Source organism: Actinocorallia sp. B10E7 (assembly GCF_039871655.1).
Taxonomy (GTDB): Bacteria; Actinomycetota; Actinomycetes; order Streptosporangiales; family Streptosporangiaceae; genus Actinocorallia.
Genome location: NZ_JBDPLZ010000004.1, coordinates 506,788 through 564,458, shown reverse-complemented (window position 1 = coordinate 564,458; position 57,671 = coordinate 506,788). Strand labels below are relative to the sequence as shown.

The 57,671-nt window shown below is 71.6% G+C and carries 37 protein-coding genes (2 of these 37 only partly in view); 14 read left to right on the top strand and 23 right to left on the bottom strand.

Annotated features, from left to right (window positions below; all coding sequences use genetic code 11):
- The 12 genes from ABGB12_RS16420 to ABGB12_RS16365 all read right to left on the bottom strand — a co-directional run.
- Positions 1 to 3,331: the 5' portion of a LamG-like jellyroll fold domain-containing protein gene (locus tag ABGB12_RS16420; RefSeq protein ID WP_347678705.1), read on the bottom strand. The gene continues 3,053 nt to the left of window position 1, outside the view; only the first 3,331 of its 6,384 coding nucleotides appear in the window; its start codon is at positions 3,329 to 3,331; its stop codon lies beyond the left edge, outside the window.
- Positions 3,328 to 3,450 (bottom strand): hypothetical protein, encoded by a 123-nt coding sequence (locus ABGB12_RS16415; protein WP_347678703.1) that lies wholly within the window; start codon positions 3,448 to 3,450, stop codon positions 3,328 to 3,330. The genes ABGB12_RS16420 and ABGB12_RS16415 overlap by 4 nt, the downstream gene beginning before the upstream one ends.
- Positions 3,451 to 3,515: 65 nt before the next feature.
- Positions 3,516 to 4,655, bottom strand: a complete 1,140-nt coding sequence (locus tag ABGB12_RS16410; RefSeq protein ID WP_347678701.1) for a Fic family protein — start codon at positions 4,653 to 4,655, stop codon at positions 3,516 to 3,518.
- A gap of 120 nt (positions 4,656 to 4,775) precedes the next feature.
- Positions 4,776 to 6,674, bottom strand: coding sequence for a serine/threonine-protein kinase (locus tag ABGB12_RS16405; RefSeq protein WP_347678699.1), 1,899 nt, complete (start codon positions 6,672 to 6,674; stop codon positions 4,776 to 4,778).
- Positions 6,675 to 6,903: 229 nt separating this feature from the next.
- Positions 6,904 to 7,887 (bottom strand): ABC transporter ATP-binding protein, encoded by a 984-nt coding sequence (locus ABGB12_RS16400; protein ID WP_347678697.1) that lies wholly within the window; start codon positions 7,885 to 7,887, stop codon positions 6,904 to 6,906.
- Positions 7,888 to 7,971: 84 nt separating this feature from the next.
- Positions 7,972 to 8,709 (bottom strand): alpha/beta fold hydrolase, encoded by a 738-nt coding sequence (locus ABGB12_RS16395; RefSeq protein ID WP_347678695.1) that lies wholly within the window; start codon positions 8,707 to 8,709, stop codon positions 7,972 to 7,974.
- 17 nt (positions 8,710 to 8,726) lie between these two features.
- The gene (locus ABGB12_RS16390; protein ID WP_347678693.1) at positions 8,727 to 9,398 is read right to left on the bottom strand and encodes a GNAT family N-acetyltransferase; all 672 of its coding nucleotides are present in this window, start codon (positions 9,396 to 9,398) and stop codon (positions 8,727 to 8,729) included.
- A gap of 2 nt (positions 9,399 to 9,400) precedes the next feature.
- Positions 9,401 to 9,613: an MbtH family protein gene (locus tag ABGB12_RS16385; RefSeq protein ID WP_347678691.1), complete on the bottom strand. Its 213-nt coding sequence runs from the start codon at positions 9,611 to 9,613 to the stop codon at positions 9,401 to 9,403.
- 33 nt (positions 9,614 to 9,646) lie between these two features.
- Complete coding sequence (locus ABGB12_RS16380; RefSeq protein WP_347678689.1) at positions 9,647 to 13,468, bottom strand: amino acid adenylation domain-containing protein; 3,822 nt, start codon at positions 13,466 to 13,468, stop codon at positions 9,647 to 9,649.
- On the bottom strand, positions 13,465 to 21,147 hold the full coding sequence (locus ABGB12_RS16375; RefSeq protein WP_347678687.1) for an amino acid adenylation domain-containing protein: 7,683 nt from the start codon (positions 21,145 to 21,147) through the stop codon (positions 13,465 to 13,467). Before ABGB12_RS16375 ends, ABGB12_RS16380 begins: the two co-directional genes overlap by 4 nt.
- A complete protein-coding gene (locus tag ABGB12_RS16370) occupies positions 21,132 to 29,015 on the bottom strand; it encodes an amino acid adenylation domain-containing protein (RefSeq protein ID WP_347678685.1) in 7,884 nt (2,627 codons plus the stop codon). The genes ABGB12_RS16375 and ABGB12_RS16370 overlap by 16 nt, the downstream gene beginning before the upstream one ends.
- Positions 29,016 to 29,363: 348 nt before the next feature.
- Positions 29,364 to 30,836 (bottom strand): amino acid adenylation domain-containing protein, encoded by a 1,473-nt coding sequence (locus ABGB12_RS16365; protein WP_347678683.1) that lies wholly within the window; start codon positions 30,834 to 30,836, stop codon positions 29,364 to 29,366.
- 346 nt (positions 30,837 to 31,182) lie between these two features.
- Between ABGB12_RS16365 and sbnA the strand changes: the two genes are divergently transcribed.
- The 3 genes from sbnA to ABGB12_RS16350 all read left to right on the top strand — a co-directional run bounded on the left by sbnA (position 31,183) and on the right by ABGB12_RS16350 (position 34,279).
- Positions 31,183 to 32,151, top strand: coding sequence for a 2,3-diaminopropionate biosynthesis protein SbnA (gene sbnA / locus ABGB12_RS16360; protein WP_347678681.1), 969 nt, complete (start codon positions 31,183 to 31,185; stop codon positions 32,149 to 32,151).
- A gap of 94 nt (positions 32,152 to 32,245) precedes the next feature.
- Positions 32,246 to 33,271 carry a 2,3-diaminopropionate biosynthesis protein SbnB gene (sbnB, locus tag ABGB12_RS16355; RefSeq protein WP_347678679.1) on the top strand — a complete coding sequence of 342 codons (1,026 nt, stop codon included), beginning with the start codon at positions 32,246 to 32,248 and terminating at the stop codon, positions 33,269 to 33,271.
- 228 nt (positions 33,272 to 33,499) lie between these two features.
- Positions 33,500 to 34,279: an acyl-CoA thioesterase domain-containing protein gene (locus tag ABGB12_RS16350; protein ID WP_347678677.1), complete on the top strand. Its 780-nt coding sequence runs from the start codon at positions 33,500 to 33,502 to the stop codon at positions 34,277 to 34,279.
- An 18-nt stretch (positions 34,280 to 34,297) separates the two neighbouring features.
- On the opposite strand, the gene ABGB12_RS16345 is transcribed toward ABGB12_RS16350, so the two are convergent.
- The 4 genes from ABGB12_RS16345 to ABGB12_RS16330 are packed head-to-tail and all read right to left on the bottom strand — an operon-like array spanning position 34,298 to position 37,832.
- Positions 34,298 to 35,461: an ABC transporter permease gene (locus ABGB12_RS16345; RefSeq protein WP_347678675.1), complete on the bottom strand. Its 1,164-nt coding sequence runs from the start codon at positions 35,459 to 35,461 to the stop codon at positions 34,298 to 34,300.
- Complete coding sequence (locus tag ABGB12_RS16340) at positions 35,458 to 36,348, bottom strand: ATP-binding cassette domain-containing protein (RefSeq protein WP_347678673.1); 891 nt, start codon at positions 36,346 to 36,348, stop codon at positions 35,458 to 35,460. Before ABGB12_RS16340 ends, ABGB12_RS16345 begins: the two co-directional genes overlap by 4 nt.
- 40 nt (positions 36,349 to 36,388) lie before the next feature.
- Positions 36,389 to 37,183, bottom strand: a complete 795-nt coding sequence (locus ABGB12_RS16335; protein WP_347678671.1) for a methyltransferase domain-containing protein — start codon at positions 37,181 to 37,183, stop codon at positions 36,389 to 36,391.
- A 55-nt stretch (positions 37,184 to 37,238) separates the two neighbouring features.
- Positions 37,239 to 37,832, bottom strand: coding sequence for a TetR/AcrR family transcriptional regulator (locus ABGB12_RS16330; protein ID WP_347678669.1), 594 nt, complete (start codon positions 37,830 to 37,832; stop codon positions 37,239 to 37,241).
- A 104-nt stretch (positions 37,833 to 37,936) separates the two neighbouring features.
- Here ABGB12_RS16330 and ABGB12_RS16325 point away from each other — a divergent pair, with 104 nt between their 5' ends.
- Positions 37,937 to 38,914: a hypothetical protein gene (locus tag ABGB12_RS16325; protein ID WP_347678667.1), complete on the top strand. Its 978-nt coding sequence runs from the start codon at positions 37,937 to 37,939 to the stop codon at positions 38,912 to 38,914.
- Positions 38,915 to 38,974: 60 nt separating this feature from the next.
- On the opposite strand, the gene ABGB12_RS16320 is transcribed toward ABGB12_RS16325, so the two are convergent.
- Entirely contained in the window at positions 38,975 to 39,382 is a 408-nt protein-coding gene (locus ABGB12_RS16320; RefSeq protein WP_347678665.1) for a VOC family protein, read from the bottom strand.
- A 108-nt stretch (positions 39,383 to 39,490) separates the two neighbouring features.
- Here ABGB12_RS16320 and ABGB12_RS16315 point away from each other — a divergent pair, with 108 nt between their 5' ends.
- Positions 39,491 to 40,450 (top strand): WYL domain-containing protein, encoded by a 960-nt coding sequence (locus ABGB12_RS16315; protein ID WP_347678663.1) that lies wholly within the window; start codon positions 39,491 to 39,493, stop codon positions 40,448 to 40,450.
- Between the two features lie 62 nt (positions 40,451 to 40,512).
- On the opposite strand, the gene ABGB12_RS16310 is transcribed toward ABGB12_RS16315, so the two are convergent.
- The 3 genes from ABGB12_RS16310 to ABGB12_RS16300 all read right to left on the bottom strand — a co-directional run bounded on the left by ABGB12_RS16310 (position 40,513) and on the right by ABGB12_RS16300 (position 42,828).
- On the bottom strand, positions 40,513 to 41,754 hold the full coding sequence (locus ABGB12_RS16310) for a CU044_5270 family protein (protein WP_347678661.1): 1,242 nt from the start codon (positions 41,752 to 41,754) through the stop codon (positions 40,513 to 40,515).
- 26 nt (positions 41,755 to 41,780) lie between these two features.
- Complete coding sequence (locus ABGB12_RS16305) at positions 41,781 to 42,287, bottom strand: sigma-70 family RNA polymerase sigma factor (protein ID WP_347678659.1); 507 nt, start codon at positions 42,285 to 42,287, stop codon at positions 41,781 to 41,783.
- 94 nt (positions 42,288 to 42,381) lie between these two features.
- Positions 42,382 to 42,828, bottom strand: a complete 447-nt coding sequence (locus ABGB12_RS16300; RefSeq protein ID WP_347678657.1) for an ATP-binding protein — start codon at positions 42,826 to 42,828, stop codon at positions 42,382 to 42,384.
- Between the two features lie 177 nt (positions 42,829 to 43,005).
- Here ABGB12_RS16300 and ABGB12_RS16295 point away from each other — a divergent pair, with 177 nt between their 5' ends.
- Positions 43,006 to 43,827 carry a Scr1 family TA system antitoxin-like transcriptional regulator gene (locus ABGB12_RS16295; protein ID WP_347678655.1) on the top strand — a complete coding sequence of 274 codons (822 nt, stop codon included), beginning with the start codon at positions 43,006 to 43,008 and terminating at the stop codon, positions 43,825 to 43,827.
- Between the two features lie 148 nt (positions 43,828 to 43,975).
- Here the strand turns inward: ABGB12_RS16295 and ABGB12_RS16290 are convergent, their stop codons facing one another.
- A complete protein-coding gene (locus tag ABGB12_RS16290) occupies positions 43,976 to 44,824 on the bottom strand; it encodes a hypothetical protein (protein ID WP_347678653.1) in 849 nt (282 codons plus the stop codon).
- A gap of 269 nt (positions 44,825 to 45,093) precedes the next feature.
- Positions 45,094 to 45,516 carry an ATP-binding protein gene (locus ABGB12_RS16285; protein ID WP_347678651.1) on the bottom strand — a complete coding sequence of 141 codons (423 nt, stop codon included), beginning with the start codon at positions 45,514 to 45,516 and terminating at the stop codon, positions 45,094 to 45,096.
- A 236-nt stretch (positions 45,517 to 45,752) separates the two neighbouring features.
- On the opposite strand from ABGB12_RS16285, the gene ABGB12_RS16280 reads away from it, so the two are divergent.
- The gene (locus ABGB12_RS16280; protein WP_347678649.1) at positions 45,753 to 47,117 is read left to right on the top strand and encodes an XRE family transcriptional regulator; all 1,365 of its coding nucleotides are present in this window, start codon (positions 45,753 to 45,755) and stop codon (positions 47,115 to 47,117) included.
- Positions 47,110 to 48,000: an aminoglycoside phosphotransferase family protein gene (locus ABGB12_RS16275; RefSeq protein WP_347678647.1), complete on the top strand. Its 891-nt coding sequence runs from the start codon at positions 47,110 to 47,112 to the stop codon at positions 47,998 to 48,000. The genes ABGB12_RS16280 and ABGB12_RS16275 overlap by 8 nt, the downstream gene beginning before the upstream one ends.
- Before the next feature lie 93 nt (positions 48,001 to 48,093).
- Here the strand turns inward: ABGB12_RS16275 and ABGB12_RS16270 are convergent, their stop codons facing one another.
- Positions 48,094 to 48,723: an ACT domain-containing protein gene (locus tag ABGB12_RS16270; RefSeq protein ID WP_347678645.1), complete on the bottom strand. Its 630-nt coding sequence runs from the start codon at positions 48,721 to 48,723 to the stop codon at positions 48,094 to 48,096.
- 127 nt (positions 48,724 to 48,850) lie between these two features.
- On the opposite strand from ABGB12_RS16270, the gene grpE reads away from it, so the two are divergent.
- The 6 genes in view from grpE to ABGB12_RS16240 are tightly spaced (at most 13 nt apart) and all read left to right on the top strand, a layout consistent with a single transcriptional unit that may run on beyond the window.
- Positions 48,851 to 49,372 (top strand): nucleotide exchange factor GrpE, encoded by a 522-nt coding sequence (gene grpE, locus ABGB12_RS16265; protein WP_347678643.1) that lies wholly within the window; start codon positions 48,851 to 48,853, stop codon positions 49,370 to 49,372.
- A gap of 13 nt (positions 49,373 to 49,385) precedes the next feature.
- On the top strand, positions 49,386 to 50,969 hold the full coding sequence (locus tag ABGB12_RS16260) for an Hsp70 family protein (protein WP_347678641.1): 1,584 nt from the start codon (positions 49,386 to 49,388) through the stop codon (positions 50,967 to 50,969).
- 4 nt (positions 50,970 to 50,973) lie between these two features.
- A complete protein-coding gene (locus tag ABGB12_RS16255; RefSeq protein ID WP_347678639.1) occupies positions 50,974 to 53,547 on the top strand; it encodes a hypothetical protein in 2,574 nt (857 codons plus the stop codon).
- A complete protein-coding gene (locus ABGB12_RS16250; protein WP_347678637.1) occupies positions 53,547 to 54,698 on the top strand; it encodes a GTPase in 1,152 nt (383 codons plus the stop codon). Before ABGB12_RS16255 ends, ABGB12_RS16250 begins: the two co-directional genes overlap by 1 nt.
- Complete coding sequence (locus tag ABGB12_RS16245) at positions 54,698 to 56,668, top strand: hypothetical protein (RefSeq protein WP_347678635.1); 1,971 nt, start codon at positions 54,698 to 54,700, stop codon at positions 56,666 to 56,668. The genes ABGB12_RS16250 and ABGB12_RS16245 overlap by 1 nt, the downstream gene beginning before the upstream one ends.
- Positions 56,669 to 56,670: 2 nt before the next feature.
- Positions 56,671 to 57,671, top strand: partial view of a hypothetical protein gene (locus tag ABGB12_RS16240; protein ID WP_347678633.1) — the 5' portion only. The gene runs 697 nt beyond the window's last position; only the first 1,001 of its 1,698 coding nucleotides appear in the window; it begins with the start codon at positions 56,671 to 56,673; the stop codon falls past the right edge of the window.

Genomic DNA, 57,671 nt, shown 5'->3' with positions numbered 1-57,671 from the left:
CGACCTGGTCGGTCGGGCGCTGCGGCAGCGGCTGGCCGCCCCCCGTCTCAACGTTGACCGTCGGGCTCACCGTGGTGGTGAGCTGGCCGGCCTCGTCATAAGCGAAGTTGGTGACGTTGCCGTTTGGGTCGGTCATCTCGGTGGCGAGGCCGCGTTCGTCCAGCTTCCAGCGGGTGGTCGCCTTGGTGAAGGACGCCGTGGTCCCGCTGGTGCGGCCCTTGGTGTGCAGGTTCGTCACTTCGGTCCCGGACAGCAGCCGGTTGTACACCTGGACGTTGGAGACCGAACCGGGGAAGGCGTCGGCCGCCCCGCCGTTCCACTTGCCGCGGCCGATCGTCAGCGGGCCGGTGGCGTTCCACGGGGTCGTCGCCGTCGCGGTTCCTTCCTGCGTGCCGTTGACGTACAGCTTCATCTGCCCGTCGGCCGCGTTGAAGGTACCGACCAGGTGGGTCCAGGTGCCCGCCGCCGGGGTGCTCGTGCCGCGGGCGTCGGTGCCCCAGGCATTGTCGGTGTCGGAGTTCGGGCGTACCAGTGCCCACTTGTTCTGCGCCTGGGAGTACTGCAGGTAGAAACCCGACTGCCGGTTTCCGTCCTGGGCCACCGCGGTCACGTTCCCGTTCGGGATCGAGCTCAGCTTCACCCAAGCCGACACCGGGAACGTCTGGGAGGTGTCCACGACCGGCCCGTTCGTGGCGATCTGCTGGCCGTTCGTTCCCGGGAACACCGCGGCGTCGTCGGCCCAGGTGACGTTGCCGCTGATTCCGGCGGTGTAACCGGTGCCGGAGGCGTCGGCCACGGTGGTGCCGGAGCTCTGGTTCAGCCTCCACCAGCCGACCGGGTGGCCCGGGTCGTCGCTGGCGATCGACTCGCTGGTCGTCCGGCCCATCGGGTCGTAGGTGAAGGACTTGGTGATGGGCCAACCGCCGGCGTCGGTGCTGGAAGTGGTCGCGATCTTGTCGTCCGGAGTGTACGAGACCTTGGTGATCCGGCCGACCCCGCCCGGGTCGACCGTGGTCGAGGTGACCCGGCCGACCGCGTCCACCGCATGGGTGCTCTTGGTCGCCCCGTTGTTGATGGTCTCCTCGACCACGTGGCCGGCCGCGTTGTAGACGGTGGACTTCTCTACGTAAGGGCCCTGTCCCGTGGCGGTCTTGGTCACCGTCGCGACGAGGTCGTCGTCGGTGTAGGTGTAGGAGGTCGTGACGCCTTCCACGTCGGTGACGGAGGCCAGGCGTCCCGCCGGGTCGTAGGCGCGGGACTCCATCACCAGGTCCTGGGGCTGTGACGGGTTGTTCGGGTTCCCGGTGTAGTCCTTCAGCGTCGTGGTCAGCAACTTACCGTTCGCGTCGTACGTGTGGACGGTGTAGTCGCCCATCTCGTCGTGCACGCCGGTCTTGTTGCCGTAGCCGTCGTATTCGTACGTCTCGACGTTGCCGAGCGCGTCCGTGGCGCTGGTGAGCAGGCCGCGGTTGTCGAATACGAACGACTTGGTGCGCGAGGCGTCGCCGCCCGTGGTGTCGGACACGGTCTGGGAGATGACGTTGCCGTCGAGGTCGTGGGTCGTGACGCTCTTGGAGGTGTGGATCGCGCCGGTCACCCGGTTGAGGACCGGGGGGCTCAGCTCCTCGATGACCCGCCCCAGGTAGTCGTACTTGTAGGACGTCGTGAGCCCGGCGGGATAGGCGCTCGAGACCACGGTCTCGGTGAGCTTCCTGCCCAGCCCGTCATAGGTGTAGTTGGTGACGAGCCCCGCCGCGTCCGTGGTGGAGGCGATGTCGCCGTTCTTGAAGTAGCTGGTCAGCGTGGTGGCGCCGCTGGGCTGCACCACCTTGTAGGGCAGGCCGGCCGGGGCGAACCCTCCGTCGGCTGCGGCGATGGTGGTGCCGTCGGTGTAGGAGGTCTTGGTGAACCGACCGCCCGGGAAGCCCGGCACCGGCGCCGTGACCATCTCGGTCTGGTTGCCCTTGTCGTCGTACTGGTTGACGGTCAGGTAGCGGTCGTCGGTCGGACCGCTGGACTGGCCGTCGCGCTCGGTGAGCTGGACGTCGTTCTTCGGGTTCGGCGCCAGATGCTCGGTGGTGGCGTCGGGCCAGTACGAGTAGTACTTCGTCGAGCAGATGTTCGCGGCCTGGTTCTGGCAGGAGGATTCGGAGACCTTGTTGCCGCGCACGTCGTACCCGGTGGTGTCGACGTCGACCGTGGAGATCAGCTTGTAGCCGCCGGCCACGTCGTACTCATAAGAGGTCGTCTTGTTGCCCGGGTCCTTCACGTTGACGGTCTTCATCAGGGCGAGGCCCTTGGCGTTCTTCGAAGCCGCGTAGTGGGCGGCGACCGCCTCCTTGGACAGCTGGGAGCGGTAGAAGGCGAACTCGCCGATCGAGCCGGGGAAGTAGCCCAGGGTGTTGGTCGGCGCGTGCGGCCACGTCCCGCCGGCCATGCCCGCGCCGACGTACACGTAGTTCACCTGGGTGGTCTGCAGGGTGGCATTGATGGTGTTCTGTTCGACGCCGTCCAGGTAGAGGGTCTGGCTGTCGGACTTGGCCGCCAGCACGACGTGGTGCCATTTGCCGTCGTTGACGGCGGCGTTGGTGATCGTGCTGTTCGCGGTGCCGTTGGTGTCCCAGAACTTGCCGCGCAGCTTTCCGTCGGTGCCGACGTACAGCGCGGGGACGCGGTTTCCGGTCGCAGTGGTGGCCCCTGGCAGCTGGTCTGACTGCTCGGAGTACAGGACGCCGCCCGCCGTGTTGCCGGAGGGCATCTTGAACCACATCTCGATGGAGCCCGGCGAGGTCTGCACCTGGTTGCTGTTCGGCAGCTGCACGTAGGAGGAGGTGCCGTTGAAGGCCGCGCCCGTCGAGTCGGTGAACGGTCCCTCGCCGCCGAGGGTCGTGCCGGAGTAGATGGCGGGGCCGGAGTTGACCTCGTTGGCCCCGTTGGTCGAGCCGCCCGGGTCGCGGAACCGGTAATAGGAGGCGGGCGCGGAGCCGAGCACCGACGCCTGGTACACCTTGCTGGAACCGTTCATGGTCGGAGCCGAGATCTCCCAGACGCCGCCGTGCTTGTCGGTCACCTTGGTGACGGTCCCGGTGACCGTGTCGTAGACGACGCTCGCCTGGGTCCTGCCCTCCGGGGTGGTGATCGAGGTCAGCACGCCCGCCGACTGGGTGGCCGCCCCGTGCAGCTGGGTGATCTCCTGCTGGGTGAGAGTCCGGTCGAAGAGGGCGACGTCCGAGATCGTGCCGTTGAAGAAGTTGGCGTAGCCGGTGCCGTCGGTGGTGCTGTAGTGCGACTGGCCGGGCCAGTGGCCGCCGAGGAAGCCGGCGCCGATCACGCCCGCAGTCCCGCCGCGAGTCCCTCCTGCGAGAACGCCCCGACGAAAGCCACGAGTGCCCCGACCAGGTACAGCCCTCCCAGCCCTCCAGCGGCGTACACCGCTTTCTGCGTGGGCAAATCCCCCCAAGCAGGCGGAAACGGAATTCCGTGATCTTGGACACCGAGAACCGTATCGACGCCTTTCAGGCCGGATAGGGGTCGGCCAGGCTCATGGGTGTTCGTGCCGACTCCAGCGCTCGTTGTGGAAAGCGAGGTCCTGCCGTGTAGTAGCGGGCTCTGGTGCGGCCCACCGATTCGAGCACCCGCGCCGCCACGAGATCACGGAGGTCTCGTTGCGCCTGCTGCGTGCTCAGTCCTTCGGCGTTCTCATAGCGCAGGCGCCGCACACGGCCGCTCATCGCGACGTCATGGAGTGCTGAGACCACGCGCTCGTCGAAGGGTTCGCCATCGACGAAGTCCGCGAGGATCGTCCAGACCCGGCCGGATCGTTCCAGACGGTTACGCACCGTCTGAGCCTGCTGGTGATAGGCGACGAGGTTGAAACGAACCCATCCTGCGACGTCCTGATCAGGGCGGTAGGTCGGGCCTCGCGCACCGAGTTCCCGGTAGTACTCCCACGTGTTCCCCGGACGGCCCAGCCAGGCCTCGATGGAGGAGAACTCCGGCGCCAGGACGCCCTCTCGGGCGATCATGAGTGTCTGCAGGGAGCGTGACATACGTCCGTTCCCGTCGCTCCAGGGATGGATCGACACCAGGTGCAGGTGCGCCATCGCGGCGCGCACCAGCGGATGCGCGCCGTCGTCGGCGGCGTTCAACCAGTCGACGAGTTCCGCCATCAGGCGGGGCACGTCACGTGCGTCGGGCGCGGTGTAAGCGGCGATGCTCGGATCACGGGTGTCGGTGACGTACACGGGGCCCTTACGCCACTGTCCGGCGAGTTTTCCCGCCTTGTGCCGGTGCCCTTGCAGCATCCAGTGCAGACCGTTCAACAGCCCCTTGCCGTAGGAGAAGTCCTCCACGTCATGCAGGGTCTGGATATAGGTCATCATGCGCTGGTAAGCGAGTGTCTCCTCGCGGTTCTCCTCTGACACCTCGACATCGTGTTCACCTTCCATCAGGTCCGCGACGTCGACTGTGGAGACCCGGAATCCCTCGATCGAGTTCGAGGCGGCCACCGCGTCCGCGGTGAGGAACTTCCGCAGGCCCGCCGTCCACTTCGCGGGGATCGAGCGCACCTGATGCCGCAACTCGTACCGCATCACCTCGATCTCATCGAGCACTCGGCGATCCTCGACGCGCAGGGACGGGGTGGGAAACAACATGCCGCAATAATAGAGTGATGCAATCATTACATCAATCCAGAACGCCGACGCCTGTTGTCCCGACGAACACGTCAGGCCGCCCGATAGCGACGGCCCGGCGGTTCCCGTTTGCGGGGCGGGTCAGCCGGCGGGGCCGGCCTTGGGGTCGAAGGTGGTGAGGTGGTAGTCGTCGAAGTAGGCGACGGTGGCGGGCCAGTTGCTGTCGTCGCGCTGGACGACGAAACCGACGCGGCCTCCGGTGTAGGGGGAGGTGGTGTCGGTGTGGTCGAAGGCGAGTTCGCCGTCGACCCACAGGGCCAGGCGAGTGGTCGCCCCCTCCACCGAGCAGACGCCGTGGAGGCGGTGTTCGCTCTCGCCCAGGGGCGGGACGGTGCCTCGGGCCAGGACGGCGCGGGTGCCGGTGGTGGTCTTGGCCAGGCGGGCGTGGCCCTGGCGGTCGACCATCAGCTCGTAGTTGTTGTTCTTGTCGCCCTCTGACTCGTCGCCGAAGCACAGGAAACCGGCGCTGCCCGCCTCGTTACCCTCGGTGATCTGCATCCTGGCCGACAGGAGGAGGTCCTGCTCGGGGTCTTTGAGGGTGTTGCGCCACACCCAGTACGTGCCGGACGTGTCCGGGGTGTGCTGACGCCACCTGCCGTTGTCGTAGGTGGCGGCCTCCAGGTTCGTGGGGAAGCCGGACGAGCGGTCGCTGAAGTCGTCGGGGCCGATGATGGTGTGCAGCGCCGCCGGAGGAGCCGACCGCCTCGTGGTCTCCTCCTCCTCGCCGCCGCCCAACACGTACAGGGGGCTGGCGGGCACCACCAGCAGCGCGGCGATCAGGACGACCAGCGCGCCCACGGCGATGAACGCGCCGTACAGGACGGCCTTGCCGCCGCCTCCGCCTCCACCGGACGTGGTCGGCTGCCAGGAGGACGGCGCCGGGCCTCCCCACTGGCCCTGCGCCGGGACCGGGGTCTGCGGAGGGTAGGGGGTCTGCGGCTGGGCCGGAGGCTGCTGGAAAGGCTGGGAGGGCTGCATCCAGGGCAGCGGGGTCTGCTGCTGGGGAGGCTGGGGCTGCGCCGGGCCCGGCTGCCGCATCGGCTGCGGCGTGAACGCCGGCCCGCCGGTCGGCTGGAAGGTGGACGAGGGGGCGACGGGCGCGGGCGGGTGCTGCTGCCAGATGGTCTCGACCTTCTGGACGGCCTGCTCGGGCGCCACGGCGGGCTGGCCCATCAGGTACGCCAGCAGTTGCGGGACGGTGGGGCGCAGCCGGGGGTTCTTGTTGAGGGCCTGCTCGACGATGGTCCGCAGCCGGCCCTCGAGGCCGTCCAGCACCGGGTCGCCCTGGCTGATCCGGTAGATGATCTCCGGGAGGGTCTGCGCTTCGAAGGGCGAGCGGCCGTTGGCGGCGAAGGCCACCACACAGCCCCAGGAGAACACGTCGACGGCGGGGGTGAGCGGCTCCTGGCGCAGCAGTTCGGGCGCCAGGAACGCCGGGGTCCCGATCATCGCCCCGGTCCGGGTGATCTGCCCCTCGCCGTCCACGGTGCGGGCGATCCCGAAGTCGATCACCCGCGGGCCCAGCGGTGACAGCAGCACGTTGGAGGGTTTGAGGTCGCGGTGCACCAGCCCGGCGGCGTGGATGGCCGACAACGCGGTCGCCATGCCGACGGCCAGGCCCTCCAGGTCGGCGTCGCGCAGCGGCCCGTTCTCCCGGACCGCCTGGTCCAGCGTCGGCCCGGGGACGTACTGGGTGACGACGTACAGCGGCGGGTTCTCCAGTTCGGCGTCGAGCACCGCCGCCGTGCAGAAGCGCTGGACCCGTCCGGCCGCGTTGACCTCGCGCCGGAACCGCTCCCGGAAGCGGGGGTCATCGGCCAGGTCCGGGCTGATCACCTTGACCGCCACCCGGCTGCCGTCGGGCGCCTCGCCGAGGTAGACGATGCCCATACCGCCCCGGCCCAGCCTGCCGAGCAGCCGGTAGGAGCCCAGCCGTTCGGGATCGCCGCTCTCCAGCGGTTCGGTCGAGGGTTCACTCACGGGATCGATCCTCCATCGCGGGGGGCGGGCGAGCCGTCAGGGGCCGCACGGGGGCACGGCCCGCACGATGTCGCCACGGAGGAAGCACACCGCGCACCCGTACAACATCATGACCCAAACCGTACGCTACCCGCCCTGAAGGACGCGGTGCCGCTCGACGCACGAATCGCGGGCGCGCCGGTGACCGGGCTCGGCGGAGTCCTCGCCCGGTCGCGGCGCCGTCAGGCGGTCAGCGGGCCGTCAGGCGGTCCCAGTCGACGAGCCAGTCCCTGCCCTCGTCGTCGATGAACGAGCCGGGCGGCGCCTGCAGCCCGTGCGCCTGCAGCCACTGTCCGGGACGCTGCTGGAAGGGACGGGGCCTGCCGCTGCTCGGCATGAGCTGAGGCGGGATGGGCGCGGGCTTGGCGCTCGTCCGCCAGGTGGAGTCCTCCAGGCTGAGGGCGGCGGCGTCCTTCTCCTCGGCCATGCCGATCGGGCCCTCCCGGCGGGCGTTGAAGAATTGGGTGACGGCGGGGTCCCGGCTGGTGAGCATCATCTCCCGTGGCCCGAACGCCACGAGCCCGCGCCGGAACAGCAGCCCCAGGTTGTCGGGGAGCACCCGGGCGGTGCCGATGTCGTGGGTGACGATGAGGATGGTCGCGCCGGTCTCGTCGTTGATGTCGGTGAAGAGCTGGTTGAGGTAGGCGGTGCGCACCGGGTCGAGCCCGGAGTCGGGCTCGTCCACCAGCAGGATCTCGGGGTCGAGCACCAGCGCGCGGGCCAGACCGGCGCGTTTGCGCATTCCTCCGGAGATCTCCCCCGGCAGTTTGTTCTCCGCGCCGATCAGCCCCACCATCTCCATCTTGGACATGGTGATCTCCCGGATGCGGTGCTCCTTGAGCTTGGTGTGCTCGCGCAGCGGGAACGCGACGTTCTCGTACACGCTCATCGACCCGAACAGCGCGCCGTCCTGGAACAGCACCCCGAAGCGCCGCCTCAGGTCGTGCAGGGGGCGTTCGTGCAGTTCGGGGACGTCCACGCCGTCCACCCACACGTGTCCCCTGTCGGGCCGCAGCAGCCCGATGAGGTTCTTCAGAAAGACCGACTTGCCGGTTCCCGACGGTCCGAGCAGGGCGGAGATCTGCCCTGCCGGGATGGTGAACGTCACGTTCTCCCAGATGACCTGGCGCCCGAAGGACTTCTTCAGCCCCTCCACCCGGATCTCGACTCCCATGACCGGAAAGTACGCCGGGATCGCGGGCTTGAGAGGGCCCAACCTCGGGGGGCTTGGGGGGTCGTCCCCCAGACGGCAGGCGGGTCAGGCGGCGGGGATGCCCAGTGCCCCGTGGAGTGCGGCCAGCAGTTCGGGCTGCCGGTCGTTGAGGTAGAAGTGGCCGCCGGGGAAGACCCTCAGCTCGAACGGCCCGTCGGTGAGCTCCGCCCAGCGGGAGACCTTCTCGACGGTGCCGTGCGGGTCCGCCTCCCCGGCCAGGCCGGTGACCGGGACGGCCAGCCGCGGCTCCGCCCGGTGCTCGTACTTCTGGATGAGCCGGTAGTCGGCCCTGACGTAGGGGAGGACGAGTTCGCGCAGCTCGGGGTCGGCCAGCGCCTCGGCGTCGGTGCCGCCCAGCTCGACCAGCTCGGAGACCAGGCCGTCGTCGTCCTTGTCGGCCGGGTTGCCGCCTTCCCCGCGCAGGTGGACGGCGGGCGAGGCGGACATGAACACGTGGACCGGGGGGACGCCCTTGGTCTGGAGCAGCAGGGCGGTCTCGTAGGCGAGGATCGTGCCCATGCTGTGGCCGAAGAAGGCCAGCGGCCGGTCGGTGAGCGGGGCGAGCGCGGCGGCGATCATCCGGGCCGCCTGCCGGGCGTCGGTCATCATCGGCTCGCGGATCCGGTCGGCGCGGCCGGGGTACTGGACGGCGTGCACCTCCAGCGCGGGGCTGGACGCCTTGCCCCAGGTCCGGTAGGCGCCGGCCGAGCCGCCCGCGTGCGGGAAGCAGACCAGCCGGGTGGTCGCCCAGGGGCGCGGGTCGGGGCAGCGAAGCCAGCTCACGGGTTCCTCGTTCCTTCTCAGTTCTCTTCCGCGGCGGGTTCCCCCGCGAGGTCCTCCACCGGCCCCTCCTGCGGCTCCAGCCGGGACGCGCGGGGGTCGCCGGGCAGCGGCCAGGGCGCCAGCCGGGGGTCGGGCACCCGTTTGGCGCCGGACGTCTCGGCCGCGACGGTGAACCCGCGCCTCAGGTAATTGGCCTTGGCGTTGGGATGGTCGAGGGTGCTGGTGCGCAGCCAGACGCGCTCGGTCGGCCCCAGCCCCTCACCCCACAGCCTCCCGCGCTGCCAGGCGCGGCGCACGCACTGCTCGACCAGGTAGCCGCCGAAGCCCCGCCCGACGAACGCCGGCACCAGCCCGACGAGGTGCACCTCGGTGTCGCCGTCCGGCTGGGCCTCCAGCTCGAAGTACCCGGCGACGGTGCCCTCGGCCAGCGCGATCCAGGTCGCCAGTTCGGGGCGGTCCACCCACTTGGCCCAGTCCTCGAACGTCCAGGAGAACCGGTCGGTCCAGCAGACCCGGGCGCCGACCGCCGCGTACATGGCGCGGTTGAAGTCGGGGGACGGCACCCCGGCGAGGCTGAAGGTCAGCTCGTCCGAGGGAAGGGGGCTGGGCCGGAGCGCGCCGGGGTCGCGCATCTCCAAGGTCCATTCGGTGACGGCCAGCTCCGCCTCCACCCGGGTTCCCTGCCGCAAGATCAGGAGTCCATCGCCTGGATGAGGCTCTTGGGGCGCATGTCCGTCCAGTGCTCGTTGATGTGGTCCAGGCACTCCTGACGGGTGCCGGCGGGCCTGGCGACGGTCCAGCCCGCGGGCACCTCGGCGAACTGTGGCCAAAGCGAGTACTGGCCCTCGTCGTTGATCAGCACCAGGTAGGTCGCTTCGTCGTTCTCGAAGGGGTTGGTGGCCATCGGGGGTCCTTCCGTACCGGGGTGAGGGGATTTTCAGTCTTTCAAACGGTCCGCCAGGACCGCGCCGATCTTCGCGACCGCTTCCGGTTCCATCAGGAAGTGGTGCTCGACGTCCAGGTCATGCCGCTCGATGCCGCGCACGTAGGAGGTCCAGACCTCCGGCTCCGGCGAATCGGGCAGCAGCCCCTGGGTGGCCCGGAAGAACAGCAGGTCCGCCGGGACGGGGCCGGAGGGGACGTAGCCGTCCACGATCCGCAGCCCGTTCTCGTAGGTGCCGTAGACGGCGAGCAGCTGTTCTTCCTCCAGGGTCGCGAAGGCGTCCTCGCGCTTGCGGAGTTCCGCGATGATCGCGGCGACGTCCGGGTTCTGCAGGTCGCCCGCGACCTTCTCGTCGATGCCGATCGCCTCCAGCAGTTCGGGGACGACCTCGCGCTCCTCGGGAGCCAGGTTCTGGGAGTGGAAGGAGTCGAGCATGCACAGCACTCCCACTTCCTCTCCCAGTTCGCCCAGGACGCGGGCGGCCTCGAACGCGATGAGGCCGCCGAGCGACCAGCCCAGCAGATGGTAAGGGCCGGAGGGCCGTACCTTGCGCAGTTCGGCGACGTAGTCCTCGGCCATCTCCCGGATGGACCCGGCCCGGTACGCGGGTTCGCTGAGCGTCCGCGACTGCAGGCCGTAGACCGGCCGTCCCGGCAGGTAAGGCAGCAGCGCGAAGTACGGCCAGGACAGGCCGGAGGCCGGGTGCACGCAGAACAGCGGCGCCTTCTCCCCCGTAGTCCGGATCGGCAGCAGCACGCCGAGGCCGGCCTCGGGCTCGTCCTCGGCCGCCAGCAGGCCCTCCACGGTCTGGTGGGTGAAGACCATCCGGGGGGTGAGGTCGAAGCCGGCCTCCTTGGCGCGGGCCGCCAGGCGCAGCGCGGCGATGCTGTCGCCGCCCAGGTCGAAGAAGCTCACGTCCGCGAACGCCTGCGGCAGGCCGAGCACCTCGGCGAACAGCCCGCAGAGCTCCTCCTCCCGCGGGGTGCGCGGCGGCCGTCCGGCGAGCGCGAGGTCGGGGGCGGGCAGCGCGGCGCGGTCGAGCTTGCCGCTGCCGTTGAGCGGGAAGGCCTCCAGCAGCACGACGGCGGCCGGGACCATGTAGGACGGCACGCTCTCGCCCAGGAAGCGGCGCAGGTCGTCCGGGTCCAGCAGGCAGCCCTCGTGCGGTACCGCGTAGGCGACGAGCCGCCGCTCCCCCGGCCGGTCCTGGCGGGCCAGCACCGCCGCCTGCGCGACGTAGGGGTGGCCGCCCAGGGCCGCCTCGATCTCGCCCAGCTCGATGCGGAATCCGCGGATCTTCACCTGGTGGTCGGCCCGGTCCAGGTACTCCAGCAGGTCGCCGCGCCACCTCACCAGGTCGCCGGTGCGGTACATGCGCTCGCCCGGCTCCCCGAAGGGGCAGGCGACGAACCGCTCGGCGGTCAGGGCAGGCCTGCGCAGGTAGCCGCGGGCCAGGCCCGCGCCCGCCAGGTACAGCTCGCCGGGGGCCCCGTCGAGCACCGGCCGCAGCGCCTCGTCCAGCACGTACAGACGGGTGTCGTCCAGCGGCCCGCCCAGCGGCGGCGCGTGGTGGGCGTCCAGCACCGAGCGCATCGACTGCATGGTGGCGTAGGTCGTCGCCTCGGTCGGCCCGTAGACGTTGTAGAGCTCGATGCCTGGGCAGGCGTCCAGGACGGCCCGCATGGCGTGGGCGTTGCCCGCCTCGCCGCCGGTGTGGAGGCGGGTGAGCCCGGCGAAGACCTCCGGCCGTTCCGCGGCCATGAGGTTGAACAGGCTCGTGGTGACGAACGCCGTGGTGAGGCGCTCCTCCTCGACGATCCGGGCGAAGCCCTCGGTGTCCAGCTCCCCGCTCGGGGCGATGACGGCGGTGCCGCCGTTCAGCAGCGGCGTCCACATCTCGTAGGTGGAGGCGTCGAAGGCGTGGGCGGAGAACACCAGCACGCGGTCGCCGCCGACCTTGACCTCGTCGTCGGTGACGAAGTCGACTACCTCGCGGTGGGCGATGCCGACGCTCTTGGGCAGGCCGGTCGAGCCGGAGGTGAAGATCGCGTAGGCGAGCCGGTCCGGCGTGACCGGGGCGGGCGGGAGGACCGGGCCGTCGACCGGCAGGTCGACCCGGACGGTCCGGGCCTCGGGGGTGAAGCCGGGGTCGGCGAACGCCTCGTCGATCAGCAGCACGGGCGCGCCGCTCTCGCGCAGCGCCCAGGCCCGGCGCTCGGCCGGGTAGCTGTGGTGGATCGGCACGTAGTAGCCGCCGGCCTTGAGGACGGCCAGGGTCGAGACCAGCACCTGCGGTCCGCGTTCCAGCAGCATCGCGACCGGGGTCTCGGGTCCGACGCCCAGGTCCGCCAGGTGCCCGGCGAGCCGTCCGGACCGCTCGTCCAGCTCCGCGTAGGTGATCGACTCGCCGTCGTGGCGGATCGCGACGGCGTCCGGCCTCTCGGCGGCCATCCGTGCGAACCGGGCGGTGACGGACACGGCTTCGCGCCCGCTGGGACGGCCCTGCCTGGTCCTCACCCGCTCGCGTTCGGAGTCGGTGAGCAGGTCCAGGCGGGCCACCGTCAGATCCGGCCGTTCGGCGATGGCTTCCAGAACTCCGCGCAGCCGTCCGGCCAGGCGCTCGGCCTCCTGCGGGGTGAACAGGTCGGGCCGGTAGTCCAGCCGGACCGTCAGTTCCCTGCCCGGGACGGCGGCGAGCGCGACCGGATAGTGGGTGGCGTCGTGCATGGTCGCGGAGGAGATCCTGACCCCGTTCAGGTCGGTCGCCTCGGCGTCGGGGTCGAAGGGGTAGTTCTCCAGCACCGTGACGGTGTCGAACAGCGCGCCCAGCCGGGTGAGGCCCTGGATCTCGGCGAGGCCGAGGTGGTGGTGGGGCATGAGGTCGACCTGCTCGCCCTGGACCCGGCGCAGCGCCTCGGCGAGGGTGTCGCCGGGCGAGACCCTGATCCGGACCGGCAGGGTGTTGATGAACAGCCCGACCATCTGCTCGATCCCCGCCAGCTCCGGCGGGCGTCCGGAGACGACGCCGCCGAACACCACGTCGCTGCGGCCCGTCTCCACGCCCAGCACCAGGCCCCAGGCGAGCTGGAGCACGGTGTTGAGGGTGACGCCCTCGGTGCGGGCGCGGGCGGTCAGCGCGGTGGTGAGCTCCTCGCTCAGCACCACCTGGAGTTTCTCGGGGTCGACGGTACCGGCGGAGGGCCGCGGGCGGATCAGGGTGGGCTCCTCCACACCCTCCAGCGCGCGGTGCCAGGCGGCCTCGGCGGCGGCGCGGTCCTGGCGGGCGACCCAGGCCAGGTAGTTCTTGTACGGGGTGACCCTCGGCAGCACGGAGGCGTCGCCCCCGGTGAGGTAGAGGGCGAACAGTTCGGTCTGCAGGATCGGGGTGGACCAGCCGTCCAGCAGGATGTGGTGGTTGGTGAACACCAGGTGGTGGACGTCCGGCGCCGAGCGCACCAGCGTGAACCGCAGCAGCGGCGGTCGGCCCAGGTCCCAGCCGCGCGCCCGTTCCCGCGCGGCGATCTGGGCCACCTCGTCGACGGGCGCCTCGATCTCTTCGAACGGCACCTTGACGGTCTTGGCGACGAGCTGGACGGGGTCGCCCTGCTTGCGCTGGCGGAACGCCGACCGCAGGTTGGCGTGGCGGGCGACGAGCGCCTGCGCGGCGGTCCTGAGCGCACCGGTGTCCAGGGGGCCGTCCAGGCGCAGGACGACCTGCGCGGAGTAGACGTCGGCGTCCGCGTCGAACAGGGCGTGGAAGAACAGCCCCTGCTGCAGCGGCGACAGCGGCAGAACGTCTTCGAGGTTGCCGCTCACAGGTCCCAGTCCTCCAGCTCCGATGCGAACTCGTCCAGTTCGTCCTGGCTGACCGACACCAGGTCGATGTCGGACGGGGTGAAGCCGCCCGCGCCGTCCTGCGCGGCGTGGCGGACCAGTCCGGTCAGCGCGGCGAACCACAGGTCCGCCAGCTCCCGCACCTCGGCCTCGGACAGCAGGCCGCCGGCCCACGACCAGGTGGCGCTCAGGCGCGGCCCGGACGGGGTGTCGTCGGTGTGGCAGTTGACCTCCAGCGCGTGCGGCAGCGCGAGCCCGGGGTCGTGGCCGCCGCCGAGCGCGTCGCTCAGCTCCGCCGGGGCGGGCGACCACTCGCCGCCGTCCCCCGCCGTGACCCGGCCGAGGTAGTTGAACGCCAGCTGCGGCGAGCCCGCCCCCGCCAGCTTCTCCGCGGTCTCGGAGTTGACGTACCGCAGCAGGCCGTAGCCGATGCCGCTGTCGGGCGCCTCGCGCAGCTGCTCCTTGACCAGCTTGATCGCGGTGCCGACCGCCGGTCCGCCCGCGTCGACCTCGTCCCAGGCGAGCTGCCCCGGGTCGAGCCGGACGGGGTGGATGCTGGTGAACCAGCCGGACGTTCGGGACAGGTCCACCCCGGGGATGATCTCCTCGCGGCCGTGGCCTTCGAGGTCCACCAGCACGGCGGACCCCTCGCGCTTGCCGTGCCGGGCGCGCCATTGGGCGACGGCCAGCGCGAGCCCGGTCAGCAGCACGTCGTTCACCCTGCCGTGGAAGGCGGCGGGGACGCTGGACAGCAGCGGGTCGGTGACGTCCTCGCCGAGCGTCACGGTCAGCTCCCCCGCGGTGGCGAACGTGTCGCGTGCCGGGTCGAGCGGCCGGGAGCCCAGCAGCGGGTCGGGGGCGGAGGCGACCTCGGCCCAGAACGGCAGTTCGGCGACCCGGCCCGGCTCGGACGCCTCGGCGGTCAGGCGCTGCGCCCAACGGCGGAACGAGGTGTTCACCGGCTGGAGCTCCGCCCCGCCGAGGGCGGTCACCAGGTCCGGCAGGAGGATGCGCCAGGAGACGCCGTCCACGACCAGGTGGTGGGCGGTGAACAGCAGCAGGCCCGGCTCGTCGCCGGCGTCCAGCCAGTGCAGCCGCGTCATCTCCCCGGCGGCGGGGTCGAGCGCGGCCCGGGCCTCGGCTCCGGTGCGGGCCAGGGTTTCGGCCAGCGCCTCGCCGGACAGGCCCGTGATGTCCACGACCTCGACGAAGGCCTCGCGGGCGCCCTTCTCCCGCACCTCGTAGACGCCGCCGTCCACCTTCAGCCGGAGCATGTCGTGGTGGTCGAGCACTGCCCGGTAGGCGGCGGTGAGCCCGTCGACGTCCAGGCGCGGCGGCACGCGCAGCAGCATCCGCTGGCTGTAGGCGGAGGTCGGGCCTTGGAGTTCCTCGAACCAGCGCATGATCGGGGTGGCCGGGACGGGGCCGATCCCGGCACCCTCCGGTTCGGCCTCCACGGTGTCCTCGTCGGCCGGGCGGGCGATCGCGGCGAGGTCGGCGACGGTCTGGTGCTGGAACACCTCGCGCGGCGTGACGACCAGACCGGACTGCCGGGCGCGGGAGACGAGCTGGATCGCGATGATCGAGTCGCCGCCCAGGTCGAAGAACCCGTCGTCGATGCCGACCCGCTCCAGGCCGAGAACCTCGGCGAACAGCGCGGCGAGGGTCTCCTCCTGCGGAGTGCGCGGCGCGCGGCCGGACACGTTGGCGGAGAAGTCAGGCGCGGGCAGCGCCCTGCGGTCGAGCTTGCCGTTGGCGGTCAGCGGCAGCGCGTCCATGGCGACGACGGCGGCCGGGACCATGTAGTCGGGAAGGTCCTGGTTGACGAACCGGCGCAGTTCCGCCGAGTCGACCGGCCCGCCGACGACATAGGCGACGAGGCGCTTGTCGCCTGGCCGGTCCTCGCGGACGATGACCGCCGCGTCGGTGACGGCCGGGTGGCGGACGAGGGCCGCCTCGATCTCGCCGAGTTCGATCCGGAAGCCGCGCAGCTGGACCTGGTCGTCGGCCCGGCCGAGGTACTCCAGGCCGCCGTCGCGCCGCCAGCGCCCCAGGTCCCCGGTGCGGTACATGCGCGAGCCGGGCTCGCCGAACGGGTCGGCCACGAACCGCATCGCCGACAGGTCGGGGCGGTTCAGGTAACCGCGCGCCAGGCCCGCGCCCGCGACGTACAGCTCGCCGACGGTCCCGGCGGGCACCGGCTGGAGCGTGTCGTCCAGCACGTAGATCCGCAGGTCCGGGATGCCGACTCCGATGATCGAGCCGGGCGCCTCCTGGCAGTAGGCGCGGTCGAGCGCGATGTGGGAGACGTGCACGGTCGTCTCGGTGATGCCGTACATGTTGACGAGCACGGGCGCGTCGTCGGCGTGGCGGGAGTACCAGTCCTCGAGCCTGCCGAGTTCCAGCGCCTCGCCGCCGAACACCACGTACCGCAGGCTCAGCTCGAGGCCCGGGTTCGCGGCGTCCGCGGCCATGAGCTGGTAGAAGGCCGACGGCGTCTGGTTGAGGACGGTGACCTTCTCCGCGGACAGGAGCCTGAGGAAGTCCTCCGGGGACCGGGACGTCAGGTACGGCACGACGACGAGGCGTCCGCCGTGCATCAGCGGGCCCCACAGCTCCCAGACGGAGAAGTCGAACGCGTAGGAGTGGAACAGGGTCCACACGTCGTCCGGGCCGAAGTGGAACCACGGCTCGGTGGAGGACATCAGCCGGATGACGTTCTGGTGCGGGATCACCACGCCCTTGGGGCGGCCGGTGGAACCCGACGTGTAGATGACGTAGGCCGGGTTGTCCGGGGACATCGGCACGTCCGGGTTCGCCGGGTCGTGGGAGTCCAGGTCCGCCGACTCCAGCAGCGCCGCGTCGACGGTGAGGACGGGCCGGGAGTCCTCCAGCATGTAGGCGATCCGGTCGGCCGGGTAGTCCGGGTCGACCGGGACGTAGGCCGCGCCCGTCTTGAGGACGGCCAGGACGCCGACGACGAGGTCGAGGGAGCGCGGCAGGGCCAGCGCCACGAACTCCTCGGGGCCCGCGCCGTGCGCGATCAGGTGCCGTGCCAGCCGGTTGGCCCGCTCGTTCAGCTCCCGGTAGGTCAGGGACGCGCCCTCGCAGGTGACGGCCGCCGCGTCGGGCGTGCGCGCGGCCTGGGCTTCGACCGTCGCGTGGATGGTCGTCCGGGGCGCGGCCGGAGCCGTCCCGCTGACGGCCAGGTCCTGGAGGATCGTGCGGCGTTCCTCGTCGGTCAGCAGGCCGGCCGCGCTGATCGGCGCGTCCGGGTCGGCGACGACGGCGGCCAGCAGCCGCTCCAGCCGTCCGGCCAGCTCCGTCGCGGTGGCCGGGTCGAAGAGGTCGAGCGCGTACTCCAGCCCCGCGGCGATGCCCGCCGGGGAGCCGTCGGCCGCGTGCCTCTCCTCCAGGTACAGCGACAGGTCGTACTTCGCCGCGCCGACGCCCAGGTCGAGCGCCTCGACGGTCAGCCCGTCGAGCTCGGCCCTGGCCTCGGGGTTGTTCTGGAAGGACAGCGCCACCTGGAACAGCGGGTGCCGTCCCATGTGCCGGGCCGGGTTCAGCGCGTCCACGAGCCGTTCGAACGGCATGTCCTGGTGGGCGTAGGCGGCCAGGTCACTCTCGCGGACCCGGGCGAGGAGTTCCCGGAAGGACGGGTCGCCGGAGGTGTCGGTGCGCAGGACGAGCATGTTCACGAACATGCCGATCAAGTCGTCCAGGGCCTCGTCGGTGCGCCCGGCGATCGGCGAGCCGACCGGGATGTCGGTGCCCGCGCCCAGCCGGGTGAGCAGCGCCGCGTAGGCGGCCTGCATGACCATGAAGAGGCTGGCGCCGCTCTCGCGGGCCAGGGCCGTCAGGCCCCGGTGCAGTTCGGCGTCGAGTTCGAAGCCGAACGTGGCGCCCCGGTAGGACGACTGGGCCGGGCGGGGCCGGTCGGCGGGCAGCTCGAGCTGGTCGGGCAGCCCGTCGAGGGCCGACTTCCAGAACGCGGTCTGCCGGGACAGCAGGCTCTCGGGGTCGTCCTCGGAGCCGAAGAGCTCCTGCTGCCAGAGCGTGTAGTCGGCGTACTGGACCGGCAGCGGGCTCCAGGCCGGCGGCTCGCCCCTGCGGCGGCCGTCGTAGGCCACGACGACGTCGCGGGCGAGCGGGGCCATGGACCAGCCGTCGCCGGCGATGTGGTGCAGCACCAGCACCAGCACGTGGTCGTCCTCGGCCAGGCGCAGCAGCCCGACGCGGAACGGCGGCTCCACCGACAGGTCGAAGCCCCGGCCGGCGATCGCGGCGAGTTCGGCGGGCAGCGCGGCCTCGGTGGTCTCCACGACGTTCAGGCGCGGGACCGCGACCGCGGCGTCCAGGACGAGCTGGCGCGGGGTGCCCGAGGTGTCGGGGAAGACCGTCCGCAGGGGCTCGTGCCGGGCGACGACGTCGGCGAGCGCGGCGCGGACCGCCTCCACGTCCAGCGCGCCGCGCAGCCGCAGCGGCACCGGCACGTTGAAGGTGGCGGACGGCCCCTCGAGCCGGTTGAGGAACCACAGCCGCTGCTGGGCGTAGGACAGCGGCACGTTCGCCGGGCGCTCCCCGCGGGTGAGGGCGGGGCGTGCCGTCCCCTGCGCCTCCTCCAGCCGGGCGGCGAGGCCCGCGACGGTCGGGGCCTCGAACAGCGCGCGGATCGGCAGTTCGACGCCGAGCACCGAGCGCACGCGGCTGATCAGCCGGGTGGCGGTGAGGGAGTCGCCGCCCAGGTCGAAGAAGGAGTCGTCGACGCCGACCTTCCCCGCGCCGAGGATCTCGGCGAAGACCCCGGCGAGGATCTCCTCCCGCGGGGTGCGCGGGCCGCGTCCGGCGCCCAGGCCGAGGTCGGGTGCGGGCAGCGCCCTGCGGTCGAGCTTGCCGTTGGGGGTCAGCGGCAGCTCGGGCAGGATCACGATCGCCGGGACCATGTAGTCCGGGAGGGTCTCGGCGACGAACGCGCGCAGTTCCCTGGCCGTGGTCTCGTCGCGGGTGACGACGTAGCCCGCGAGGCGTCTGTCCCCGGGCCGGTCCTCGCGGGCGACGACCGCGGCCTGGGCGACGGCGGGGTGCCGTTCCAGCACGGTCTCGATCTCGCCGAGCTCCACCCGGAAACCGCGGATCTTCACCTGGTCGTCGGCGCGGCCCAGGTACTCCAGGGTGCCGTCGGGCAGCCACCGGACCAGGTCGCCGGTGCGGTACATGCGTTCGCCGGGCGCCCCGAACGGGCAGGCGACGAACCTCTCGGCGGTCAGGTCGGGGCGGCCCAGGTAGCCGCGGGCCAGGATCGGCCCGGCGACGTACAGCTCTCCGGGCACGCCCGCCGGCACCCGGCGGAGCGCTCCGTCGAGCACGTACGGGCGGCTGTTGCGGAAGGCGGTGCCGAGGTTCGGCTTCGTCCCGGGGACGAGCGGGCCGTTGAAGAAGTCGACGGTGGCCTCGGTGGGCCCGTAGAAGTTGCGCGCCTCCAGGGAGGGCAGTGCCGCGAGCTCCTCCCACAGCGCCTCTCCGACGGCCTCGCCGCCCAGCAGCACCGTGGAGACGCCCGCTTCGAGGACGCCCAGTTCGCGCAGCGCCTGGAAGTGCGACGGGGTGGTGTTGACGAGGTCGATGCGGTGTTCGGCCGCGTACCGGACGAACGCCTCGGAGTCCCGGCGGGTGGCGTCGTCGACGATGTGGACCTGCTGGCCGTGGACCATCGCGAGCAGGCCGTGCCAGGAGGTGTCGAAGGAGAACGACGCGGTGTGGGCGAACCTCACCCGCCGTCCGGCCTTCTCCGCGACCGGTCCCCAGAAGCCGGCGGCGTGGCCGTCGTGGTAGTTGACCAGGCCCCGGTGCGGGACGACGACGCCCTTGGGCCGTCCGGTGGAGCCGGACGTGTAGATGACGTAGGCGGCGCTGTCGGGGTGGATCGCCACGCCCGGGTCGGTGGCGGGGTGCGCCGGGTCCGTCTCGGCGAGCTCGGCGAGCCACTGAGGCGTGATCTCCAGGGCGGGCGCGGAGTCGGCCCGCATGTAGGCGATGCGGTCCTCGGGGTACTCCGGGTCGATCGGCACGTAGGCGGCGCCGGTCTTGAGCACGCCGAAGATCGCGACGACGAGGTCGGCGCCGCGCGGCAGCCGCAGCGCGACCCGCTGCTCGGCGCCGATGCCCCGGGAGAGCAGTGCGCGGGCGAGCCGGTCGGCGCGCTCGTTCAGCTGCGCGTAGGTCAGGGTGGCGTCGGCGGCGACCAGCGCGGTCTCGTCCGGGATGCGCGCGGCCTGCGCCTGGAGCAGTTCGACGACCGAAGGCGCCGAGGGCTCCCCGGCGGGTCCCGTCCAGGAGTCCAGGAGGGAGCGTTCGCCGTCCGACAGCAGGTCCAGGGAGGACAGGGGCTGGTCGGCGTCCTCCAGCACGGCGTCCAGGAACCGGCGGACGCGGTCCAGCAGCCGCCCGGCCTCCTCCTCGGTGAAGACGTCCGGCCGGTAGTGCACCCGCAGCGACAGCCGGTCCCCCGGCATGATGACGAACGACAGCGGGAAGTGCGTGGCGTCGTAGGAGTCGAAGCCGGTCAGGCGCAGTCCGCCCAGGGTGCCGTCCATCGAGGACGGGTCGAACGGGTAGTTCTCCAGCACCGTCATGGTGTCGAACAGGACGCCGTGCCCGGCCGCGCGCTGGATCTCGGTGAGGCCCAGGTGGTGGTGGGCCAGCAGGTCGGTCTGCTCCTCCTGGAGCCGCTCGAGCAGCTCCGCGAGGCTGTCGGACGGGTTCAGGCGCACCCGGATCGGCAGGGTGTTGATGAACAGGCCGATCATCTGCTCGACGCCCGGCAGGTCGGCGGGGCGTCCGGAGACGGTGGAGCCGAACACCACGTCGTCGCGGCCGGTCAGGGAGCCGATGACGACGCCCCAGGCGGCCTGGAGCAGGGTGTTGATGGTGACGCCGTTGCGGCGGGCGACACGGGTCAGCTTCTTGGTGGCGGACTCGTCCAGCTCCGTCAGGACGCGGTGCGGGATGACGGCGGGCAGCTCGGCGGCCTGCGGCGCGACGAGCGTCGGCTCGTCCACTCCGGCCAGGGCCTCCTGCCAGGCGGCCTCGGCGGCCTTGCGGTCCTGCCCGGCCAGCCACTTGAGGTAGTTCTTGTAGGGCGTGGGGCGGGGCAGGCCCGTGTCGGTGCCGCCCGACAGGTAGAGCGCGAACAGCTCGGTCGCCAGGACGGGCGTGGACCAGCCGTCCAGCAGGATGTGGTGGTTGGTGAAGATCAGCTTGTGCCGCTCGGCGCCCAGCTTCACCAGGACGAACCGCAGCAGCGGCGGCTCCATCAGGTCGAACCGGTGCGCGCGCTCCTTCAGGACGAGGTCGCGGGCCTCCTCCTCGGTGGCCTCCACCTCGAACCAGGGCAGGTCCACCACGCGGGGCACGACCTGCACCGGGCGGCTCACGTCCTGGTCGGTGAAGGCGGCCCGCAGGTTGGCGTGCCGGCGCAGCAGCGTCTCGGCCGCGCCGCGCAGGGCCGCCACGTCCAGCGGCCCCTCCATGTCGAGCGCCAGCTGCGCGGTGTAGACGTCCCGCTCGTCGTACTTGGCGTGGAAGAAGAATCCCTGCTGCAGCGGGGACAGGGGGAGGATGTCCTCCAGGTCGCGGCCCGCCGTCACTTCGCCCTCCATGCTGCCTGCAGTTTGTCGATCTCCGACTGGTCCAGCTCGACCAGCAGGTCGGAGCTGGTGAAGCCGCCCGCGCCCTCGTCCCGCGTGTGCGCGACCAGGCCGCGCAGCGCCTCGAACCAGGCCTCGCCGAGCCCGCGGATCTCCTCCTCCGAGAAGAGCGCCGAGGGCCAGGACCAGGTGACGGCCAGTTCGGGGCCGCCGGGGCGGTCGCGGGTGATGGCGTTGACCTCCAGGAGGTGCGCGGCCGGCAGGCGCGGGTCCTCTCCGGAGGGGAGCCGCTCGGGCGCGGGGCTCCAGTCGCCGTCGTCCTCGCCGACGCGGCCGAGGTAGTTGAACGCGACCTGCGCGCCGGGCAGGTCGGCGAGCTCCTCGGCGGTCTCCTCGTTGAGGTACCGCAGCAGGCCGTAGCCGATGCCGTTGTCGGGCACCTGCCGCAGCTGCTCCTTGACCCGCTTGAGCGACTGGCCGGCGGCCGCGCCGCCGGAGGTGATCTCGGTCCACTCGGCCTGGCCCGGGTCCAGGCGGACGGGGTGGATGCTGGTGAACCAGCCGACCGTGCGGGACAGGTCGACGCCGGGGACGATCTCCTCGCGGCCGTGGCCTTCGAGGTCGACCAGCAGGCCGGTGCCGCGTCCGCCGCGCTGCTTGCGCCAGTGCGCGGCGGCCAGCGCCAGGGCGGTGAGCAGCACGTCGCCCACCCGTCCGTGGAAGGCCGCCGGGACCGTGGTGAGCACGGCCTCGGTGGTCTCGGTGTCCAGGGTGAGGTCGAGGCCGCGTACCGTCGCGGCGGTGTCGACGGCCGGGTCGAGCGCGCGGGAGGCGAGCCTGGGGTTGGTGCCCTCCACCAGGTCGAGCCAGGTGTCGAGTTCTTCGACGCGCGCGGGGTCGGCGGCCTCCGCGGTGAGGCGCTGCGCCCAGCGCCGGAAGGACGTCGGGACGGGCTCCAACTGCGGGGCCCGGCCCATGACGGACGCGCCCCACGCGGTGACGAGGTCGGGCAGCAGGATCCGCCAGGACACGCCGTCCACCACGAGGTGGTGCAGCACGGCCAGCAGCCGGCCCTGGACGCCGGGTCCGGCGTCGAGCCAGACGAGCTGGGCCATGACGCCCGCGGCGGGGTCCAGGCGGGAGGCGGCCAGGGCGACCTGCTCCTCCACGGTCGTCTGGAAGTCCCGGGCCGGGGCGTCGCCGCCGGAGAGGTCGACCCGGTGCACCAGCCCGTCCGCGCGCACGGCGCCGACCGGCTGGACGACCGGCTGCCAGTCCTCCAGGCGCAGCCGCAGCACGTCGTGGTGGTCGAGCACCGTCTGCAGCGCGGCGGTCAGGTGGTCGGTGCCCAGCTCGCCGGGGACGCGCAGCAGCATCGCCTGGTGGAAGCCGTCCATGACGCCGCCGCGCTCGCGCAGCCACGCGATGATCGGCGTGATCGGTACGGGGCCGATGCCCGCGCCCTCCGGCTCGACCTCGACCGCGTCGTCCTCGCCCGCCTCGCGGGCCAGTTCCGCCAGCGCCGCGACGGTCTGGTGCTGGAACACCTCGCGCGGGGTGACGACCAGCCCGGCCTGGCGGGCGCGCGAGACCAGCTGGATCGCGATGATCGAGTCGCCGCCGAGGTCGAAGAAGCCGTCCTCGGTGCCGGGCCGCTCGGGCAGGCCGAGCACCTCGGCGAACAGATCGGCGAAGACCTCCTCCCGTTCGGACGCCGGTGCGCGGCCCTCTCCGACCTGGACGACCGGGGCGGGCAGGGCACGCCGGTCGAGCTTGCCGTTGCCGGTGAGCGGAAGCGCCTCCAGGGCGACGAACGCGGCGGGGATCATGTAGTCGGGCAGGTCGCGGTTGGCGAAGGCGCGCAGCTCGGAGGTGTCGAGCCGCGCGTCGGGCTCCGCCGAGGCGTTCACGATGTAGGCGACGAGGCGCTTGTCGCCGGGACGGTCCTCACGTGCGATCACCGCGACGTCGGTGATCTCCGGGTGCTGGGCCAGCACCGCCTCGATCTCGCCGAGCTCGATGCGGAAGCCGCGGATCTTCACCTGGTCGTCGGCGCGGCCCAGGTACTCCAGGGCGCCGTCGGGCAGCCACCGGGCCAGGTCGCCCGAGCGGTACATGCGCTCTCCCGGCGCGCCGAACGGGTCGGCGACGAACCGGGACGCCGTGAGGGCCGCCTGGCCGTGGTAGCCGCGCGCCAGGCCGGGACCGGCGACGTACAGCTCGCCCACGACGCCGGGAGGGGCGGGCTGGAGCCGTCCGTCCAGGACGTACACGCGCAGGTCCGGGATGCCGACGCCGATGACCGAACCGGGCGCGCTCTGGCAGTACACCTCGTCGAGCGCGATGTGGGAGACGTGCACGGTCGTCTCGGTGATGCCGTACATGTTCACCAGGACGGTGTCGCGTCCCCGGGCGTACCAGTCGGCCAGCCGCTTGAGCTCGAGCGCCTCACCGCCGAAGATCACGTACCGCAGGGCCAGGTCGCGGCCGTCGTCGGCGGCCATGAGCTGGTAGAACGCCGACGGCGTCTGGTTGAGCACGGTGACGCGCTCGCGGGCCAGCAGGTCGAGGAACTCCTCGGGGGAGCGGCTGACGGCGAACGGGACGACGACGAGCCTGCCGCCGTACAGCAGCGGGCCCCACAGCTCCCAGACGGAGAAGTCGAACGCGTAGGAGTGGAAGAGCGTCCAGACGTCGTCCGGGCCGAAGCCGAACCACTGCTCCGTCGACGTCATGAGCCGGACGGCGTTGTGGTGCGGGACCACGACGCCCTTGGGATGGCCCGTGGAGCCCGAGGTGTAGATGACGTACGCGGGGTTGTCCGGGGACATCCGCACGTCCAGGTTCTCGGCCGGGTACGCCTCCCCGTCGAACGAGGAGAGCAGTTCGGCGTCCACGGTGAACACCGGCGCGGAGTCCTGGAGCGTGTAGGCGATGCGCTCTTGCGGGTAGTCCGGGTCGATCGGCACGTACGCCGCACCCGTCTTGAGGACGGCGAGCACCGCGACGACCAGGTCCGCCGAACGCGGCAGTTTCAGCGCGACGAACTGCTCCGGCCCGGCGCCCAGCTCGACGAGCCTGCGGGCGAGCCGGTTGGCGCGGGCGTTCAGCTCCCCGTACGTGAGCGTGACGTCCTCGTAGGTGACGGCCGGGGCTGCGGGGTTCCGGGCGGCCTGCTCCTCGAAGACCGCGTGGATCGTGCGCCGCTCCCCGGACGCGGGGAGGGCGCCGCCCGCCCACTCGTCCAGGATCACGGCGCGCTCGTCCTCCGACAGCAGCGGCGCGGTGCCGATCGGGGCGTCCGGGTCGGCCAGCAGCCCGGTGAGCAGCCGCTCGAACCGGGTGATCAGACCGCGGGCGGTGGCCGGGTCGTACAGGTCGAGCGCGTACTCCAGTTCGCCGTCCAGGCCGGCAGGCTCGCCGCCGGGACCGAACCGCTCGGTGAGCACCATCAGCAGGTCGAAGCGGGAGACGGCGCCCCGCAGCGGCTCCTGCTCCGCGGTGAAGCCGTCCAGCTCCAGCCGGGCCTCCGGGTTGTTCTGGAAGGTGAGGCCGTTCTGGAACAGCGGGTGGCGGCCCATGTGGCGCGGCGGGTTGAGCACCTGGACCAGGCGTTCGAACGGCAGGTCCTGGTGGGCGTAGGCGGCCAGGTCGGTCTCCCGCACCCTGCCGATCAGCTCGCGGAACGTGGGCTCGCCCGAGACGTCCGTGCGCAGGACCAGCATGTTCACGAACATGCCGACCATGTCGTCCAAGGCCTCGTCGGTGCGTCCGGCGATCGGCGAGCCGACCGGGATGTCCTCACCGCCGCCCAGTCGCGAAAGCAGCACCGCGTAGGCGGCCTGCGCCACCATGAACGGGGAGCTGTTGGTCTGCGCGGCCAGCTCGCCGAGACGGCGCTGGACGTCCGCCGAGAGGCGGAAGTGGACGGTGGAGCCCCGGTAGCTCGCCTCATCCGGCCGGGGCCGGTCCGAGGGCAGTTCCAGTTCCTCCGGAAGCCCGGCGAGGGCCTCCTTCCAGTAGGCGATCTGCCGGGACTGCAGGCTGTCCGGGTCGTCCTCGGAGCCGAGGAGCTCCTGCTGCCAGAGCGTGTAGTCGGCGTACTGGACGGGCAGCGGCTCCCATTCGGGGGCCCGGCCCGCCGTGCGCGCGACATAGGCGGAGATGAAATCCCTGGCCAGGGGCGCCAGCGACCATCCGTCGGTCGCGACGTGGTGCATGAGCAGCACCACGACGTGCAGGTCGTCGGCCAGGCGCAGGAGGTGGGCGCGCAGCGGCGGGTCCACCGAGATGTCGAACGGGTACCCGGCGATCTGGGCCAGCGCCATGGGGAGCCCGGCCTCGGTCGCGTCGGCGACCTCGATCCGCGGGGCGGCCGCGGCCGGGGCCAGGATCTGCTGGCGCGGGGTGCCGCCGGAGTCGGGGAAGATCGTCCGCAGCGACTCGTGGCGTTCCACCACATCGGCCAGGGCGGCGGCGAAGGCCGCGTACTCCAGCGGCCCGGTCAGCCGCAGCGCCAGCGGGATGTTGTAGGTCGCCGAGGGGCCCTCGAACTTGTTGAGGAACCACAGCTGCTGCTGGGCGTAGGACAGCGGGATCTGCGCGGGGCGCTCGGCCGGGACCAGCGCGGGCCGCGCCGGGGCTGCGGCCTCCCCCTCCAGCCGGGCGGACAGGCCCGCGACGGTCGGGTGCTCGAACAGCGTCCGCAGGGGGATCTCCACGCCGAAGGCGGTCCTGGCCTTGGCGACGACCCGCATGGCCAGCAGCGAGTTGCCGCCCAGGGCGAAGAAGTCGTCGTCCACGCCGACCTCGGCGACTCCCAGCAGCTCGCCGATGATCCGGCACAGGACGCGTTCCCGCTCGGTGGAGGGCGCCCGGTAGGCGGCGTTCTCCAGGACCAGCAGCGGTTTGGGGAGGTTCTTGGTGTCGACCTTGCCGTTGGGGGTCAGCGGCAGTTCGTCCAGCACCATGACCGCCGAGGGGACCATGGCCTTGGGCAGGTGCTCCTGCACGAACGCGCGCAGTTCTTCGGGGCTGACCGTCTCGCCGGGCGCGGGCACCACGTAGGCGACCAGCCGCTTGTCGGTCGCGGGGAGGGCCGGCGCGGGCAGCGCCCCGCGTTCGAGCCTGCCGTCGGGGGCCTGCGGCAGTTCGTCCAGCACCACGACCGCCGAGGGGGCCAGGTGCTCGGGCAGCAGGCCGGAGGCGAACTCGCGCAGCCGCCCGGCGTCCGGGTCCGCGCCGGGCACCGGCACGGCGTACCCGACGACGCGGACCCGTCCCGGCTGGTCCTCGCGGACCATCGCGACGGCCTGGGCGACCTCCGGGTGGGACGTCAGCGCCGCCTCGATCTCGCCCGGTTCGACGAGGAAACCGCGGACCCGGGCCTGATCGCCGAGGTACTCGATGTCCCCGTCCGCGTTCCACCGGGCCAGGTCGCCGGTGCGGTACATGCGCTCGCCGTCGCCGAACGGGCAGGCGACGAACCTCTCGGCGGTCAGGTCCGGGAGGCCCAGGTAGCCGCGGGCCAGGCCCTCACCGGCCAGGTACAGCTCGCCGGGCACGCCGACCGGGACAGGCCGCAGGCCGGCGTCCAGGATGTAGGCGCGGGTGCCGGCCAGGGGGCGGCCGATCGGGACGGTGTTCCCGGGGTCGCCGTCCCTGAACCAGCCGATGGCGTGGACGGTGGTCTCGGCCTGTCCGTAGAGGTTGGAGATCCGGGCGCCGGGCGCCAGCTCGCGCAGCCTGCGGACGAGCCGCGGGGACGGCGCCTCCCCGGACAGGACGATGTCGCCGGCCGCCAGGTCCGGCTCGTTCCGGGAGAGCATCGCGGCCATCGCCGTGGGGGCTCCGCTGATGAGCGAGCCGCCGCGTCCGGCCGCCTCCGCCAGATCGCGGACGGCTTCGACGCGTCCGCCGAGGGTGAGCGGGACCAGCCATTCCAGGAGCGAGGCGCCCGAACTCGGCGAGGTCGACCACAGGACGTGGCGCAGCCGTTCGGGGCCGAAGGCTCCGGCGGCCCGGGCGCAGAGGTCCGCGAGGTTGGCGTGGGTGAGCACCACGCCCTTGGTGTGTCCGGTGGAGCCCGCGGTGCAGCCGATGTAGGCGGCGTCCAGGCGGTGCGGTACGACCGCGACCGGACCGGTCTCCTCCGGGAGGTCGCGGGGGTCCAGGACCGTCACGCCGTCCGGCAGGCGGCCGGTCCCGGTGGCGAGGACGACCGCGGGGGCCGCGTCCGCGACCATGTGGGAGATGCGGTCGGCCGGGTGGTCCGGGTCGAGCGGCAGGAAGGCGGCTCCGGCCTTGAGGACGGCCAGGGCCGCGACGGCCAGCTGCGCGTCGCGCGGCAGGCCGATCCCGACGATCCCGTCGGGCTTCACACCGTGCTCGAGCAGCCGGCGGGCCAGCCGGTCGGAGCGCTCGTCCAGCTCCCGGTAGGTGTAGGAGACCTCGGCGTCGCCGATGGCGACGGCGTCGGGGGTGCGCCGCGCCTGAGCGCGGAACAGCTCGGGGACGCCGTCCCCGGCGGCCTCCCGGCCGGTGTCGTTCCAGGTCCGCAGGACCAGCTCTCGCTCGGCGTCGTCCAGCAGGTCCAGGTCGCACAGCCGGGTGGCCGGGTCCGTGTCGGCCATGGCCTTGAGCAGCCGCAGGTAGCGCTCCTGGTGCGCCTCGACCTCGGCTTCGGTGTAGAGCTCGGGGTGGGCGTCGAAGTCGATGCGCGCGCCGCGGCCGTCGGCGGCGTCGAAGATGGCGATCGCCAGGTCCTCGATCGGGCCGTTGCTCAGCGGGTACTGGGTGGCCTTCAACCCGCCCCAGTCGGCGGTGTAGTCGTAGGCCATGATGTTGATGACCGGGCCGTGGATGCGCTGCCCGACCAGCTTGAGGTCGCGGATGAGGTCCTCGCGCCGGTAGCGCTGGTGGCGCAGCAGGCGGGCGGTGGCGCGGGCCGCCTGCCGGGTCAGCTCCTCGATCGTCATCTCGGGCCGCACCTCCAGGCGCAGCGGCAGAATCGAGGCCATGTGGGTGGGGGTCTCCCGGGCCAGCCGGGTGACCCGGCCGGAGACCGCGATGCCGAGGATGACGTCGTGGGCGCCGGTGGTCTTGGCGACCAGCGCGGCGGAGGCGGCGATGGCCAGGCCCGGGGTCGCGGTGCGCAGCCTGCGGGCGCCGGCGGCCAGCCGCCGCGTCTCCTCCTGGCCGAACATGGCGGTGCGGCGCAGGTACCGGTCGGTCGGCTCGGCGGTCCTCTCGGTGAGGGAGACCGCGTCGGGCCGGTCGGCGAACCGCTCGGCCCAGTAGGCCCTGTCCGCCTGGTACCGCTCGGACTCGCGGTACTCGGCCTCCTCCTGCAGCAGGGCACGGTAGTCGCCGTGCCGCTGCGGGACGTACTCCTCGCCCCGGGCCAGGGCCGCGTACACCTCTGAACCCCGCCGGTTGAGGAACGCGCCCGAGTACCCGTCGATCATGATGTGGTGGCCGCGCATGAACCACCAGTGGAGGTCGGGTGCCAGCCGCAGGAGGCGGCTGACGTACAGCTCGTCGCCCATCAGGTCGATGGGGCTGTGCACCTCCGCCTCGATCCAGGCGGCCGCCGCGGCGCGGGGATCGTCCTCACCGCTGAAATCGATGAGAGGCATCGCCGCCGGCGGGGCGTGGTCGATCGTCTGATAGGGGATTCCGTCTTTCTCCACCAGCCGGAACCACAGCGCCTCGCCCTCGTGGGCGCCGATCCGCACCGTCTTCTCGAACAGCTCTGGATCGAAGCGGCCCTCGATCTCGATGTACTGGGCGACGCAGAACGGGATTTCTGGATTCAGGTGCTGGAAATACCAGACCGACTGCTGCGCGGCCGACAACGGAAGAAGCTCTGAAGACGACATGAAGAATTGCTTTCGCGATGGCGGGGTGATTTTAGCTGTGCGCGACGGGTTACCAATCAAGAAAGCGGATTCCCGGCCCCTTTCCCACAACGTCTATAAACTCCAGCACGGTCGCCGCTATTTGCCCGTTTAGCAGCGCTGTCCCGCCCGTGAAGCCCCCGGTCCACTACTCATGTGTAGCGGGGTCACAGTCAACCAGCATGCAACATGCTTCGCAATCCTCCCATAAGTGGAACTTAACGGGCGTGATTACTCACCAAGGTGACAAGAAACGGGATGTGTGACCACGCCGTCACCGGGCGGCCCTCCGCCCGGTGACAACGACCCCACGAGAAGGCGATCGACCCGTTACAGGTCCGTGGCGAAGTCGTGCACGACCACCGCCGCGGCGCCGACGCTCGGGTGGCGCTGCAGCACCGCCTCGATCTCGCCCAGCTCCATCCGGACGCCGGCTATCTTCACCTGCCGGTCGACCCTGCCCAGGTACTGCAAAGCCCCTTGTGGCAGCACCTTCACCGCATCGCCCGTCCGGTAGAGGCGGCCGGTCGGCGAGGGGCCGAAAGGCGAGCGGAAGAAGGCGTCACGGGTGCGGTCGTGGTCGCCGAGGTAACCGCGGCCCACGCCGTGGCCGCCCACGAACAGCTCACCGGTCTCCCCCGGCTCGCAGGCGTACCAGTGGTCGTCGCCCTCCTTGCGCAGGACGTACAGATCGGTGTTGATCACCGGGGTGCCGATCGGAAGGCGCAGCAGCTCCAGGTCACCGAGCGTGACGATGTGATGGGTCACGTCGTCGGAGCACTCGGTGGGGCCGTAGGCGTTCACCAGGCCCGCCTGCGGCATCTCCAGCAGCCATCGGCGCGCCACCTCGGTGGGCAGCTCCTCACCGGTGGCCAGCATCCAGCGCAGGCCCGACAGACGCGCGCCCCCCTGCGCGGCCAGATCGTCCAGCAGCAGCCTGACCATGGTGGGCACCAGCTCCACGATGGTGATCCGCTGCCCGTCGATCGCGTCGGCGAAGGCCACCGAGTCGTAGGAGACCTCATCGCTGATCACGTGCACCTGGCCGCCGTTGACCAGCGGGCAGAGCATCTGCCAGATGGAGATGTCGAAGCCCAGCGGGGCGGTCTGGGCGACCACGTCCCGATCATCCATCTCCAGATCGACGATCTTGGCGTAGAGGTGGTTGACCATGCCCTGGTGCTCGACCACCGCGCCCTTGGGCTTGCCGGTGGAACCGGAGGTGAAGAGCATGTAGCGGGGCTGGTCGATGCCCTCGAGCCGGGCCTCGCCCTCCCACCGCGGGCAGCCCGCGGCCTCGCGCGCCCGCACGATCGGCACCCCGGCCTCGGCGGCGCCCTCGACCAGCTCGGGCGTGACCTCACCGGGGTCGGTGTTGAACAGCAGCACCGCGCCGGCCTGCTCCAGCACTCCGGCGACGCGCCTGGCCGGCCAGTTGGCGTCCGCCGGGACGTAGACGGCGCCGAGCAGCTCCAAGGCCAGGAACGCGGCGATGACGGTGACGCTCCGTACACCGCCGACCGCCACGACCGTGCCGGGGAGCACGCCCTCGCGCTCCAGCAGCGCGGCGATCCGGCGCGCCTCGTCCGCCAGTTCGGCGTAGGAGAGCGCACGGGTCTCGTCGCGGACGGCGGGGCGGTCCCCCGCCGCGGCGATGCGCTCCACCCGGGTGATCACCGCGTCGGACAGGTCGACCTCGTGCACACGGCTCATGGCGAACTTCCGCGCGCGCTCGACCTCTTCGCCGGAGATGGCGAGCTCCGACAGCGCGGTTTGCGCGAGCAGTCCATCCAAGATCGTCAAGAATCCGCTCCCAACCCTCCGGCGATTAGCCGATTATGTGTGCTTTAGATGATAGACGGGGCTTGCAGGGCAAGATGCCCTACTGTACGGTAATCAGCGCTGCGGTGATAGGGGTCACTTCATCACCCGAAGAAGTAAGGGAGCACGCCACAGGAGTTTCGGAGGGGCAGCGAGGTTTCCGGGGCGGCCTCAGCTTTCAGCCAACGGGGTGTTGATAATCGGAGAATTCAGGCTGAAGGCGCGTGCGGCCGGGATTCCGAAAAGGTGGCGGAACATTTCGTTACGCCTTGGCGGATTCCAGGTTCTCTGAACTTTTATTTGTCAGTCGGTTGTTGTCGTACAGAGGGTGTCGGGCAACGTGCCTATTATTAGCTCCCCACAAGAGTTCAACGTCGAGGATCTGTACGTCGACCTACGGTCCGTACTCGATTCCCCGCTGTACTTGAAGTGCGAGGGGTTCAACTTCGCCGGCTCGGTGAAGCTCAAGGCCGCGGCCGAGATGATCGCCGCCGCCGAGCGCAGCGGCGTGATCACCGAGGGATCGGTGCTGGTGGAGTCCTCGTCGGGCAACCTGGGCATCGCCCTGGCCACGATCTCCGCCAGCAAGGGCTACCGGTTCGTGTGCATCACCGACCCGCGCTGCAACACCGCCTCCCAGCGGGTCATGCGGTCGCTGGGCGCCGAGGTCAGGGTCATCACCCAGCAGGACGCCAACGGCGGATATCTGGAGAGCCGCATCAATCACGTGCGGGAACTCTGCTCCTCCAGCGAGCGTTATGTCTGGCTCAACCAATACGCGAATCCGAACAACTGGCGGGCCCACCACCGCCACACCGCGCCGGCCATCGACCGCGCCTTTCCCGAACTCGACGTCCTGTTCGTCGGGGCGGGCACCACGGGCACGCTCATGGGCTGCGCACGCTATTTCAAGGAGCACGGCAGGCCCGTCACGATCGTGGCGATCGACGCGGTCGGCTCGGTCACCTTCGGCGGCATCCCCGAGCGGCGCATGGTCCCCGGCCTGGGCACCAGCACCCGGCCCGCGCTGGTCGACGAGTCCTACATCGACGACGTGGTACACGTCCCCGAGCCCGACACCATCGCCACCTGCCACCGCCTGGCGGCCCGCGGCTTCCTGTTCGGCGGCTCCACCGGCACCGTGATCAGCGGCGCCCAGCGCTGGCTGAACGAGAAGTACCCTGGGGAGGAGCCGGTGGCCGTGGCCATCTCCCCCGACCTGGGCGAACGCTACCTGGACTCCATCTACGACGAGGACTGGCTCGCCGAGCACTTCGGGGACCAGGGCCGCGGCTGACCCCTCCCACCCCTCGCCGGCGGACCCTCTCCAGGGTCCGCCGCCCTTGTTCACCCGTCCCTTCACGCATCTCACACATCTCTTGGAGCAGTCCATGACCCAGGCCCCCGCGTTCTCCGTCATCTCCGGGGAGCAGGTGCACAACGCCCTCCACGGTCGCGAGAAGCAGCTGACGGCCATGGTCGAGGCGGCTTACCGGCTGCACGGCGAGGCGCAGACGGTCAACCCCGACAGCTACTTCCTGCGCTTCCCCGACCGCCCCAACAGCCGGATCATCGCGCTGCCCGCCAGCGTCAAGGGCGACGTGAACGTGCACGGCATCAAGTGGATCTCGTCCTTCCCCGACAACGTCGCGGCGGGCATCCCCCGGGCCAGCGCCGTCCTCATCCTCAACGACACCGAGACCGGCTACCCGTTCGCCTGCCTGGAGAGCTCGATCATCAGCGCCGCCCGCACCGCGGCGTCCGCCGCCCTGGCCGCGGTCACCCTGGCCGCCAAGCGCGGCGTCACCCCGCGCAAGGTCGGGTTCGTCGGCGTCGGCCTGATCGCCCGCTACCTGCACACCTACTTGGTGGGCAACGGCCTGGAGTTCGACGAGCTGGGCGTCTTCGACCTGGCCCCCGAGCACGCCGAGGGCTTCAAGGGCTACCTCGAGCGCACCGAGAAGGGCCGGGTGACCATCCACGACACCGTGGAGTCCCTGCTCACCTCCTCGGACCTCATCGTCCTGGCGACCGTCGCGGGCGAGCCGCACATCCTCGACCCCGAGCTGCTCTCGCACAACCCGCTCGTCCTGCACGTCTCCTTGCGCGACCTCTCCCCCGAGATCATCCTGTCGGCCTACAACGTCGTCGACGACGTCGACCACTGCCTGAAGGCCGGCACCTCCCCCCACCTGGCCGAGCAGAAGACCGGCAACCGCGACTTCGTCGATGGCACCCTCTACGACGTCCTCGTCGGCAAGACCACGCCCCCGGCCGACAAGCCCGTGATCTTCTCCCCCTTCGGCCTCGGCGTCCTCGACCTGGCCGTGGCCCGCTACGTCTACGACCAGGTCACCGCCTCCGGCGACCTCCAGACGATCCCCGGCTTCTTCCACGAGATGAAGCGCTACGGCTGATCCCGGCGGCCGGGCGCCCCGCGGCGTCCGGCCTCACCGGCGCCGCCGCCCGCTGAGGAATTCGCTTAACGGACAGTTCACGGCGCAGAAACCTCTCTGGACGCTCGGCCTCAATAGTGTCCACCCTGACGGTCGTCCGGCACCGCGGCGCGGTGGTGCCGGAGGCCGTGATCTTCTTGGAACGTACCCGGGGAAACGGCGCCGCGAAGCCGCGTGCATGATGGGCGGATGCCCTCGTTCTTCACCCTCTCCGGTTTCGAGCTGATCCCCGCCCCGCACGCCCGCGGGCCCTGGGCCCCCGACATGCTGCACGGGCGTCTGCTGGGCGGACTGCTCGCGCGGGCGATCGAGCGGGAGCACGGGACGGACGAGCTGCGGCCGGCCCGGCTCACCGTGGACCTGTACCGCAGCAGCAAGCTCGTACCGTTGACGGTGAGCACCGAGCCGGTGCGGGACGGGCGGCGGATCCGGGTGGCGGACGCCTCCGTCACCGGCCCCGACGGGACGATCGCACGCGCGAGCTGCGTCATGTTGAGGCCCGGAAGCCACCCGCCGGGGACCGCCTGGACCCCCGAGCCCTGGGACGTGCCCTCCCCCGACGAGCTGGGCGAGCCCAACCCGCGCGAGGGCGGCGGCATGCCCACCTTCGAAATGTGGCGGATCGGCGAAGGGAACGGCGACTGGAACGGGGAGCAGCGCCGCCGCGTCTGGATGCGGGAGGCGCAGCCGCTGGTGGAGGACGAGCCGCTGTCGCCGTTCGTCCGGGTCGCGCTCGCCGCCGACCTGGCCAGCCCGATCGCGCACTGGAGCACGCGCGGGCTCAACTACATCAACGCCGACTACACCATCAACCTCAGCCGGATGCCCGAGGGGGACGTCCTCGGTCTGGAGGCCGGAGGCCACCTGTCAGCCGACGGCATCGCCTCCGGCCACTGCGTCCTGTACGACCTGTCCGGCCCCCTCGGGTACATCAACACCATCGCGCTGGCGAACCGGCGCCTTCGCTGAGGCCCGCCGCAGCGGGCCTCAGCCCGCGCGCATAGCCTCTTTCAGGCTGATCCGGCCGCCCGTGCGCAGCACCGAGTTGGAGTAGATCCGCCCGGCGAGCCACACCAGCGCCCCGACCGCGACCAGGGACACGCCGAGGGCGAGCGCCTGCTCCCACACCGGCGCCCCGAAGACCGCGCGGACGGGCATGAGGAGCGGTGCGAAGAGCGGGACGAACGACAGGATCCGTACGAGGAGCCCGTCCGGATCGTTCGGAACCAGCGTGAAGCACATGACATAGCCGGCCATCAGCAGGACCTGGATGGGCGCGCCCACCCCGCCGATGTCCTCCTGGCGGGAGACCGTGGCCGCGGCCGCCGCGTAGAGCAGCGCGTACAGCGCGTACCCCGCGACGAACCAGACCAGCGACCACACGACGGTCCCCGCCAGGTCGCCGACCGGCAGGTCGAGCGCCCCGGTGGCGATCTGCGCCCCGACACCCGCCGCCACGACCAGTCCCATCTGGAGGAAGCCGAGGAGGCCGAGCCCGAGCACCTTGCCCGCCATGAGCTGCCAGGGGCGGACCGAGCTGAGCAGCAGCTCCACCACCCGGCTGGACTTCTCCTCGACCACTCCCTGGGCGACCAGGATCCCCGAGGCCTGGAGCATGATGAACAGCAGGACCGCCAGGCCCATCGCCAGGCCCAGCCGGAGTTCGCGCAGCTCGTCCACGCCCTCCAGGGAGACCACCTCGACGGCGGCCCCGGCGACCGCCTGGTTCACCTTCGCCGGGTCGACCCCCGCCTTGACCAGTTCGCCGTTCAGGGCGGACTGCTGGGCCAGGGCGGACAGGGCCGCCTCCAGCCGCTCGTCCGGCTCGCCCTTGACCACCATCCGCAGCGGGCCGTCGAGCACCAGCGCGTCGAGTTCGCCTTCGCGGACCAATCGCTCGCCCTCCTCCTCGGAGGGGACGTTCTCGGTCTCCAGCTCGAGCTTCATGGCCGAGGCCACGGCGGTGACCTGGCCGCCGAAGCCCTCCTCGACGAAACCGACCGTCGTCGCCGAGCCTCCCAGGAGCTTTATCCCGATGAGGAGCCCCGCCACGAGGACCATCATCACCGCGGTGCTGATGACGAACATCTTCGTCCGCAGGCGGGAGAGCTCCCGTGCCGCGATCAGCCGTACCTCTGTCAGCGCGTTCACGCCTTATCCCCCGTCACGACGTCGCGGAACAGTTCGGTGAGTGTCGGGCGCCGCCAGCCGAACTCGCGGACGCGCCCGGCCGCCAGCGCGGCGCGCAGCAGGTCCTGCTCGTCGGCGTCGGAGGCGAGGGCGAACAGGTCGCCCTCCCGCGCCAGGACGCCCGGCACGGTGTCGGCCCAGCCGTCCGGTGCGTCCTCCACCCGGCAGAGCAGCCGTGCCTCGCCGTGCTCCTGCAGCTCGGCGGCGGTGCCGACGGCGACCATCCGGCCGTCGCGGATGATGCCGACCCGGTCGCAGAGCCGTTCGACGAGGTCGAGCTGGTGGCTGGAGAAGACCACGGGGACGCCTGCGGTGCTCTTGTCGCGCAGCACCTGGCTCATCACGTCGACGGCCACCGGGTCCAGACCGGAGAAGGGCTCGTCGAGAACGAGGATCTCCGGGTCGTGGACGAGCGCCGCCGCGAGCTGGACGCGCTGCTGGTTGCCGAGGCTGAGCTTCTGCACCTCGTCTCCGCCGCGTTCGGCGACGCCGAGCCGCTCCAGCCACTCGTCGGCCGAGCGCCGCGCCGCCGCGACCGTCCACCCCCGCAACCGGGCGAGGTAGACGAGCTGCTCGCGGACCTTCATCTTCGGGTAGAGGCCGCGCTCCTCCGGCATGTAGCCGATCTTTCGGCGGGTGTCCTCGTCCAGCGGGGCGCCACCCCAGCGGACCTCCCCCGCATCGGCGGCCAGGACGCCGAGGACGATCCGCATGGTGGTGGTCTTGCCCGACCCGTTGCTGCCGACGAAGCCGAACAGCTCGCCTTCCCCCACCTCGAAGCTCAGCTCGTCGAGGACCCTGCGTTCTCCGTACGATTTCGTCAGATGATCCAGTGTCAGATTCCCCATAGGGGGACAAGATTGCCGGAAACACTCCAGAACATCTAGATCACGCTCTGCACAAGATCTCTCCGTGCAGCAGGGTGAACCACCCGTCCGGGTGGTCGGCGAAGGCCTGCCAGCCGCGCGAGATGCGCTCCAGGTCCGCGCGGGTGGCGTAACCCGACGCCAGGGCCTGCTCGGCCATCACCGACTGCAGGATCCTGTCCCGCCACATCTCGCCCCACCATCGACGCTCCTCCTCCGTCGCGTGGCACCACGTCGAAGCCGAGGGCCGCACGTCGGTGAAGCCCGCCGCGTGCGCCCAGGCCAGCAGATGCCTGCCGGCGTTCGGCTCCCCGCCGTTGGCCCGCGCGCACCTGTCGTACAGCGCCAGCCACTCCTCCAGCTCCGGCGACACCGGATACCAGACCTTCCCGGCGTAGTCGGAATCGCGGGCCGCGACGATCCCGCCGGGCCTGCACACGCGCCGCATCTCCTTCAACGCCCGGACGGGATCGGCCACGTGCTGCAGCGTCTGGTGGGCGTGGACGACGTCGAACGTGTCGTCCTCGAACGGCAGCTCGTACACGTCGGCCGCCTGGAAGGAGACGTTGCCGACGCCCTCGGCCCTGGCGCGCGCCTCTGCCAGCACCTCCTCCACCAGGTCGACGCCGACGACCTCCGCGACCCGCGCGGCCAGGTCGACCGTGATGCTGCCGGGGCCGCAGCCGACGTCCAGCAGGACGTCGTCCGGCCTCAGGTGGGGGGCCAGGTAGGCGGCGGAGTTCTCGACGGTGCGCCAGCGGTGCGAGCGCAGCACGGAGTCGTGGTGGCCATGGGTGTACTTCTCGTGGTCCGTCATGGGCCGACTCTAGCCCGACGTCTCAAGAGTTGAGAAATGCGTATCAATATATGGACTAGGAGAAGCCGATGACCCCTTCGAAGCCGCGGCGCAGGACCGCGGAGTCCACGCCTCCCAGCAGGAGCCGCTGCATGACGAAGCCGGGCACGAGGCAGGTGAGGAGCGCGCCGACCGCGGCGGGGTCGGCGTCCTCGGCGAGACGGCCCTCGGCCTGGTAGCGGACGGCGAACTCCGTCCAGACCTCCCTGACCCCCCCGAAGATGGCCGAGATGACCTCGCCGATGGCCTCGTCGCGCAGGGCCGCGGTCCAGCCCTCCGGCAGCAGCCTGAGCTGGACCTCGGAGCCGAACTGCTCCTGGAAGATCTCCAGGAACTCCTCCACCAGGTCCGGCAGGGAGGGCAGCCGCTCGCGCTCCAGGATCTCGCGCAGCCCGGCCTCGACGAAGCCCCTCCGCCCCGTGGCGATCTCCGAGACGATCTCGGCCTTGGACGGGAAGTAGCGGTACACCGCCCCGGCCGACAGGCCCGACTCCTTGAAGATGTCCTGCATCGAGGTGCTGTGGAAGCCCTTGGAGGCGAAGCAGCGGGTCGCCGCGTCGAGGATCTGGCCGCGACGGCGTTCCAGGTGCTCAGGGCTCACTTTCGGCATGCGACCCAAAATAAAACGGATGCTCGTTCTTGACAAACGACCGGCCCGGCGTAGCATCGGCCCCAGATAAAGAGAACGAACATCCGATTTTTAGGAGTCCGGTCATGAGATCCCGGCCCAGCCCCCTGGTCCTCGCCCTGGCGGCGGCGGTCCTGCAGGCCGTGATGGTCCTCGCGTTCGCCTGGCCGTCGGCCAACACCGCCCCCCGCGACGTCCCCCTCGCCGTCGCCGGCCCCGCCCCCGCCGCGGCGCAGGTCGTCCAAGCCCTGGACGCCTCGCAGCCCGGCGCCTTCGAGCTCAGGACCCTCCCCGACGAGGCCGCCGCCCGCGCGGCGATCGAGGACCGCTCCGTCTACGGGGCGATCGTCCTCACCCCCGAGGGCAGGAAGGTCCTCGTCGCCTCCGGCGCGAGCCCCGCCGTCGCCCAGGCGCTGAGCCAGCAGGCCGCCGCGCAGAACCCGGGCGCGGCCGGCATCTCCGTCGAGGATGTCGTCGCCGCGGACCCCGACGACCCGCGCGGCACCGGCTTCGCCGCCATGATCCTTCCGCTGGTCATGTCCGGCATCGCCGCCTCGGCCCTGCTCACCCTGCTCGCCCCCACCGCCCGGGCCCGCCTCCAGGGCGTCGCCGTCTTCGCCGTGGCCGGCGGCCTGCTCACCCCCGTGGTCTCCCAGGTCTGGCTCTCCCTCACCCCGGGCACCTACCTGGAGGTGGCCGCCGTCAGCGCGCTGGCCTCCCTGTCGGTGGCCGCCCCCATCACGGGCCTGGCCTCCCTCATCGGCCCTCCCGGCATCGGCGTCGGCGCCCTCGTCCTCCTCCTCCTGGGCAACCCCCTGTCCGGCGCCGCCACCGGCCCCGAACTCCTCCCTCAGCCGTGGGGCGCCCTCGGCCAGCTCCTCCCGCCCGGCGCCGCCGCGTCCCTCCTCCGCTCCGTCGCCTTCTTCGATGGCGCCACCGCCCTCGTCCCCTTCCTGGTCCTCCTCGCCTGGTCCCTCCTGGGCCTGGCGTTCCTGACCGCGGCCCTCCTCCGCAAGCCCCCGGCGCCCTCCGCCGACGAGGAACCCGTCGTCCTCACCGCCTGAACCCGCGAGAACGCCGGAAGGCCCGGGAACCCCCGGGCCTTCCGGCGTTCTCGAAGTGCATCATCGGCCCAGAACCTCCAGGTAGTGGCGGTTGTACATGAAGCCCAGCACGTTGCCGAACGGGTCGATCACCGCGGCGGTGACGAAGCCTTCGCCGCGTTCGGTGATCGGCATGTACGGCTCGGCTCCCAGGGACGACAACCGGTCCAAGGTCGCCTGCACGTCGTCGACGTGCCAGTAGAGGATCGCGCCGCCGGGAGTGGCGGACGCCCCCGGCGGGGCGAACCTCCGGTCTACGATGCCGAGTTCGGCCTGGTAGTCACCGATCCGGAACTCGTAGTAGACGACCGGCCGACCGTCGTCCGGGTTCCTGAAGTACGGCTCGACGCCCAGCAGCTCGGCGTACCACTTCCCGGCCGCTTCCACATCGTCGGCCCACAGGTTGACAGTGGAGAACCCTCGCAACATCGTGCTCCCTTCGCCGCCGCGAACCGGCGACTCGTTTCCGTTCGACACCCCGACAGTAGGAAGCCAACAGGTCAACGAATGTCCTATTAGGACGACAGGATGGAACTCATGCGAGATCCCTCAGACCGGCTGCTGCGCCTGCTGTCCTTGCTCCAGACCCCGCGGGAGTGGCCGGGCCCCGAACTTGCCGACCGGCTCGGCGTCACCCCCCGCACGATCCGCCGCGACGTGGAACGGCTGCGGCGGCTCGGCTACCCCGTCCACGCCGTCCAGGGCAACGTCGGCGGCTACCGCCTGTCCTCCGGAACGGCCATGCCGCCGCTGCTCCTGGACGACGACGAGGCGATCGCCGTCGCGGTCGGCCTGAGCACCGCCGCCACCGCCGCGATCACCGGCGTCGAGGACGCCTCCCTTCGCGCCCTGGCCAAACTGGAGCAGGTCCTCCCCTCACGGCTGCGCCACCGGGTGACCGCACTGTCGGAAGCGGCCGTCGTGCTCCCGCCCCGAGACGGCCCCACCGCCGAAGCCCCCGCCCTCGCCGCTCTGGCAGCGGCCTGCACCGCCCATGAGAAGGTCCGCTTCGCCTACGCCAAGCCCCACAGCGAACCGACCCGCCGCCTGGTGGAGCCGCACCAGCTGGTCGTCGTAGAGCGCCTGTGGTACCTGGTGGCCTACGACGAGGACCGCGCCGCCTGGCGTTCCTTCCGCGCCGACCGCATCAGCGAGGTCCACCGCACCGGCGTCCGCGTCCCCGCCCGCGACCTGCCCGGAGGCGTCGACACCGAGACCTGGGTGACCCGGTCGATGCCGTCCCGCGACGTCCGCGCCCGCCTGCTCCTGCACGCCCCTTTCGACCAGGCGGCCGTACAGATCCCCGCTTGGCAGGGCACCCTGGAACCGGTCGACGACGCCTCATGCCTGCTGCACACCGCCCCCGACTCCCCCCGATACCTGGCCCACCGCATCACTCTCCTCCCCCTGCCCTACACCCTCCTCGACCCGCCGGAACTCGCCGCGGAACTCCGCGCGATCGCCGAACAAGCCACCCACGCCATCCGCCGCCTTTGACCCTTTCCCCTCATCTCAAGGGCCTGCCGACGGGATCCGACCGACCCATCGGGAGAGGCGGGTCAGCGGGAGTGCTCGGCGTTCTTGAGGCGGGACATGGGGAGGGCGGGGATCCAGCGGGACTCCTTGAAGATTTCGTAGGAACGCCACTGGCCCTGTTTGTCGGAGGGAGGCCAGACGGGCTTGGAGATCTGGTCGACGGTGGCGAGGGCGGTGCCGGTGGACGGGTCGATGATGAGGACGGTGTCGAAGAGGGTGCCTTCCTTGATCAGCTTGCCGTTCTGAACGGAGCCGCTGTCGGTCTGGTCGGTGAGGGCGATGGCCTGGCCCTTGCGGCCCAGGGGGTCGGTCGTCTCGCCGCGCGATTCGACGCCGGGGATGTAGGAGAGCATGCCGAAGGCGGCCGAGCGGAGGGCTGGGGAGACCGGGAAACGGGCGATCAGGTCAACGCCCCAGCGGAAGATCTCCCAGGAGAAGAGGTATCGGTGTTCGGCAAGGTCGGCCTGGTGCTCCTTCGGGGCGGCGTCGGCCATGGCGGTCAACTCGTGGAGGAGGCGGTCGTAGAGGGCCTTCGGGTCGGTCGGGAGCTCTGCGAGGTTCTCCGGGGTCGCGAGGCGGGAGCCGATGCGGCCGACGCCGAAGTCGGAGACATGCCGCCAGACGTCCGGGGCGGTGGCGGCGGGTTCGAGTTTGATGCGCACCGGGTCCATCGATTTGATCATGCCACCGGAGGGGGACATGAGGGGCGGGACTTCGAACGTCCAACTGCGGGGGGAGCCGTCGGCCTTCCATGCCTCCTCGTCGGCCGGGGAGGCGAGGGTGGTGCCCAGCCTCCGGTTGATCATGTACTGGTAGTGGCCGGGCTCCTTCGCGCGCCACATCTCCTGCTCCATACGGCTGTCGAGCAGGTAGTCCTTGCCGGGGATCGAGAGCTGCCGTCCGGAGATCCAGTGGGTGTAGAGGAAATCGCCTTCGTTCGCGGGGGCCTTCAGCGAGGACGCGCCCGCGGCGAGGAGGATTTCGCGGGCGGACAGCGGTGCCGGAGCGGCCTCGGTCCCGGACGGGCGGCTCTGCGGCGTCGGCGGTGTCGTACCGGTCGTGGCGACGACGGCCACGACGGTTCCGGCCGCGACGACGCCCAAACCCAAGACCTTCCAGCGGGACCGGCCGCGCCGCCGCGCCGGGTGGGCCGTTGCCGGGGAGGCCAGGGCGCGGGCCAGATCGCGGTCGCGCCGGGCCTGGTCGGGCGCGGGGTCGAGGTCGGGACGGGTGGCGGCGAGTGCTTGGAGCAGGTCGTCGGGCATCGGGGTCCTCCCGGGTCGGGCGGGCATCAGGTGGCCTCGGGGATCAGAGCGGTGAGAGCGTGCGCGGTCGGCTGGGCCAGCCGTTTGCGGGCCCGGTGCAGGCGGACGAAGAAGGCGGCCTTGGAACAGCCGACGACCCGGGCGGCCTCGGCGGCGGAGAGTCCGTGCCAGGCGATCAGGGTGAGCGCCTCGCGGTCGGTCTCGGACAGGGAGGCCAGCCGCTGCAGCAGATCGGCCCGTTCGGCCACCTGCTCGCCGATGTCGCCCGCCGGGGCGGCCCAGCCGCTCAACTCCCGGGCCAGGGACTCCTGCCGCGCCTCGTCCCGGAAGTTCTTCCTGGCCACGTTCCGGGCTACTCCCAGCAACCAGGGAAGGGGCGGGTCGGGCAGGTCGGAGAAGCGCCGCCAGGCGATGCAGAAGGTCTCGCCGGCCACCTCCTCGGCGAGACCTCGGCCCGCCACCGTCACCGCGTAAGCGAAGACCTTCGGATGGCACTCGTCGTAAAGGTCAGTGAAGCGCTCCGCGGAATGCAACCCATCCCCTTTCCTCGGTTCTGTCCTGGGTAGTGCGCGGAGGCGACACATTCTTACGCGGCGGTGGCGACTTTCGATGACCGGCAGGTGCCGTTCACCGCTTCCTCGAGAAGGCCGCCCACACCCATTTGCCGCCGCGAGGGTCGGGCGTGCAGCCGCTTCGAACGGCGAGGGAGCGGACGATGAGGAGTCCTCGGCCTCCGTTGTCGTCGAGGGAGTCTGCCGAGAGGTCGAAATCCTCCAGGGTGAGTTCGGCGGGAGGCCGCGGACAAGGCAGCCGAGGGCTTGAATCCCAGACTGCGATAACAACGTCGCGGGCGTCGCGGACGAGTTCGAGGCGGATCTCCTCGCCAGGCGTCTCCTTGGCCGCGTTGGCCACAAGTTCGGTGATCACCAGCAGAGCGTCGTCCAGGATGTCGAGATCGCCCCACCGGCGGAGCCGTTGTCCCGCAAAGGTGCGCGCCAAACCGGCGGAGGCGGGAGAAGCGAGCAGGGGCAGGAGCAGGTGATCAATCGCGATGCTGCACCGGTCGTCGGTCATGGGCATGGCCTTCGTTCGAGCGTTGATTCTCGTTCCGCACACCAGTGAGCCACCAGAACGATACCGTGCGTCACAAAGCGCGTGACAAGCCTTACAACCGGACGGGGACGGCCGCTCCTGCTTTCACCGCTGTTTCCCCGCTCTCAAGCCGGTTTCACCGACAAGGAGGACGCCGGAATGGCCGCTCGGCGCAAGAGAGGCTCCGTATCGCCGACCCTGCCGGCGTTCGGCCGCCAGCTCCGCCGCCACCGCGAAGCCGCCGGACTCTCCCAGGAGAGCGCGGGACGCCGCGCCAACGGAGGACGGGGAGTGACCAGCCAGTACGTCGGCCAGGTCGAGAGCGGCCGCACCCGCTGCACCCGCGAGTTCGCCTCCACCATGGACGCCGAGCTCAAAGCGTGCGGCAGGCTCCTGGAACTGTGGGACGACCTCGTCCTCGACTCCGCCTTCCCCACCTGGTTCGACTGGCCCAACATCGAAGCCGAAGCCGTTCACATCACGTCCTACTGCCTGTCCGTCATCGATGGCCTGTTCCAGATACCGGCCTACGCCTCCGCGATTCTTCGAGGTGACAAAGACGCGGTGGAGGCCCGGCTCAGACGCCAGACGATCCTGACCCGAGACGATCCGCCGCCACCGTCCTATGCGCTGCTGCTCGACGAGGCGACGCTGGTCCGCGAGGTAGCCGGCGCGACGACCATGCGCGAACAACTGGAACACCTGCTGGAAGCCTCTGCGGAGATGTCGGGCCGCCTCACCGTCCAGGTGGTGCCCGCTCGCGGAGAGCACGACGGCAACAGCGGAGACAAAATGGACGCCCTGAGCAGAACCGCGTGGCGCAAGTCCAGCCGCAGTACTTCTAACGGCGGAGCGTGCATCGAACTCTCCACCCGCCCCGACACCGTCCTCGTCCGCGACAGCAAGAACCCGGACGGCACCCGCCTGCGCTTCACATCTCGCGGCTTCCAGAGCCTGGTCCGGGGCATCAAGGAATCCTGAAGGCGCCCGCGTGGAGGGCGGACCAGGTGACCGACACTGCTCGGGTCACGTCCTCACCGCGACGAGGGCCGCATGGGACATGCGGCCCTCGCCGTCTCCGCGACTGCGTCTTCCCATCCGTCTTCGCCAGCCCCTGCCCCTTCCTCCGTCAGGGAGTCCTGGACCAGTCTTCAGAGGAGGGAAACTTCCACGTCTCGGGATCGGCCTTTACCCACGCGCCGTGCGGTGGACTCGCGATGCCCCCTACGTAGAGCTCGCGGTAGACGTCCAGGTTTTCTCCCGCGTTCGGGTTGCTGCCGGAGACGAAGGAACTCACCTTGAACGGCACCCCGTTGTCGTCGATGACCTGGACCTTCTCTTGTCCGTTCATCAACAGCCTGACCTCGAGCCGGAACTCGCAGTACCGGGCCTTGACGGCGCCGACGATGTGAAGGACAAGGGTCTCCTCCCGCTCCAGCGTGATGGTCTGGTCGGAGAAGTAAGGACCTCCCCACCTGCCGTCTTCATCGACGGTCCGGGCGTGGGGCTGAGGCTGGTCCAGGTCGAAACCCACCTTGACCGCCGACTCCAGACCCGCGGGCGGAGACAGGGCCAGCGCCCCGGTCAGCGGAGAACGGCACTCGTTCAAAGCACGCATGTCCATGATGCGCACCGGTTTGACCGCGTTCCCCCGAAGGGCGATTTTCGCGTGGGTGTTACCCGGGTCGACGCCTCCCAGCCGACGCCACCACTGGGCCAGAGCGTCCGGATCGCTTCTCGCGAATCGGTTCGCCTGGGCCAGTTGTTCCTCGTCCAACTTCAACGGCTCGGGGAACAGCCAGGAGAAGCCTTCCTCCTCGGTCTGCAGCGGCGCCACCGAGTCGACCAGCACCCACTCTCCCGTGGGCGGATCCGTCGGAGACTCCCGAGGGACGTCCCAGCCGAATTTCCTCTCGGCCCCTTTGCTCAGCACGTTGCCGAGAACCGCGCCCACGACCGACACCACGACCGCGAGCACACCCGCTCCGATGGTCCACCACCGGCGGCGAGGCCTGCTTCCGTGAGATGCACCTGTGTTCCGCGCTGGTCGTCGAGCTGATGGTCTCACCACGGAAATCAATCACTCTCGGTATCGTCCCGATCACGTAAATCCAGCGTAACGGAAGTCGGCGTGTAGCGAATGGGATCCGACCGGCGTTCCGCCGCCTCCAAGAAGTCCGGCCGACTCTGCGGAGCGATCCGGATGCCTTGCGGCTCTTCGACGGGGGTTCGTGCCGGGAGCCGTCGTCAGGGCAGGGGCCAGGCGGCCCAGACGCATTTGCCGGTGGGGGTGGTGTACCAGTCCCAGTCGTGGGCGATGTGGTCGACGAGTTCCAGGCCGCGGCCGCCCTCGTCGTCGGCGGCGGGAGTGCGCCTGGCGGGGGGTGCGGGCGAGGGGTCGTGGACCTCCGCCAGCAGGTGGGTGGAGGTGAGGCGGAGCTCCACCCGGAGAGGGGATGCGGGTTCGGGAGCGGCGTGCAGGAGGGCGTTGGTGACGAACTCGCTGAGGACCAGGGCGCAGTCGTCGGTCAGGTCGGCCAGGCCCCACTCGGGGAGGCGGGCTCGGGCGAGGCGGCGGGCCTGCGGGACCGCGGAGGGGCGGGGGACCGCGCGGAACCCGTCGGATTCCACGGTGGGACCGCCCTCCAGCGGGCGGGGAGCTGACGGCATGGGGAGAATCCGATCTGCACGGGGATCCTGACCGGACCACGGTGCAGGAGGACCTCCGCGGCGCCAATCGCGGCCGGAACACGGAATCGTGTGCGGGGCGGGCTCCGGACCGCGTCTTTCGCGGTTCGATCACGGAAAATCACAAAGCACCTACACCGAGTGACGATTGTGTCTACGCTGAGAGCCCCCGAATGGCTCGTAGAACCCCATGGTCTCCCCCTGTATCGGAGGGCTTCATGGCCCGTGGCGAACATCGTCCCAGTTGTGCGCGCGAGTGGCGTGAACGCGCCGCCCGCGAAGGCTGGCCCGCCCGCAGGACCGTCCAGGCCATCAAGGACTGCTGCGGGGTGAGCCCGCTCAAGGCCCACCGGCTGGCCCGCGGCTGGACGGCCAGGGTGGCGGTCGCGCACCTGGAGGAGCTGTGCCGCCGCGAGGGGCTCGGCGCTCCGCACGTCAACATCGACCTGCTCAACGCCTGGGAGAACGGGCGGTCCAGGCCCCGCCCGGACTCCCAGGACCTGCTCGCCAGGCTCTACAGGGCCAACGCGGTGAGGCTCGGGCTGGCCGCCGACTACTGCGAGGACGACGGGGACGAGCCCTCCGGCGCGGCCGTCGCGCACTCCGGCAGCCGGAGGCTGCTCGCCGAGGTCGAGGAGATGCGCCGGCGCATGGACCGCACCCTGTCCCGCGGCACCATCACCGAGGGCCAGCTGGACCTGCTGGACGAGTCGCTCCTGCGGTACCGGCGCGAGTACCCCGCCACCCCGCCGCTGCCGATGCTCGACCGGCTGATGCGCGAGTTCACCGAGCTCCAGGCGCTCTGCGCGCGGCGCCAGCCGGCGAGCGTCCAGCGGCGCCTGTCCCGCATGACCGCGGCACTGGCGGTCCTGACCGCCGACAGCCTGATGAAGCTCGGCGACATCCGCCAGGCCCACGCCTGGTACGGCACCGCGCGGACCGCCGCCGACGACACCGAGGAGCCGCGGCTGCGCGCCCTGGTCCGGGCGCACGAGGCGATGCTCCCCTACTACTACGGGGACCTCGAGGAGGTCGTGCGGCTGTCCCGGGAGGCCCAGGCCATCGCGAGGGGCTCCGTCTGCTCGCCCACCGCCCTGGCCGCCGCGGCCGAGGCCCGCGCGCTGGCCCGGCTCGGCGACGTCCGGGGCGCGCGCGCCGCGCTCGATCGCACCGAGCAGATCTACTCCCGGCTCAACGGCCAGACCGGCCGGGCGTTCGACTTCACCGAGCAGCGGCTGTTCCTGTACCTCAGCGGGGTCCACGCCCATCTGCCCGACACCGGCCGAGCCCTGGACGTGCAGGGGCAGGCCCTGGCCCTGCAGCCCGGCCAGGGCTCCGTCCTGGACCCGGTGCTCATCCGGCTCGACCAGGCGGTGACGCTGGCGCGGTCCGGCGACGCCGTCATCGCCTGCCGCCTCGGAGAGGAGACCCTTCGCAAGACACCCCACGGTCACCGAACCGACATCGTCTACGCCAAAGCCCGTGAAATCCTCGCCGCCATTCCCTCCGGCCGGCGCCCGAAGACCCTCGAGGGCCTCCGCGACGCCCTGCACCCAGAAGGATCCCATCCGCCCAATGTCTGACCTCGCCTCCGAAGCCAGGATCGTCCTCGACAAGGCCTGCCGCCACGTAGGGCTCGACCCCTCCGACGCCGAACTGCTGCGCCTGCGCAGCAACGCGGTCTTCAAGCTCCGCGCCCCCGTCATCGTGCGGATCACCACCTCCGTCAGCGCCCCCGAGCGGCTGCCCGCCGTCCTGGTGATGACCCGCTGGCTGCACGAGCTGGGCTTCCCCACCGTCCGTCCCCTGGACGACGTCGAGCAGCCCGTGCACATCAGCGACGCGACCATCACCTTCTGGCGGTACCTTCCGGCCTGCGAGTCCCCGCCGCGCGCCGCCGACCTGGGCGCCCTCCTGCGCAGGCTGCACGCCCTGCCCGTCCCGCCCGTCGACCTGCCCGCCTTCGACGATCCGCTGAGGGGCATCCGCCACGACGTGCACTACCGGCCGGGCGTCCTCACCCGCGAGGAGCGCTCCTGGCTGATGGACCTCATCGCCGAGCTGGACCAGGAGTGGAAGGCCCTGCCGTTCCGCACCCAGCCGACGACGCTCCACGGCGACGCCTGGATCGACAACCTCCTGCGGCACCGCGAAGGCCACCCCGTCCTGTGCGACTGGGACTCGGTCTCCACCGGCCCTCGCGAATGGGATCTCATCCACACCCACCACGGCCGCCGCCGCTTCGGCCTCACCCCCTCCGACGTCGATGCCTTCACCGACGCCTACGGCTACGACCTGCGCGCCTGGTCCGGCTACGACTCCCTGATGCGTATCCGCGACGTCTTCGCCGTCGGCATCCACGTCCGCAACGCCCCCGGCGACCCCTTCTCCCGCCGCGAGCTGGCCCGCCGCCTGCACTCGCTCAGGACCGGCGCCCTCACCGAGCCCTGGCGCCTGCGTCCCTGACGGAGGGCGAAAGCAGAGAATCAAAAAGAGGTAAGGCGAGGGGTGATTTCTCCCCTCGCCGTCAAAAATCTCAGAATCCGACAGATTCCGCCCTCAGACCAGCAGGCCGAGGCGGTCCCCCAGGACGGATTCCGCGGCCTGGACGAGCTGTTCCAGGCGGAGCATCTCCGACATGTGGAACTCCGGGGCGTTGGAACGCGCCACAAGGAGGGCGACATCGACGCCCGCCAGGGGGGCCAGCCCGTACTGGGTGCCGTCGACGGCCCGGAACGCCCGGTAGCGCAGGGGCTCGAGGTCGAGGGGCGGCTCCGCGGTCTCGCCGCCGGGGCTGGTGTGGATGAACTTCCCCGGACCGACGTGCAGGACGCCGACCCAGTCGGCGGAGAGGATGCCGGGCAGAGCGTCGGCGAGGATCAGGAGGCCGTCTGCGGGGTTGGCCGCGAGCTGGCCGATGAGGGCGACGTCGGGGTGCAGGCCCTGGGGTTCGACGGTGGGCCACAGGCCCTCCACCTTCACGCCGGGGACGGCGTCGAGGCCGGCGATGAGCCGGTCGGCCGAGGCGCCCGACGGCCAGGAGACGGTGATGTCGTCCAGGGCGCGGCCGGCCTCGTTCTCCAGGACGGACAGCTGGACCACGTCGGCCCCGGCTGCTCCCAGAGTGCGGGCGACCCTGCCCAGCGACCCAGGACGGTCGGGAAGACGAACCCGGATCCGCAAAAGCATGGGCACCTCCTGTAAACGTTCCGTCCCTTTATGTTGCCATATGTACATTTCGGCGCTGTTACCCGATCGTGTCTTTTCCTCAAGTCGGCCTATCGTCGGGGTCAACCGACCTATAGGGTTTCTCCACGTGTCCAGTACGACCGGTCCCCCAGAAGAAGGCCAGCCGTCCGAGGTGACCCTGGCCGAGCTGCGCGACGCCCTGCTCGGGCTGTCCGCGCGCACGGACCGCGAGCACGAACGCGCCGAACACCGGGAAGAGATCATCGACCGGCTGCACCGGGAGAACCAGCGGCTGCGCCAGGGCGAGCTGCAGCAACTACACGAGCCCGTCCGGGGCGCGCTCTACCGGCTCTACGACCTGGTCCGGCGCGCGGAACTGGACCCGCCGGACGGCGACCACGTGGCCCCGCTGCTGAGGATGATCGGCGACGAGCTCGCCGAGGCGCTCGGCCGCACCGGGGTCGAGCTCTTCGAGGTCGAGTTCGGCGAACCCTACGACTCCGCACGGCACCGGCCCCTGGGCGCCGAACCCGTCACCGATCGCACGCTCGACGGCAAGGTCGTCGAGGTGTGCGCCGACGGGTTCGCCCGCGGGGAGATCGTCGTGCGCAGAGCACAAGTCCGTGTCGGCAAGTATCAGGAAGACTGAGGGCACCGAGGGCATGGCGGTATACGGGATCGACCTGGGCACGACCTACTCCTGCATCGCGAGCATCGACGACGTCGGGCGGCCGACCGTGCTGCGCAACCTCGAGGGCACCGACACCACGCCCTCGGTGGTCTACTTCGAGTCCGGCGACAACGTCATCGTGGGCGCGACGGCCAAGGACACCGCGGTCCTGGACCCCGACAACGTGGTCAGCCTCATCAAGCGGGACATGGGCCGCGAGGTCCCCCGCGAGATCCACGGCTTCAACTACAACCCCGAAGAGCTGTCGGCCTTCATCCTGCTGAAGCTCGCCACCGACGCGCAGACGGTGACGGGCGAGGTGGCCCGCGACGTCGTCGTCACGGTCCCCGCGTACTTCGGCGCCGCCGAGCGCGACGCGACCCGCAAGGCCGGGCGCATCGCCGGCCTGAACGTCATCGACGTCATCTCCGAGCCGATCGCCGCGGCCATCACCTACGGCGTGCTCAACCCCGAGAGCGACCGCACGATCCTCGTCTACGACCTGGGCGGCGGCACGTTCGACACCACGGTCATCGCGCTGCGCGGCGGCCACATCGAGGTCATCTGCACCGACGGCGACCACGAGCTGGGCGGCGCCGACTGGGACGCGCGCCTGGTGGAGTACCTGGCCGAGCAGTTCCGCGCCGAGCACCCCGACGCCGGCGACCCGCTGGACGACAGGCTGACCGAGCAGCAGCTGCGCCGGGACGCCGAGGAGGCCAAGAAGGCGCTGACCTCGCGCACCCAGCACACCGTCCGGGTGATGCACGGCGGCCGGGTCTCCACCCTGGAGATCACCCGTGAGGTCTTCGAGGAGATCACCAAGGACCTGCTCGACCGCACCGTCGAGATCACCGGCCGGACCCTGGAGGTCGCCCGCTCCAAGGGCGTGACCGACTACGGCGACCTGGTCCTGGTCGGCGGCTCCACCAAGATGCCCGCCGTGGCCACCCGACTGGAGGCCGAGCTCGGGCTCACCCCCAGGCTGCAGGACCCCGACCTGGCCGTCGCCAAGGGCGCCGCCCTCTACGCCTTCGAGGAGACCTTCCGCCGCCTGCTGGCCGACGGCGCGCGGGAGGAGGCCGAGGAGATGGCCAGCCGCGCCGGCCTGTCGGCCGAGCAGCAGCGGCAGATCGCGGCCCGGCGCATCAAGACCGTCGCCTCGCGCGGCTTCGGGATCGTGGTGCTCAACCGCGATACCCAGGCCGAGGAGGTCGTCCACCTGGTGCACGCCAACGACGAGCTGCCCGCCGGGCGGTCCTCGGACTTCTTCACCGTCCACGACGACCAGGCCACCGCCGACGTGCGGGTGATGGAGCAGGCGGGGGCCGTCGAGTCGCCCGAGCCGTCGGACAACAACGAGATCGCGACGGGTTCGGTGCGCATTCCGGCCGGCAAGAAGGCGGGCTGGCCGATCTCCGTCACGTTCGCCCTGGACGCCTCGGGGCTGCTGCACGTCACGGCGGAGGAGAAGGAGACGGGCGAGCGCCTGGACCTGGAGGTCGAGGTCGGCGGCATGACCGAGGACGACGTCGAGGCCTCGAGGGCGGCGCTCTCGCGTGTTCAGGTGAGCTGAGGGCGTGTCGTTCGACGACGACTACAAGCAGCGGGTGCTGGAACCCGCGCGGGCGGCCGGGGACCAGCCGCCCGAGGACCTGCGGGCGCGGTACGCCCTGCCCGATCCGCTCACGCCCGAGGCCGTCACCGCGCGGGTCAAGGAGGTCCGCCAGTGCTGGCGGCGTTCGCGCGGCCAGCTGAAGTACCGCAAGCTCATCGACCGGCTGGAGGCCGAGCACCGCGGGCTCGGCCCGGTGTTCACCGCGGCCGAGCAGGGCGATCTCAGGCCGCTCGAGCAGCGGCTGCGCGGCGGGGACGAGCGCAACGCCCGGCGCAGGGCCGAGGTGCGCAACCGGCTGCTGGACGCCGCGGGGCCGCTGCGGGTGCTCTCCCCCGCCGAGTGCACGGCCATCGGCAGGACGGGCGGGGTCTTCGGGGCCGAGCTGTCCCAGCTGCTGCGGATCGACGGCCTGGAGGTGCACGAGCCCGACCCGCTGCCGGCCGCCCCGCCCTACCCCGGTTACGGCAAGGCGCGCGAGTCGCTGGAGGTGCTGGGCAGCAGGCATCTGCTGGCGTTCCTGCTGGGCAGCGACAGGATCGGCGGCATCCGGCTGTTCGGCGGGGTCAGCGCGGGCGGGGTGGTGATCGACCCGGCGGGCGCGGGCCGCGCTCTGGAGCGGGTCGCGGGCGAGTGGGCGCGGCGCCCCCGCGACACCAGCGCCACCCACGCCGAGACGGTGCTCATCGCGTTGCGCACGGCGCTGCGCGAGGACGTCCTGCACGACCTGCTGGGCTACGACTTCATCGCCCGGCTGCGGGAGCGGCGCGAGCAGCGTGCCTCCGACCAGGCGCTGATGGACTTCGCGGTGCGCGGCCTGGGCGTCGAGCCGAACGAGGCGCGGCGGCTGGTGTTCGCCGTCAGCCGGGAGGGGGCCGCGCCCTCGGGCCCGGCGGGCCGGATGCGGGAACTGCTGGACGCGGGGAACGCGCACGCCGCGGTGCTGCTGGCCGAGGGCCTGGGCGAGCAGGAGCCGTCCGCGGAGGCGGTCGAGGCGAGGCAGCGGGTCGCCGCGGCGTCCCGGCTGCTGGACGAGGCGCTGGAGCTGACCGGCCAGGGCGACCCGGACGGCGCGTGGACCCGTCTGGAGGACGCGCTGCGGCTGGCGGCGGACCTGCCGGGCCTGCGTGAGCACCAGCGGCGCCTGCCCCCGCTGCCGCCGTCGGACGTGGAGGCCGAGGTGGACGGCACGTCGGTCCGCCTGTCGTGGAAGCCCTCGCCGTCCCGGGCGGGCCGGATCCTGCACGAGGTCGTCCGCAGGCCGGGCCGTCCCCCGCAGGACTCTTCGGACGGCACGCCCGCCGCGTCCGTGGACCCCGAGCCTCCGGTGAACGTCCCGCTCTTCTACGCGGTGTACGCGCGCCGCGGCGAGGCCACGTCAGAACCGGTGCCGGTGGGCCCGGTCGTGCTGCGTCCCGAACCTGCGCGGGTGGAGCTGGCGGCCGGGGACGGGATCGTCACGGGCCGGTGGGAGTGCCCCCCGGAGGCCGCGCGCGTCGACGTGCTGCGCGACGGCGTGCCCGTGCCCGCCGGGCGCGAGGGTTTCACCGACCGCGACGTCCGCAACGGCGTGACGCACCGGTACCGGGTCCACGCCGTCTACATCGACGGAGCGGAGGAGATCGCAACCCCGGGGGTTCTCGCCTCGGCCACCCCGCACGCGCTTCCCGACGCCGTCACCGCGTTCGATGTCGAGCCGTACGCGCAGGACAGGCTGCTGCTGCGCTTCCCGATCCCCCAGCACGGGCTGGTGGAGGCGCTGCTGCTGGACAGGGAGCCGCCGTGGCCGACGGGCGCCCTGGTGCCGCTGGACGAGCTGCCCGCCCACCGCGTCGAGTCCACCCCGCACGCGCGCGGCCTGGTCGTGCGGCCGGGGGCCAGCGGGGTGCTGCTGGTGGTGACGGTGGCGGGCGCCGGCGCGGCGATCGGCGCGTTCCGCCGCCATGTCGACCTGCCCGCGCCGGAGGGGCTGACGACCGTGCGCCGGGGCGACGAGGTCGAGGTCGGTTTCGGCTGGCCGGGGGACGCCGCCGCCGTCGCCGTCACGTACGAGATCGCCGACGGGCCGGCCAGGCGGATCGGCGTCTCGCGCGCCGCCTACACCGCGGACGGCGGCGTGCACCTGCCCGTTCCCGAGAGCGAACCCGTGCGCGTCAGCGTCGCGGGCACCTCCGAGCACGGCGGCACGGTGCTCACCGGCCCCGCCGTCACGGCCGTCGTCGAGGCCCTGCCGGTCGTCCGCTACGACGTGGCGGTCACCGGTCCCCTGTGGAAGAGGATCCTGGCTCTCACCCTCACTCCCGACAAGCCGGTCCGGTTGCGGCGGCTGGAGCTGGTCGTCCGCGACGGCAGAGTCATGCCGCGGGAGTCCTCCGACGGCGAGCTCCTGAAGATCTGGGAGGATGTGGACCTGCCGGACGAGACCGTCCTGCGGGTGCCGATGCCCAAGCGTCCCGGGCCGTTCTGGTTGCGGTGCTTCGCCGGGTCGGACGTCGAACTCGCCGATCCGCCCGTCCGCAGACTCCAGCAAGGCTCGTGATGAGAACCGAGAGACTCCACCGGATCAGGCCGCGCGGACGTGACGCGGTCACCTGCCCTTACTGTTTCGCGGTGTTCGGCCGGCAGCGGATCGCCTACCGCTGCCTTGGCCGGGCCGGGCGCGGCGCGGGCTGCGACCCCCGGCTGGACGCCGAGCTCGCCGCCTACCTGGGCACCCAGGCGGGCGCGGTGCTGCCGCCGGTGTTCAACGGCCGCGGGGCGCGGGCCGCCTGCCCCGACTGCGGCAGGGAGAGCGGCCGGCGGGTCTGCCCCGAGTGCCACCACGAGCTGGCGCCCGCCTACTGCGACACGCCGGGCCGGATCGTCGCGCTGGTCGGCGCGAAGAACGCGGGCAAGAGCACCTACATCGCGGTGCTGTTGCACGAGCTGCGCAACCGGGTGGGCACCGAGCTCGACACCTCGCTGGTGGCCTGCGACGACCGCACCATAGAACGCTACAAGCGGGACTTCGCCCACCCGCTGTTCGACCAGCAGCGGCTGCTGCCGACCACGCCGAGCGCGGTGACGGCGCCGCGCGAGCCGCTGGTGTTCACCCTGTCGCGGCGGGTCCGCGGCCGGTTCACCAGCCGGACCGAGGCGCTGACGCTGGTGCTGTTCGACACCGCGGGCGAGGACCTGCGCAGCCGCGAGGTGCGGGACCTTCACCTGAAGTACCTGGAGGCGGCCGACGCGATCATCTTCCTGGCCGATCCGCTGGAGCCGACCGGCGGCGCCGCCGACAGCGAGCCCCTGGACGTGCTGGCGCGGGTGACCGAGCCGCTGCGCCAGCGCTACGGGCTGGACCCCCGGGAGCGGCTGAAGGTGCCGATCGCCGCGGTCCTCACCAAGATCGACGCACTGGACGTGCCCCGCCAGTCGGCGCTGCGCCGGACCCGCCGCCGCGCCGGGGCCCTGGACACCGACGACAGGGCGGCGGTGGACGCCGAGGTCAGGGCGCTGCTGTACGGCTGGGGCGCGGGCGACCTGGACCGGTATCTGGACCAGAACTACGCCGAGTACGCGCTGTTCGGGGTGTCGGCGCTGGGCGGGGCGCCCAGGGACGACAAGGTCGCGCCGGGCGGGGTGCGCCCGCACCGGGTGGAAGATCCACTGTTGTGGCTTCTGCATGGGTTCGGAATGCTGGACGGCTGATGGCCTGGCAACTGCACTACACCTCCGCGCGCTCGGCGAACCGCTCGGGCTTCCAGTTCACCGCGGTCTCCCCCGGGCTCCCGCCCGGCACCGAGGCCGTGGTCTCCCCCTACCTGGGCTACCGGCCGCCGCCCGACGCCCCGCCCTCCCCCGGCCCGCGGGAACTGGCCGACCTCCCCGTCTCCCTCGGCTACGACGTCGTCGACGTGGCGGGAGAGCGGCGGCTCCTGGTCCGCTCCCGCTACCTCGGCAGGGACTACTCCGGGCGGTTCGGCAACTTCCTCGCCCACGCCGTGGTCGCCGACCCCGCCGAGCTGGAAGGGCTGCGCCCGATCGAGTTCTGGGGCGCGCCGTTCTGGGCGGACTCCCCCGCCGAGGACCTGCCCCTCCTGGAGGACCCGCCGCCCGGGGACGCCTTCGACCCCGAGACGCTCGGCCGCTGGCTCGCCGCGCTCGACCACGACCCCTACGCCCGGCTGGCCGCGCTCGTCGACGCCGTCTGCTCGACCCGCGAGCGCGTCATCCTGGTCTCCCGGGACGGGGAGGAGATCGCCCGCTGGATCGCGGTCCTGTCGTACTCGCTTCCCGTCGCGCGGGCGGCGCGGCTGTCGTTCACCACCTACACCGCCGACCCCGTCTCCTGCCCCCACCGCCTCGCGGGCACGACCCCCGACGTGTGGGCGTCGCTGCGCACCGACCACACGGCCCATGCGCTCGACGCCCCCGCTCCCCCGCACGAGCCGAGCCGTTACGCCGAGGCCGTCACCGGACTGTGGCGGACCCTGGACCTGGAGGGCCTGGACGGCCTGGCGGAACTCGCCGAGGTGGTCGAGGACGGGCTGGAGGGCGCGGCGGTGCTGATGTCGCTGTGCCGCGAGGAGGAGGCCGGGCAGGAGGCTCAGGAACTCGCCCTCCCGCTCCTGCGGCATGACTCGCTGCCGTCGTGGGTCTGGCCGCGGCTGCCCGTGGACGGGCTGTCCTTCGACCTCGCCGCGGCCGTCAACCGGCGCTCCCCCGACGCGGAGCAGGCGCGTGCGGCCGGGGAGCGGTGCGCCCGGCTGGTTCTCTCGACGCCCGAGCTGCGGACCAGGATGGACGACTTCGCCCTGGAGGACCCGGCGGAGCTGCTGGCGGACCTGACCCGGCGGATGCCCCGAGCGCAGAGCCTGCCCCTGCTGGCCGAGCTGGCGGTCGTGGCCGAGCGGCTCGGCGTCCCGCCCGTACGCGAGACCATCGGGCGGGGCGCGTTCGCCCTCGTCAACCCCGAGTACCTGCGCGACGGGCAGAAGCTCGCCTCCGCCGACGACGTCGTCACCGCCGTCGAAACGCTCACCGGCAGGGCCCGGAGGACGCTCCTGGCGGGAATCGTCCACGGGCTCGAGCGAGGAGGCGCGCAGCGCCGCCGGGACGTCATGACGGGCCGGGTGTGCGACCTGCTCGCCGAACACGTCGACGACTGCCCTCTGCGGCTGGCACCGGAAGTGCGCCTGCACATGCTGCGCTCCCTGGCCGCCCGCCACGGCGTCCTGGGCGAGCCGACGCTCCGCCTGGCCGAGGCGCTCCCGCCGAACAGCGCCGCGGAGGGGCTGCTCACCGCCCGCGACGTCCCCGGGGAGAGGGACCCGAAGGCCGCGGCACGCGCGCTGGAGCGGGTCGACGGCGCGCTCGCCGGTCCGGCGGTCCAGGCCGTGGCCGACGCGCTCACCGGACGGTCCCCGGCCTTCCGGGCCGCCCTCGTCTCCGTCCTGGACGAGCGGGTCCGCGACCTGCTCGTCCACCGCTGGATCCAGACCGCACGGCAGCGCTCCGAGAGGTTCGAGCTGGTCGGCGTGGCGTTGCGCGCGCCCGGCACGCCCCTTGACGACTGGGTTCGCGAACAGTTGCGCAAACGGTTCACCCTGTTGCAGCTGGAGACCTACTTCCGGGACGATCAGAAGCTCCGCGCGGCCCTCCGAGAGCTCCGGGAGTAGGCATGCAGCAGGTTTTGTGGGTGCTGGGCGTCGCCGCCTGGGCGCTCATCATGTGGGCGGGGTTCGTCTACCTCTTCCCCCCGTTGTTCGGGCTCACCCTCGTCGTCGTGACGCTCGCCGCCTCCGCCTACTACTACGTCGTCGCCTGCCGGGCCCTGCTCCCGGCGAACGCCGACGGGCCGTCCCCGGTGTCGCCGTCGGACGGGGTGTACCGGCACTACCTCGTCGGCCAGGTCTGGCGGGACTGGCAGGCGGTGGCCCGGACCGTCGCCCCCCGCGTCTACCGGGGGGCGGAGCAGGCGGTGCGGCAGCTCACCGCCAAACTCCTGTCCGGCTGGTGGGGGTTCTTCCTCTTCCCCGTCTGGGCGGCGCTGTGCGGCGGGATCGTGCTGGCGGCGGTGCCGGTGGCCCTGCTCGGCGCCGCGCTGACCCTGCTGTACGGGGCGGTCGCGCTGGTCGGGCTCACCGGCTGGCTGGCCTGCGTGGTGCTGCTGGCGGGCGTCGAGCGCCTGTTCATGGTCTCCGGACGAATCCTGCAGACCTGTCCCCATCCGAGTTGTTACCGGCGCATCGGGCTGCCCGTCTACGCCTGCCCCCGGTGCGGCCGCAGGCACCACCGGCTCGTCCCGTCGACGGCCGGGGCGTTCCGGCACGTGTGCGAGTGCGGGGCGCGCCTGCCCACGACGGTGCCGCTGGGCCGCTACCGGCTCACCGCCTACTGCCCGCACTGCGGGGGGAGGCTGCCCGACCGGATCGGCCGGGTCCGGGTGGAGCCGGTGCCGTTCATCGGCGGACCGGCCGCCGGCAAGACGACCTTCATGTTCCTGGCGATCCGGGCGCTGCACGCCCGTTCCCGCGAGATCGAGGGCGCCCTCGCGTTCGTCGAGCAGCGCCACCAGCACGCGTACGCGAGCGCGGTCGCGGAGTTCGCGCGGGGCGGCCAGCTCGCCAAGACCGGCCCGGAGCTGCCGCTGGCGACCATGCTGGACGTGGAGCTCCCCGG

Excerpts from the sequence above, each read along its gene's own strand:
- ABGB12_RS16410 (WP_347678701.1), bottom strand. The coding sequence starts at position 4,655 with ATGTTGTTTCCCACCCCGTCCCTGCGCGTCGAGGATCGCCGAGTGCTC.
- ABGB12_RS16400 (WP_347678697.1), bottom strand. The coding sequence starts at position 7,887 with ATGGGAGTCGAGATCCGGGTGGAGGGGCTGAAGAAGTCCTTCGGGCGC.
- ABGB12_RS16385 (WP_347678691.1), bottom strand. The coding sequence starts at position 9,613 with ATGGCCACCAACCCCTTCGAGAACGACGAAGCGACCTACCTGGTGCTG.
- ABGB12_RS16375 (WP_347678687.1), bottom strand. The coding sequence starts at position 21,147 with ATGGAGGGCGAAGTGACGGCGGGCCGCGACCTGGAGGACATCCTCCCC.
- ABGB12_RS16370 (WP_347678685.1), bottom strand. The coding sequence starts at position 29,015 with ATGTCGTCTTCAGAGCTTCTTCCGTTGTCGGCCGCGCAGCAGTCGGTC.
- sbnB (WP_347678679.1), top strand. The coding sequence starts at position 32,246 with ATGACCCAGGCCCCCGCGTTCTCCGTCATCTCCGGGGAGCAGGTGCAC.
- ABGB12_RS16350 (WP_347678677.1), top strand. The coding sequence starts at position 33,500 with ATGCCCTCGTTCTTCACCCTCTCCGGTTTCGAGCTGATCCCCGCCCCG.
- ABGB12_RS16340 (WP_347678673.1), bottom strand. The coding sequence starts at position 36,348 with ATGGGGAATCTGACACTGGATCATCTGACGAAATCGTACGGAGAACGC.
- ABGB12_RS16335 (WP_347678671.1), bottom strand. The coding sequence starts at position 37,183 with ATGACGGACCACGAGAAGTACACCCATGGCCACCACGACTCCGTGCTG.
- ABGB12_RS16330 (WP_347678669.1), bottom strand. The coding sequence starts at position 37,832 with ATGCCGAAAGTGAGCCCTGAGCACCTGGAACGCCGTCGCGGCCAGATC.
- ABGB12_RS16325 (WP_347678667.1), top strand. The coding sequence starts at position 37,937 with ATGAGATCCCGGCCCAGCCCCCTGGTCCTCGCCCTGGCGGCGGCGGTC.
- ABGB12_RS16320 (WP_347678665.1), bottom strand. The coding sequence starts at position 39,382 with ATGTTGCGAGGGTTCTCCACTGTCAACCTGTGGGCCGACGATGTGGAA.
- ABGB12_RS16315 (WP_347678663.1), top strand. The coding sequence starts at position 39,491 with ATGCGAGATCCCTCAGACCGGCTGCTGCGCCTGCTGTCCTTGCTCCAG.
- ABGB12_RS16310 (WP_347678661.1), bottom strand. The coding sequence starts at position 41,754 with ATGCCCGACGACCTGCTCCAAGCACTCGCCGCCACCCGTCCCGACCTC.
- ABGB12_RS16300 (WP_347678657.1), bottom strand. The coding sequence starts at position 42,828 with ATGACCGACGACCGGTGCAGCATCGCGATTGATCACCTGCTCCTGCCC.
- ABGB12_RS16295 (WP_347678655.1), top strand. The coding sequence starts at position 43,006 with ATGGCCGCTCGGCGCAAGAGAGGCTCCGTATCGCCGACCCTGCCGGCG.
- ABGB12_RS16285 (WP_347678651.1), bottom strand. The coding sequence starts at position 45,516 with ATGCCGTCAGCTCCCCGCCCGCTGGAGGGCGGTCCCACCGTGGAATCC.
- ABGB12_RS16280 (WP_347678649.1), top strand. The coding sequence starts at position 45,753 with ATGGCCCGTGGCGAACATCGTCCCAGTTGTGCGCGCGAGTGGCGTGAA.
- ABGB12_RS16275 (WP_347678647.1), top strand. The coding sequence starts at position 47,110 with ATGTCTGACCTCGCCTCCGAAGCCAGGATCGTCCTCGACAAGGCCTGC.
- ABGB12_RS16270 (WP_347678645.1), bottom strand. The coding sequence starts at position 48,723 with ATGCTTTTGCGGATCCGGGTTCGTCTTCCCGACCGTCCTGGGTCGCTG.
- ABGB12_RS16260 (WP_347678641.1), top strand. The coding sequence starts at position 49,386 with ATGGCGGTATACGGGATCGACCTGGGCACGACCTACTCCTGCATCGCG.
- ABGB12_RS16250 (WP_347678637.1), top strand. The coding sequence starts at position 53,547 with ATGAGAACCGAGAGACTCCACCGGATCAGGCCGCGCGGACGTGACGCG.
- ABGB12_RS16245 (WP_347678635.1), top strand. The coding sequence starts at position 54,698 with ATGGCCTGGCAACTGCACTACACCTCCGCGCGCTCGGCGAACCGCTCG.